Raw genomic sequence first — 45,307 nt, 5'->3', positions numbered from 1 at the left:
GGGGGATGGGGCGGCGGGCTCCGGAAACCCCCCGGGGCCGGTCGGGGCGAGGTATCCGGAACGGTCGAAGGCGCGGAGCAGGCGGGCGACGGCGGGCCCCGTCGGTCGCCGGGGATCCCGCAGCGCGGCGACGAGCTCCTCCTCGGGGACCCCGCCGGTGCTCACCCGGAGGAAGGTCCCGTCGGCCGTGCGGACGGCCGGGCCGATCCCCGGTACGCGGACCAGGGCGACGCCGGGGGCGAGGCGGGAACGGGACACGCGACCTCCCTGGAGGGATGCGGGGCGGTGGACACGGTGGGACGGGGCCGGCGCGATTTCCGTGGAAGTGCGCGGCCGGAACGCCGCAGAGCGGGAAAGGGCGGCCCACCGGCCGGTGGGCCGCCCCGGGGGCCGGTTCAACCGGCCCCCGTCACTCCTCGGTGTCCTCGAAGGGGTTCTCGACGAGGGCGTTGGAGTGGGTGGGCGACAGGTGGGCCAACTGGCCCGGGTCGGCGATGGGGGCGAAGACCTGCTCCTGCTCGAACTCGTGCTCCATCGGAAACCTCCGCATAGGTGCGAGTTGACACCCGGTCGGGCGCCGAGAAGGAGAGTAATAAAAATGATTTTCAACATCAATGACTCAATGGCTCAGGGGGTGGTCGGGGTGGCATATCGGCCAACCTCCAACCGGATCGACACTCACCCGTCCCACCACGTCCAACACCTCGGCCAGCAGTCGGGGGGTCACCACCTCGCGCGGCGGCCCGTCCGCGACCACCCGACCGTCCCGCAGAGCCACGATCCGCTCGGCGAACCGCGCCGCGTGTCCCAGGTCGTGCAGCACCATCACCACCGTGAGGTCCCGCTCCTCCCGCAGGCGGACCACGGTCCCCAACACCTCCAGCTGATGATGCAGGTCCAGGTAGGTGGTGGGCTCGTCCAACAGCAGGATCCGGGTGTCCCGGGCGAGCGCCAGGGCCAGCCGCACCCGTTGGCGCTCACCTCCGGACAGGGCGTCCACCGGTCGGTCCGCCCACCCGGTCACCCCCGCGTCCGCCAGGGCGCGCACCACCGCCCCGTCGTCCCCGCCGCGCAACATGCCCAGCGGCCCGCGCGCCGCGTACCGCCCCTGGCGCACCAACTGCCGCACGGTCATCCCCGGCACCGGCGGCCCCGACTGGTGCAGCAGGGCCACCCGACGGGCCGCCTCCCGCCGCGACATCCCGGCCAGATCCTCGTCACCCAGCAGGACGCTTCCCCGCTCGGGGGGGAGCAGGCCCGCGATCACCCGCAACAGGGTGGACTTGCCGCAGCCGTTCATCCCGATCAGCGCGGTCAGCCCGCCGGGTTCCAGCCGCAGGTCCACCCCCCGCAGCACCGGGTGATCCGGATAGCCGAAGGCCACGTCCCGAACGGTGATGCCCGGTGGACGCCCGGCACCGGCGACCGGCTTCCCCCCGGGGGCGGGGGACCGCGTCCCATCGTGCGAAGTTCCCGTGGCCGGCGTCTTTGTGGCCGGCGGCCCTGTGTCACCCACCGGGGTCACCCCTTCTCTCGTCCCTCGTCGTTCTCCGCCCGGCACCGCGCCCACCGGCGCCGTCCCGATTCCCCGCCCCACCTCAGAAGTCCTTCGCCGGGGACCGGCGGACCACCACCAGGAGCAGCGCCGCGCCCAGGGCCGTGGTCAGCGCCCCCACCGGCAGCGTCAGCCGATCGGCGTCCCACAGGGCCGCCAGGCCCCGACCCCCGACCTGGGCCAGCGCGTCCGCCCCACCGACCACCGCCGCCCCGGCCAGCGCCGCTCCCGGCAGCGTGATCCGCAGGTCGGCGCCGAACAGCGCCAGGGCCAGGTGCGGCACCAGGAGGCCGACGAACCCCAGCGCCCCGACGGTCGAGACCGCCCCGGCCGCGAGGGCCACCGCGCAGACCAGGGCGACGGCCCGGGCCCGCCCCGTGTCCAGGCCCGCCTCGGCCGCCTGGTCGTCGCCGCAGCGCAGCAGGGTGAGCGGGCCGGCCAGCAACCAGGCGGCGATCCCCCAGCACAGCGCCCACGGCCACAACAGGTTCCAGTGCTGCCACACCCGCCCGTCGGTCGTACCGATCAGCCACTGCACCACCGAGCCCAGTTCGCCCGGGGCCACCAGCAGCACCATCGCGGTCAGTCCACCCAGCACGGCGGAGATCAGCACCCCGTGCACGGCGGTCTCGGTGGGGTCGTCGCGCCGGCGCCCGGTGAGCACCCACAGCAGACCCGCGCCGAACAGCCCGCCCAGACAGGCCGCGATCACCACCGCCAACGGCGACTGACGGTCGGCCAGGCCGAAGCCGGTGGCCACCACCGCGCCGAGTACCGCTCCGGGGGTCACCCCGGTGACCTCCGGCCCGGCCAACGGGTTGCGCAGCGCGGACTGCAACAGCAGCCCGGCCACCGCCAGGCAGGCCCCGGCGACGAGGGCGACGAGCATCCGGGGCACCCGGAGGTTCACCACCACGTGGCGCTCCAGCGCGTCGCCCCCGCCGAGAAGCACCTCCCACACCCCGGCGGGCGTGACGGCCCGACCGGCGAGCACGTCGGCGACGGCCACCGCCACCACCACCAGGGCGAGCAGCGCCAGGCGCGGCAGCGGGGAGCGCGGACCCGAACGCCGGGGCGCGGTGACGGATTCGGAACTCATCGCCCCTCCCCCGCCCCGGTGTCACGCACCGAACCACTCGGGAGGCGCGGAACCGGATCCGGCGGGACAACCGGCAGGCGGACCGCCGGGACGGCGCCGCCGTGCCCGTTCCCCTCACCCGCCGGTCCCCCGGTTCCACTCCCCTGCGGGACGCTCGTCGGACGGTCCCCCGCCCCGGCGCCCGACCGCTTCCCCCCGCCGGCGGACCGGTGCCCGGAGCGCAGCAGCAGGAGCCCCACCGGTACGCCGACCAGGGCGGTCCACGCCCCCACCGGCGTCTCCACCGGCGCCAGCGCCAGCCGCGCCGGCAGATCGGCGACCACGACGATCGCGGCGCCCCAGGCGATCGACCAGGGCAGCCAGCGCACCGCGTGTCCGGTCGGATCCAACCGGCGGGCGATCTGCGGGGCGAGGAAACCGACCCAGGCCACCGGTCCGCAGACCGCCACCACCGGGGCGATGAGCACGACCACGACACCGAGCGCCAGCAGTCGGGCCCTGCCCACCCGCACCCCCAGCGCGGAGGCGTCGTCGTCCCCCAGTCGCAGGACCGACAGCACGGGGGCGCACAGCACGAGCGCGGGCACCGCGAGCGCCAGCCAGGGCCACACCCCGCCCACGTGCTCCCAGGTCCGCGCGGACAGCGAGCCCAACAGGTAGCGGTAGATGATCTGAAGGCTGAGCTGATCGGCCATCACCATCACCACCAGCAGCGCGGCCTGGAGGGCGGCGGTGATGGCGGCCCCGGTGAGCAGTACGGCCGACGGGCTGCGCCCGAACCCCGCCGCGACGAGGGTCAGGGCGCCGCCGAGGGCCGCGCCGACCAGGGCCAGGGAGGGCACCAGCAGCGCGGGCAGGGAGAGCGAGAGGACCAACGGCACGGCCACGCCGAGCGCGGCGCCGGCGGAGACCCCCAGCATCTCGGGGACCGCCAGGGGGTTGCGCAGCGCTTCCTGGAGCACCAGCCCGGCGGCCCCCAGGCAGGCTCCCGCCAGGAGCGCCAACACCACTCGGGGAAGCCGGAGTTGTACAACGACGACGGTGACGCGCGGGTCGTCCCCGTCACCGGCGAGCAGGCCGATCAGATCAAGGGGTGGAATCACCGGAGTGCCGAGGCACAGGGCGGCGCCGGACGCGCCGAGGATCAGCGCGGTGACGACGAGTGCGGCGGCACCCCGGGCGTTCCGACCCGGGCGCCCGGAGTGGGCGCGGGGGCTCACAGAATCGCCGTGGCCTCGTCGAGGACGATGCCCAGGGAGCGGGTGCCGCGCCCCTTGGCCCAGACCTCCGGGTCCACCTCGTGGACCTCACCCTCCCGGACGGCGGTCAGGCTCTCCCACAGCGGGTTGCCCGCGAAGACCTCGGAGAGCGGGGCGTCGTCGCCGCCGAAGGAGAGGGTCTCGACGAACAGCACGTCCACGTCCTCGGCCAGGATCTCCTCCAGGCTGTAGGTACCCTCGACGCCGCGCGACTCCCAGGGGTAGTGCGCGATGCCGGGGAAGAGACCGGCGGCCACGTCCATGCCGGGGGCTGCGACGCCGAAGTTCTCGTCGCTGCCGTAGATGATCAGGGCCGTGCGGTCGCTCGGCTCGGCCTCGGCTTCGGCCAGGCGGGTACGGAAGGCCAGTTCGGCCTCCTCCGCCTCGTCGGTGCGACCGGTCAGGGCGGCGAGGTCGCGCAGGTAGGCGACGCCGTCCTGCCAGTCCTCCGGCTGGACGGTCCAGAAGACGGTGGCGTCCTCCAACGCGGGGGCGAGCCGGCCGTGAGTGTCCTCCAGCCCGATCACCAGGTCGGGCCGGTGGGAGAGGATCGCCTCCGGTTCGGGGGCGATGAAACCACCGGGGACGACGGGCACCTCGGCCGCCGCCTCCGGCCCCAGGAACCCGGGATGGGCGAGGAGCGCGCTGTTGGTGGCCGTCGGGACGATGCCCAACTCGGTCAGCATGTCGTCGCACAGGGCGACCAGGCAGACGATCCGCTCGGGCTCGGCGTCCGTGGCGACGGTGGTCCCGCGCACGTCGGTGATCTCGCGGGCGGGCTCGATCGGTTCGACGGTGATGTCGGCGGCCGAACGTCCGTCGTCCGTGGCGTCGGCGGTCTCGCCGGCCGGGGAGCCCCCGGCGGCGGAGTCGGCGTCCTTCTCGCTCCCGCCGCACGCGCCGAGCAGGAGGGCGGCGGCGCTCGCCACGGCGAGCGCGCGGATCCCGCGGCGGCTCGAACGGCCGGGTGCAGCGGTGGGAGCCCCCGGGTCGGCGGACGGTGTCGGACGCGGGGCCCCGGTGGGCGGCGTGAACGGCGTGAACGGCATGGTCGTCTCTCGACTCGTCTCGATGGTGCGGGGCGCGGTGACGGGGAGAGGCCGCGTCGGCCCGTGACCGTCCCGGCCACGGGCCGCCCGGGCACGAGCGGGAAGCCGAACGGACATGCTCGACGGCGGTCCCGGATCGGCACCCGAATCCCCGGCGGAATTCTATACATGATTATCATTTGCAGTACTCCATACCGGCGATCCGAGGACGGACAGCGATGACCACCACCCCCGCCGAGTCCGCCGGCACCGCCACCGACACCGGTCGGCCGGAGGGTCCGGGGCGCGACGCCGCATTGCTGGTCGCCGACCACGTCGCCGGGGTCCTGCTGGTGATGGCGGTGACGGAAGGGGGCTCGGACGGGAAGCCGGGGGGAGAAGCACGGGGAGAACCACGGGCGGAGGAGGTGGCCCGGCTGACCGGTTGTCACCTCTCCGAACACGCCGGGTTCCTCGCCCTCCCCGACGGGCGGGTCGCCTGTGTGGACGAGCGGGCCGGCGAGCTGCTGCTGCTCGACCCCCTCGCAGCCCTCGCCGGTCGGTCGATGCCGGTGACCCGGGTGTCGGTGGCCGTGCCCGCCGAGCAGTTGGCGGCCGACCCCGAGGGGCGATACCTCGTGGTGGGCACCGGCCTCGGTCTCAACGACGAGCCGTGGAACGATCTGCTGACGGTGGTGGACACGACCCTCGGCCGGGGCGTGCGGGTGCGCACCCGCCCCGACGAACCGGGGGTCGGGGTGGTGGGCGGGGAGCACTTCCCCGACGGCGCACCCCGCCTCGTGCTGCGGCGCCGCGCCCCGGGCTCGCTGGATCTGCACCGATTCGACGACCTGTGGACGGCCCCCACCGGAAGCCCCCGGGTGGAGCCGATCGACCGGCTACCGCTGCCCGACGACGGTCTGGGGGACGCCGACGACCCCTCGGACCCCGCGGTCGCACGGGTCCTGACGGCCTGTGGGGACGGCGTGCACCGTGCGCGCGTGGTCGGCGACCGACTGGTGGCCGAGCCCCCGCTGTCATGGGCGACGGAAGGACGGGGCCACTACCTGCGGCCCGAACCGGGAACCGACCGGGTGTGGTCGGTGGTGCGCGGTGGGCCGGCGGAGCCGACGGCGTGGCCGGAGTGGACCAACACCGCCTGGTGCCGGCACACCGCGGCGGGCCGCACCGAGGTGACCGACCTCGGTCCCGGCCTGGTGTTCCGCGCCGCTTTCGCCGCACCCGGCGTCGCCGCCTTCAGCCGGGTGCACCCGGACGGGGACGAACTGGTGTTGCTCCCCACCCGCTCCGCCGACCCCGGCGGCGCCCCTCCCCTCCCCCGCCGGATCCCGCTACCGGCCATGGACGGCGCTCCGCGGCGCGGTGGCACACCGTGGGACGGTGTGCAACGACGGGCGATCGCCGCCTCGCCCGCCCGACACCTGGTCGCCGTGAGCCGGGGCGGGCACGGAACCGTCCACCTCGTGGATGTCCGGGAGCCGGAGCACCGGATGGATCTGGTCCTGGACACGCCCCTGGACGAGGGCGGCCGCCTGTGTCTGATCGCCCCCGGGGACGGGGCCCACCTCGACCGCCGGGGCCGCTGAGGGTCCTTCGGGGCGGTCGCCCCGCCCCGAAGGGCAACAGGCCCGGGTGCGCCGCCACCCCCAACCCCGCCGCGACCGGCTCGGGTACGGCCGCGACACCTCCCGCCCGCCACGCCCCGCCGGAGCAACAGCGGCGGCGAGGTCAGGGGCGGGCGGCGAACCAGGCGTCGGCCACCCGGGTGTGCAACGGGAAGGCCAGTTCCCGGGGCCCGGTCAGCAACTCCCGGCCCGTGGTCTCCTCGGTCGGGAGGTCCGGCGGCAGCTCGGCGACCGCCAACGCGGGGAGGAGGCCGAAGATCAGCAGGTGGTCGCCGTCGGCCCCCCGGACGTCGAAGAGGCGCGCCCGGTCCGCCTCCGCGCGCACCCGGGTCTCCTCGAAGAGTTCGCGGACCACGGCCTCCCGCCAGTCCTCCCCGTGGTCGATGAAGCCGCCCGGCAGGGCGATCAGCCCCCGGCGGGGTTCGATGGCCCTCCGGATGGCGAGCAGGGCGGTCCCGCCACTCGGCAGGAGGACCGGTTGGAGTGCCACGGCGACCGGCAGCGGGTTGCGGTACCGCACGCGCCCGCAGCCGGGGCAGGTGCGGGGCCATCCGGCGTTCCGGGGGAACCGGTCGCCGCAGTGCGGGCAGTGGCGGTCGTTCCCGGACCCCTGCCCCGCTCCCCCCGGCTCCCGGCCGTCGTCGGGGACCGCCTCGCGGCCGGGGACGTTCCCGCCCCCGGGTGCGGGTGCGGGGGTGGACTCTGCGGTCGGCGACACGGCATCCTCCGAAAGATGTGGCCCGTCCCCGCTCCGGCGGGGGACGGGGGCGGGACGACGCCGCCGGGCGGGTCACGGGAAACGGGTCCGGACCCCCGGCACGGAGGGCCCGCGGGCGGTGACCGTACCGCGTCCCTCCCCCCGCCCCGCACCCCGGTCCCGCCCCCTCCGTTTCCCGGTCGCGTTCCGATCCCGCCCGCCGCGCGCGTCGGTGCGTCCGCCGGGGTCCGTGGCGGGGAATGATCCACGGAGGTGACGTCGGTCGCGCCGGGTCCGGAGCGGGGCACCGGGCGGCCGCGAGGTGGTTTCACGGAAGGGAGTGGTGGAGGATGCCGGAGCGGTCATCGCGGGGTCCGGCCCCGGCGCGGCCGGACGCGATCGTGGTGGGTGCCGGAATGGCGGGGCTGGTCTGCGCGGCGGACCTGACGGCCGCCGGGCTCGAGGTCGTGGTGCTGGAGGCCTCGGACGACGTCGGGGGTCGGATGCGCACCGACCGTCGCGACGGTTTTCTGCTGGATCGTGGCTTCCAGGTGTTCAACACCGGTTACCCGCAGGTCCGCCGGCGGATGGGGTTCGGCGGCCCCCGGATGTATCCCTTCACCCCCGGCGTGGTGCTGGCCACCGGCCGGGGGCACCTGCGGTTCGGCGCGCCGGTCCCCCGCCCGTCGGCGGCGGCGACCTTCCTGCGCGGCGGTCTGGGGCCGTGGAAGGACGTTCCGGCGTTGGGACTGCTCAGCGCCCGGGACGCACTGGCGCCGGCGTCGGTGATCAAGGCCGGTCCGGACGTACCGGTACGACGGGCGCTGGCGGACGCGGGTATCTCGGACGCGCTGGTGGAGCGGTTCTTCCGGCCGTTCCTGTCCGGGGTCTTCCTGGAGCCGGACCTGGCGACCTCCGCCCGGGTCTTCCACCTGGTGTGGCGGAGCATGTTGCGCGGGGCGCTGTGCGCGCCGGCCGAAGGCATCGGGACGGTGCCGCGATGGCTGGCGGCGGATCTGCCGGAGGACACGGTGCGCACCGGGTGCCCGGTGCGGGAGGTGACCGACGCGGGCGTGCTCACGGAGGACGGCACGGAGATCGGTGCCCGAACGGTCGTGGTGGCGACGGACGGCCCGGCCGCCGCCCGATTGCTGCCGGGGGTGCCGGCCCCCCGGACCCGCACGGTGACCACGTACTACCACGCGGCCGAGCGCTCCCCCCTGGCGGAGCCGACGCTCCTGCTGGACGCGGCCCGGCACCGTTTCCTGAGCTCCTGCGTGCTCAGCGAGGCGGCTCCCGAGCGCGCGCCGCGCGGGGTCGCGCTGATCTCCACCTCCGTGCTCGGGGAGGACCGCCCCGGCCGGGAGGCGGAGGTCCGGACGGCGCTGGGCGACGCCTACGGGGCGGACTCCTCGGTCTGGGACCCGGTGCACACCGTGACGGTGCGCGGGGCGCTTCCGGCGATGGAGCCGCCGCAGCCGCTCAGCCGCTCCACGCGGCTCTCACCGGGCAGGTACGTGTGCGGGGACCACCGGGGGACGGGGTCGGTGCAGGGGGCGATGGCCTCGGGGGCACGGGCGGCCCGCGAGGTGCTGGTGGATCTGGCCCGGGCCGCGGGGTTGCTGCCCGCACGGCGGTGAGCGCGGCCCCGGCCCCGGGGGTCCCCGACCGGGGGATCGCCCCGGGGCGCGTCGCCGGGGTCGGGGCGCCACGCCGGCCGGGTCCCGGGTCCGGGGCCGCGCCTTCAGGAGACCGTGAGGACGATCTTGCCCCGGGTGCGGCCGGCGGCGCTGTGCCGCCACGCCTCGGCGGCCGAGGAGAGCGGGAGGGTGTGCTCGATCGGCACGGTGAGGCGGTCCTCCGCCGCGAGGCGGGCCAGTTCGGCGAGGTCGTCCGCGTCGGGGCGCACCCACAGGTACGAGCCGCCGACCTCGGAGACGCCCGGATCGGCGATGGAGACGATCCGCTCCGCGTCGTGGACCAGCGAGGCGGAGACGGAGCAGGTGTCCTCACCGACGAAGTCGAGTGCGGCGTCCACGCCGTGCGGGGCGAGGGTGCGCACCCGCTCCTCCAACCCGTCGCCGTACTCCACGGGCTCGGCCCCCAGGTCGCGCAGGAAGTCGTGATTGCGCGGGCTCGCGGTACCGATGACCCGTGCCCCGCGCAGGACGGCGAGCTGCGCGCCCAGCGAGCCGACTCCCCCGGCGGCGGCGTGCACCAGGACGGTGTCGCCGGATTCCACCCGGGCGCGGCGCAGCGCCTGGAGGGCGGTGAGGCCGGCCAGCGGCAGCCCGGCGGCCTCGGCCCAGCCGAGTGACGGCGGTTTGCGGGCGACGAGCCGGACGTGGGCGGAGACGAGTTCGGCGTAGGTGCCGGTCTGGGCCCAGTCCTTGCGGAGGTATCCGAGCACCTCGTCACCGGGCTCGAACTCCCGGACGTCGAGGCCGACGCTCTCCACGACGCCGGAGACGTCCCAGCCGGGAACCAGCGGGAAACGGACCTCCATCAGGGCGTCGAGGGCCCCCGCGCCGATCTTCCAGTCCACCGGATTCACCCCGGCCGCGCGGACCCTGATCAGGATCTCGCCGGGGGCGACCCGGGGATCCGGCAGTTCCTCCTCCCGCAGGTCGTCCGGTCCTCCGTAGCGGTGCAGCACGATGCCTCTCATAGTCGGTGCAAGTGCCCCGGATACGGATCGGTATTCCCCGCGGCCCGATGACGGGAGCGTCGGTCACCCGTTCCGCCGCACCACCGGCGCCGGCGCCGGGTCGTCCCCCGGGGCCGGCGACGGTGTGCTCAGGTGTCGCCCCACCTCGTGGCGGCCGACTCCCCCGGGGTCCGCGCCCCGTCGGGTTCCCCGCCCGGCCCGGGCTCCCCGACCCCCGCCGTCCCCGGTTCCTCCGGACCGCCGGTACCGTCCGGGGTCGGGAGGTCGGGAACACCGACCACGAGGACGTCGCCGTCCTCCCCGATCGGAACGAGGGCACCGGACGCCGGCGGATGCGGCACGTTGCGCGCCCAGTCCTCGACCGTGGCCTCCATGCCGACGTCGCGTTGGGCCCGTTCCGACAGGTACCAGCGGTGTTCGAGCAGCTCGTGGTAGATCTGCGGGGTGTCCATGCGATCCCGCAGATCGCGCGGGACGGCGCGGACGGCGGGGCGGAAGACGTCGCGCACCCACCGATGGGCCAGTACCTCGGGGCGTGCCCCGAGGGGGTCACCGGGCGCGTAGTCGTCCTGGGAGGCCATCCAGGTCTCCAGGTCGTTGAGCAGGCTTCGGGCCTGGTTCTCCTCCGCGTCCAGGCCGGTGAGACGCAACAGTTGCCGTTGGTGGTGGCCGGCGTCCACGACCTTGGGCAGGAAGGTCACGGTGTCCCCGTCCGGGGAGCGCTGGATCTGCATCTCCGCGACGTCGAACCCGAGATCGTTGAGACGGCGCACCCGCCGGTCGATGTAGTGCCGCTTGGCCCGGGGGTAGACCGAGGTGCGGGTCAATTCGTGCCACAGTTCGCCGTAACGCTCGACGATCGCCTCACCGAAGGGGATGGGGTCGATCGAGGGGTGCAGGGAACCGCCCGCCTCCAGGTCGAGGAGTTCCCCGGAGATGTTGACCCGGGCCACCTCGAGGTCGTACTCGCGCTGCCCCCGGGTGAGTCGCGGCTGGATCTGGCCGGTCTCCGCGTCGACCAGATAGGCGGCGTAGGCCCCGGCGTCCCGGCGGAAGAGGGTGTTGGACAGGGAGCAGTCACCCCAGGCGAAGCCGTTGAGGTGCAGGCGTACCAGCAGGACGGCCAGGGCGTCGAGGAGGCGACGGACGGTGTCGGGGCGCATGGTGGTCTCGAACATCGCCCGGTAGGGCAGGGAGCCCTTCAACTGCCGTGTGATGAGCACCGGTTCGAGTGGTTCGCCCTCGCGGGAGGCCCGGCCGGTGACGACCGCCACGGGGTCCACCGAGGGCACGGCGAGCCGGTCGAGGTCGCGCAGCAGCCCGTACTCCCGGATCGCGGCCCACTCCCCCACCTCCTTGACGGCGAAGACCTCGCCGCCGGCGCGCGCGAAGCGCACCACGTGGCGCGAGATGCCCCGGGGCAGTGCCACCAGGTGCTCCTCGGGCCAGTCGACGAGCGGCACGTCCCAGGGCAGGTCCAACAGGGTCGCCGGGTGCTCGGGATCGGTGGCGGTGATGCGCAGGTCCATGCCCTCAGTGTGCCCGGCCGGCCGGCGCACCGGAGCGGGGAGTGCCCCGGAGCCGGTGCGGGGGTGCCCCCGCACCGGTCGGGAGCGCCCGCCCCGGGGCCGCCCCGCGACGGCAACCGACGGGAGGCCGCTCCGGTGGGCCGGAGCGGGCGTTCGGGAACCGGCCGGCCGGATGTCGGTCGTCAGGGGCCGGTGACCGGTGGGGGCGGTGGGAGGGCCTCCGTCCCGGTGGCACGCGGCCGGCTCGCCAGGGCGGCGACCGAGAGGGCGCCCCAGGCGACGGAGACCGCGACGGCACCGACACGGTGGCGCCGTTCGGGGAGGGTCGCGGCGAGGAGGACGGCGTCGCCGAAGTCCGAGGCGATCCGCAGGGCCGTCGCGGCCCCGAGCACGCTGCGGTTGGGGGCCAGCGCCATGGCGAGCCCGTTGGCCGCGTCGCGCCAGGCCAGAGGACGCAGGGAGGTGGCGGTCTCCGGGGCGACCTGCCCGATGCGGTCGACCAGTCCGGAGGGACGGGCGAGCAGTTCGGGCCGGGCGATGACCGCGAGGCCGTAGGCCGCCGTGGCCGCCCCGATGAGCCGAAGATAACTCTCTCTCATGGGGTCGAGCCTAGGCCCCCGGACCCCGTTTGCCGGGCAACGGGCCGCGTCCCGCCGGGCGGGGACCGGACGGGAGGGGGAGTTCCCCCGAACGGGGGCCCGGAACGGCCGCCGGCCGCACACCCGCACCCCGGCGCCGGGGTCCCCGGAGGCGGGGTGCGGCAATCCCGGCGCCACTGCCGGGGCGGCACGCCGGCACGGCCGGACACCTGGCGGCCGGCCGGACGGGAGGGGACCGCCCGGGGGCGACGCACGCCCCGGAGGTCCCGTCACCCCGGCGCGGGGCCCCGGAGTCGGGTTCCGAGGCCCCCGGTCACGTCGGCCGCCCGCCGTCCCCGGTCGGGGGCGCCGCCGGTCGGGAGGAACCGGATCAACCGTGATCGGCGTGGGCGCCGTGGTCCTCCCCGTCGGCGATCCGGCCTCCCAGGCGCTCCCCCAACTCCTCCAACACCGGCCGGGGGGCCGTCACCACCCATCGGTCGCCGACCAGGTGGCTGCCACCGTAGGGCAGGGCCTCGTCCAGCCAGGCGGCCCTGCCGTCGGCGACGAGGAAGGAGGTGAAGCGGTACTGCTCGCCGTCGAGGGTGCAGGCGACCTGCCGCAGTTCGTCGGCGTCCACGAGCACCGCCTCGGGACGACAGCCGATGCGGTCCGCGAGGACCTCCGAGATCTCCCCCGGACCGGCCCCCGGGTCGGCGTCGGGCCGTGCCGGGGGCTCCCCGCCCGGGTGGCCGCCGGCGGTCACCCGGGGGCCGGCCGCACCGGCGTCGACCCCCGCCCCGGCGGCGTCGTGCGGCGTCGCCGCCAACGCCGCCAGGGCGACCGTGCCGAGTGCCGAGGCTCCGAGGATCATCAGCCGGGCGCGTCCGAGGCCCGGTACGGCGGGAGCCCCGTTCATCACAGCGGGGCCTTGGCACCGCTCGGGGTGACGGCGAACCACAGGTCGCCGGCGCCGTGGCCGGTGGTGTCACCGGGGTTCTCGTCGCCGGTGAACCAGTAGACCGGCCAGCAGTCGATGGCCAGCTGCTCGGTGCCGTCGTCCCGCTCCAGGGTGCTGATCAGCTCTGCGTCGATGCCCTTGATCTCCTCCGGGTCCACCGGCAGCGCGGGCTTCCAGGTGTCGAGGCACTCGCCCTCGCAGTTGGAGATCATCGGCCAGGCGCTGTCCTTGTCGAAGCGGTACAGCGTGCGGCCCTTGGCATCGGTGACGATCGGCCCGAGCGAGGGGTCCTGGACGACGGAGAGGGCGGGGCCCTCCTCGCCGGCGGTCTCCTGCGCGGCGTTGTCGGCGGAGGCCGGCTTGCCGTCGGGGGCGAGGGCGTTCCACGTGCCGTTGACGCCGTGGCCGTTGACGTCACCGGGGGCCGTGTCGTCCTGGTAGCGGTAGACCGGCCAACCCGAGAGGGTCAGCTGGATGCCGCCGTCCGCGCGCTCGACCTCGCCCAGCAGGTCGGCGTCGATGCCCTCGGCCGCGCTCGCGTCGTCCGCCGGCACCGGGGGCCAGGCGGTGGCACAGGCGTCGTTGCAGGTGGATCGCGCCGGGTCGGCGGTGTCCTCCTCGAAGCGGTAGAGGGTGAAGCCCCGGCTGTCGGTGACCACGGCGCCCAGGTCGGGGGTGTCGCGGACGACGAGTCGCCCGGCGGGCTCGACCTCGGCGGCGGTGTCGGTGGAGCCGTGGTCGGCGCCGTATTCCGGGACTCCGGCCTGGTTGGCGGCGGGTTGTGTGTCTCCCTGCCCGTAGACGTCCGTGCCGCAGGCGGTGGCCAGGAACAGGGCCGCGATCGCGGCGAGGGGGGCCGTGCATCGGCGTGTACGCATGGTTCTCCTTCTGGTGTGGGCCAGGGGGTGGAGTCCGTGGGGACTCCGCGGAGTTGGCCGGAACCGGCTCCCCGGATCCGCCGGAGCGGCTCCGACCGGGACGCGCCGTCGGGCGGGTCCCGGTAGGCCGTCACGGGAGCCCGGGGCCGGGAGGTGGTTCGTGGTGGGGCCGTTCGGCGCCGGGACACGGGGTGTCGGCCGGATCCGATCGGCGGTGGTGGACCCGCGCGCCGGCGGGTCGGTCCGGAGGGTTCTCCCGTTCGATGTGTGGTGGGTCTTCCGGTGGTGGGCGGATGGACGGGGCCGGCGCGGCGTTCTCTCGCCGGCGGCCCGGGTTTCGGAACGGCGGGTCGGTCGCGGTCAGTCGGTGACGCGCATGGCGAGGGCGGGACAACGGCGCACGGCGCGAATCGCCATGGCCCTGGCCTCCGGCGGAACCGCCATGGTGGCGTTCGCGGGAAAGCCGTCCGGCCCCAGCTCGACCACGCCGGGAAGGACGTCCGCGCACAGGCCGTGGCCTTGGCACAGGGTCCAGTCGACGTGGAGTTTCGGGCCCTCGTGCTCGGCGACGGCGATGGCGCCGGGCCCGGGGGGAAGCGGAAGGGTGCCCATGACCGGACGGCCGCAGCCGATGCCGAGGGCGTGGTCGGCGAATTCGCCGGGGAAGGCGTCCAGCGCGGAGGCCACGAAGCCGGCGGTGCCGTCCGGATGGCCGCAGGCGCCGCGCTTGCGGACGGCTGCCATCCGGGTTCGCACGGCGTCCAGGGCGGCGGAGCCGCCGCCGCGCCACACCGCGTCGAGGGCGTCGGCCAGGGACGGGAGACCGAACAGGCAGGGGCCGCACTGACCGGCCGACTCGTCGGCCATCCAGCGCGCGACCCGCACCACCTCGCCCAGGGGGCAGCCGGCGGCGGGCAGCGGGAGGATCGCGCCGGCCCCGAGGGTGGCGCCGTGTCGCTCGAGGTTCTCGCGGGAGAGCTCGGCGTACAGGGCGGTGGAGGGGGAGAGCCACTTGCCGTGGTAGCCGCCGATGAGCACTCCCTGCCCGACGTCCAGGCCGACCAGGCGCAGGACGTCGATCAGGGGCGCCCCGGCGGGGGCCTCCATCACGCAGGCGCCGGCGATGCTGAGCAGGACGGTGCCGGGCTCGCGGGGGGTGCCCACCTCGCGGTAGCCCAGGGCGCCGAGGCGGGCGGCGACGGCGAGTTGGGCGTAGGTCTCGGTGTTGGAGAAGAGTGTGGGCAGCCCGTGCAAGCCGATCTCGCTGGTGCGGATCCTCTGTCCGGAGGGCAGGGTGGGGCCGCCGTTCAGCCCCCGGGTCATCGAGGAGCTCTCCCCGGTGACGAAGCGTTCGGTCAGTCGCTGGACGCGCACCGGCATCCGGCCGGGCGGGAGTTCGGCGATGGCGTCGCGGACCGAGGAGTAGACCTCGGGGTGGGTGACGCCCAGGACGACCTCCTGCGCGCCGAGCGCCTCGGCGGCGAGCACGGCCCCGTCGATCACCAGATGCGGCGCGTGCCGCAGGAGGGCCTTGTCCTTGAGACAACCGGGCTCACCCTCGCTGCCGTTGACGACGACGGCGGTGGGCAGGCCACGGCGGTTGGCGGCCTCGGCGACGGAGGTCATCTTGCGGGCGAAGGGGAAACCGGCTCCGCCGCGACCGCGCAGGGAGATGTTCTCGGCCAGTGCCACGACCTCGTCCAGGCGCAGTCGGGGGCAGTCCCCGTGCACGGAGAGGTGGGCCACGCGGTCCGAACGGCGCAGGCCGTCCAGACCGGCGAGGAGGCGGGCGTGCCCCATCACGGCCAGCACGGGGCCGGTGGACCGCCCGCGGGGGCGCGCCGGGGAGGAGCTTCCGGCCCGGCGGCCGGGAACGGGCAGCGAGGGGCGGGGGGGAGCGGTGGTCATCGGGCGTGCCTCCTGCTTCGATTCGCGAGGCGCGTGGTCAGTGCGAGGGCGGCCAGGAGCAGGCAGCCCATGTACATGGCGGTGACCCAGCCGGCCGCCGGGCGGCCGGCGTACAGTCCGTGCACCAGGGCCAGGGCCCAGGCCGGGTAGGCGAGCATGTGCAGGCCGCGCCACCGGCGGGAGCGGTTGCGGCCGGCGAAGACGCCGCGCGCGGCGCCGACGACGGCGACCAGCACGAACAGGTAGGCGGCCACCGTGCCGAGCCCCATGAGCAGTGGTTGCAGGGGATCGGAGAAGGGGATCGCCGCGGCGTGGACGGAGACCCGGTCCTCGAGGATCTTGACGCCGATGTGCAGGACCAGGAAGCACAGGCCGGTGATGCCGAGGCCGCGATGGACGGCCTGGGCGAGCAGACGGTGACCGGGGTGCAGCAGGACCCGGTCGGTGGCGGCCAGACCCCACATGACGGTGGCGGTGAGGCAGACCAGCGCCATCACCCCGGCGCCGAAGTCGAGGAAGTGCAGCATGTTCTCGAAGGCCCCGGCGGTGCCGAGCACGATCAGGGTGATCAGGGCCGTGGCGGTGACGTAGGCGCCGGTGGTGCGGCGCGCGCTGGCCTCGGGCAGCCGCATGGGGCCGGGAGGCGCGGGGGCGGCTCCGGGGACGGTGGGACCCGCGTGCCGACGACGGACCGGGGACTCGGGGGCGCCCGGTCGGCGCACGGCCGCCGACGCGCGGCGCCGGCTTCCCGACGTCCCCGGTCGCGAGGACCGCGACGGGGGTTGCGGCGGGGACTGCGGAATGACCATCACATCCTCCGGGAAGCCACCGGTTCCCCCGGGATCCGGACCGGCACGGTGTCGTCCGACGGTTCGGTTCCCGGGCGGCGGGATTCGTTCTCCGACGTCCGGCCCGCCGACCCCCGGGATCCGGGGGCGGACCGCGGGGTCCGCGGCGAGCCGTGTCGCATGGCAGCATCCCGGCGCCCACACATGGGACTTGCACAGTTATCCGAACGTGATAAGTTTCCGGGGCCCGGTCTTCGAAGGCCCTTTCCGAGCGGTGATGATCGCCGTCCGGAGTCCTTCGAACACCGATCATCGGGGCCGATCGACGGTGTGCCCGGTGTGGTCCGATCGCGACGCGCGACTCGCCTCGGACCGCCACCCGCCGCCTCCGCGTCCCCGTTGTGTTCCACATCCGACAGCGCGCGTCCCCACGGGATCCGCGGGACCCCGAATCCCGCTCCCCGCAGGGACGTCCGGTGTGGTCATCGGCCGCGCGGCCCGGTGTCCCCCGTGTCGGAACAGCACCTGCCGAAAGCATCCGTCGAAGTCCGACGCGAGAGGTCAGGGAGGCACCCCGACGATCGACCGGCACCGGGACGACTCCCGGGCCGGCGGAGACGAACCCGACCCACCACCCCCACGCCCTCCCCGGGAACCACCGGGAATCCCCACGGGATCCCCGGACCTCCGGAAGCGTTCCCGGGAGAACCGAAAACAACCGAACACACCAGTGCACCAGGGACACCGACCACCCCGACGGTCGGTTCCCGCCTCGCAATGGTTCTCGCCCCGCGAGAAGCCGGATGGCCGCCAACTCCACCTGCCGCAGTGGACATCCGACCCGGGAGACAGCCTCGGCTGACCCCGCCCGCGCCCCGACGACGGGTGGGCTCCCCCGGACCTGAACGAGGTAGAAATGTGTGACCTGCTGAACCGACTCCGGTCGTGCCCTCCCGCCGAGTGGAACCGCATTCTCCTCCGCGAACTGCCCTCCGTCTCCGACGGGGTGGTCGACGACCTGACGCGCCGGATACCCGGCTTCTCCGCCCTGGTGGCGGAGCGTTCCCGGGAGGTCGTGCGCCGAGACGTCGAACAGGCGCTGCGCGTCTCGCTCGGCACCCCGTCCGCGCGGGCCGATGTCGCGTCGAACCCCGACGACCCGTCCGACGACCCGGATCACCTGTGCGACGGCTTTCCCGACGCGTTCTCGGACACCGGGTCGGGCCACGCCGCGAGCGGCGCGACCGCGCCACGGAACGCCTCCGTTCCCCGGCAGGCGGCCGGATCGCGGGACGGCGCCGCGCGTCAGCGGCTGCTCACCGCCCTGACCGGGCGGGAGGCCCTGCCCGCCACCGCGCTGCGCGAGCTGTCCGACCGGGCCGGATGGCCGCTGCCACGGCGGGTGCAGGCCGTGGTCCTCGGCGAGCCCGGCGAGCTGTCGCTGCCGGCGATCGCCGATGTCGGCGAGCCGCTGAGCGGTCTGTACCGGGGACACCCGTGCGTGTTGCTGCCCGATCCCGGGCCGGTCGCCCGCCCCGCGCTCACCGAGGCGCTGCGCGGACGGACCGTGGCCGTGGGTCAGATCGTGCCGCTGCAGGACGCCGCCTCCACCGCCCGGTGGGCGCGCCGGCTCCTGGCGCTGGCACCGGCGGAGCGCGTGCCCGACAACCGGCCGCTGTTCGTCGACGACCACCTGACCACGCTGCTGCTGCTCCAGGACGAGTCGCTGTTGCGCACGCTGTCCGCCCGATGGCTGCGTCCGATGATGGACCTGACCCCGCGCCAGCGGGAGCGGCTGGAGGCCACACTCCTCGCCTGGTTGGAGGGCGGCGGCGCACCGGAGGCCGCGAAGGCGCTGCGGGTCCACCCGCAGACGGTGCACTACCGCCTGCGGCAGCTGGAGAAGCTGTACGGCCCGGCGCTGCGCGACCCGCGTTCCCGGCTCGAGCTGGAACTCACCCTGCACAGCAGGCACCTGGTGGCGCGACTGCGCGAGTTGCAGTGCCGGCAGGGGCGTTCGCGGCGACCGGTGCCGGTGGGCGTGGGTTCCCGACCCGCGGAGGCCGCGCGGGCGGCCCGCGTCAACGGTCGTTGAGCGACCGGGATTCCCTTCCCGGACCGGGTCCCGCCGGTGGGGCGTGCGCGCACCGAGCGCACGCCCCACCGGTGACCGGTGTGTCCCGGGGGAACGGTGGGCCCGTCGTCCCGGACCCCTTCCCCACCCGCCGGCACGGGCCCCCGGTCGGAGCGCGGGACGGAACGCCCCGGTCGGCGTCATCGACCCCGGGGATGCCCCGGGAGCGGTGTGGGCACCGTGGCGACGGTGATGTTCGGTGTCCTCGGCGTGGGCGGGCCCCACCCCGGGAGCGCCGCCGTACCGCCCGATCGCCTCACCGCGCCACGGGGAAGCGGGGATGCGTAGGGTTCCCGCATGACGGATGAGGACGAGCGGGCCGTTCGAGCGGCCGTCGACGGGGAGATGCGGCTTCTCGACCCCGGGGTACGGGCCTCCCCCGCCCGGGTTCTGGAACTCCTGGACCCGGGGTTCACCGAGATCGGTGCTTCCGGCCGTCGGTGGGATGTCGGGTCGATCCCCACGGCGACAGGGGACGGTTCGGTGTCCCCGGAGTTCCCGGTCGAGGTCGACGAGATGCGGGGAACCGTTCTCGCCCCGGGCCTGGTCCACCTGACGTACCTCGCCGACCACCGGGGCCGCCGGACCCGGCGCAGTTCCCTGTGGCGCCTGACGGACACGGGGTGGCGGATGTGGTTCCACCAGGGCACCCCGACCGACTGAGGTCGTGCCACCGCGGTGTCCGGAACCCCCGACCCGGGCACCGCGGCCGGGGCGGGTGAACGCGGACGCCCGGCCCCGGGAGGCCGCACGGACGGCCCGCGTCAACGGCCGCCGAACGAGCCGAACGACCGGGATCCCCTTCCCCGGCCGGTCCCGCCGGGGAAGGGGCGTGCGCGCATCGAGCGCACGCCCCACCCGCGACCGGCGGCACGGCGCGTCGTGGCCGAACGACCACCGGAGGAGACGGGGGAATGACGGCCCCTCCCCTCACCGGAACCGGCTTCCCGGCGGGATCCGGTGAGGGGAGGGGCCGCCCCGGGGTGATGGGGTCGTCATCGCCCCGGGGCGGCGGTTCGGGTCACGGGCCGGTGGGTCCCGGATGGATCCGGGTCAGACCCCGTCGGCCGGGGACCGGCCGGGGATCACTCCGGTCCGCACCGCTCCCCGCCGTTCACGCACTCCAGCAATGTGTTCATCTGCTCGTCGGTCATGACGTTGATGAAGTCGCTGTGGTCGGTGATCGGCTTGTGCAGCTGCTCGGGGAAGCTGTCCACCGCGTACACGGCGCCCGGCGGGACGTCGTAGGTGATGCGGTGCACCAGCTGCGGGATGGCCACGAAGCCGTCGGCGCAACTGCCGTCCTCGCGCGCGAAGTCCACGTGGCTGCGGTGGTTGGCGCTGTCGGCGTTCTCCCCGTCCCAGCAGCTCTGGAACTCGAAGGTGCGCACCACGCTGCTGCCCTCGGGGCAGATCGGGTACCGGTCCGTCAGCTGTCGGTCCTCGAAACCGGTGCAGCTCCACGAGGAGTTGGCGTTGGCCGTGCCGTTGGTGAAGGCGCGCGCGTCACCGGTGATGATGCGCAGGAACCGCGGCATCGCCGTGACCTCGTCCAACGGGTTGCCGCGGAACTGCAGGGTGACGGTCTCCGGGGTCAGGATGGTGCCGATGTTGCCGTCGAGGCCACCACCGGGCTGGTCGGCGTCCTGCTCGTCGGTGCCGTCCTGGATCCGGATGACCGGCCAGTAGTGGGTGGAACGGTCGCCGTTGGCGCAGGTGGTGTCGGCGGCCTCCAGGCTCTCGTTGGTGGAGAAGGCGTCGGTGGAGACGTTGCCCACGTAGTCGTGCATGTGGTGGGCGCCGTTGCTCACGCCGGGGGCGACGATGACGTTGTCGGAGTTGTAGCGGCCCTCCTCGTTGCGGCCGCACTCCAGCGACAGGGTGCCGGTGGAGGCGTTCTCGCCGAGGATCGGCTCGTTGACGTTGGGCGCCACGGTGGTGATGTCGACGAAGTCCTCGGGAACGGGGCCGTTCTCGATGGGCTCGCCGCTCTCGTCGCCCTCGCCCTCACCGACTCCGCCGATGCCCTCGCCGACTCCGCCGATCTCCTCGCCCTCGCCCTCGCCACCCTCCACGGGCGGCGGCTCCGGGTTCCCACCCGGTCGGCCGCGCTGGAAGTCGCACCCGGCCAGACCGCGCAGGTGGTCGGGACTCTCGGTCACCGAGCCCAGGGTCCGCACGATGCGGCCGATGGTGGAGGAGCGCTTGTTCTCCAACTTCGTCATCACGCGCCGGGGGTTGCCCCGCTGGCGGGCCAACTGCCGGTAGGCGACCGCGAGCTGGGCGTCGAGGCGGGAGAGTTCCCGGTCCACCCGGGCCCGCACGTCGTCCGGCACGTCCTCCAGTTGGTCACCGACGTTCGGGCACCTGATGGTCCCGTGCCAGGCCTGGCCGCGGGTCTGCTCGCGCGCGGTGTCCCGCTGCTTGTTGCCGGCCGAGGCGTACTGGGTGGCGATCACGGTGCCGGCGGCTCCGACGGCCAGGGTGGTCACCAGGACGGTGAGCCGGGTGGTCAGCCCGCGGCGTTTGTGGCCCCGGTTGCGCCGGCCGCCACCACGGCCCTCGGCCTCCCGGGTGTCACTCGTGTCCCTCATGGGTCGCTCCGTTGTCGTGGGGAAGGGGGTGGGGTGGTGGGTTCAGCGTCGATGCCGGGTGGAGGGTGGGGGGCCGGGCCGGTCCATGCCCTTCCCGGAGGACGAACAGGCGTCCTCCCCCGGAACGCCGGCCCGGCCGGTCGTCCGTCGAGCGGCCCCCCGGACGGCCCACCGGGCGTCCGTCGGGACGGCGTCGACCGCACCCCGTGGCGGTGCGACGGGCGCGGCGCGGGGACCTGGGGCCGGCGACGCGCTTGCTGATGCTTCCGATGCCGTCGTCGTCCAGCGATCCGTAGTCCACCAGCCCGGTGGCCTCCAGGACGGTGATGTGGTCGAGTACCGTCTCGTTGGCCTGGTTGGCGAGTTCCCGGACCAGGGAGTTCTGGGTCTCCGCGCGTACCAGGGCGACCAGGGTGAAGACCCGGCCGTGGGCGCGGCGCAGGATGTTGGCGAACAGCACCTCGTACTGATCGATGGGGGCCGCCTCCAGCTCCGCCAGCCACGCGCGCTGTTGGGCCGAGGGCTGGTTGGGCAACTCGATGCCGAGTACCCGACCGGTCTCGATGGCGAGTTCGTCGAGCAGATTGTGGCCGTCGACCAGATGGTCGCCGGCGATGCGCACGGTCTCGCTCTGACCCCGTTCCTGGGCCTGCCGTCCCGCGGGCCCCTCCCACAGACCGGCGCTGCGCACCTTGCGCACGAAGTCGCGGTCGGTGGGGGTCAGGGGCCCGTACTGCGTGGTCAGGGTGCCCAGTCGGTCGTCGACGATCAGACCTCCGGGGCCGGCCATCGCCGTTCCCTCGAAGAGCCTCACGGGAATCAGCAACGCCGCCATGGTGAGGGCGAGCGCGGCGATGACCATGCCGGTGCCGAACGTATGGGCGGAGGTGAAGGCTCCGCCGATGCCGGAACGCCGGGGGACCAGGCGCACAGAATCTCCTTTCCGGGGTGCCGCCCCGTCTCCCACGCGCCACGGATCGGGACGCGGGCGGGAGGGGCGCGCCCGGTCGGTGCCGGGCGGGGCGAGCGGGAAAAGCCCGCTCCGAACGCATCCGGAAGGTAGACCGTGCGCCCCTCGGGAGGATCCGGAATCATCACCAACCGATAAAGGTTCGGGGGCCGGCGCACCGCTCTGCTATCGTCCCGCGGCCGATGGTCACCACCCGGCGTGGGTCCGGATCACCTCTGTTCGGGGGTTTCCGGGGTCCGGTCGGCCGCGTGGTGAACGGACCGGTCGTCCACGCGTCACCCCTGGCGGAGGGACGGGCCCCGGGGACCGTCGGGGCGGTTTCCGGGCACCCGGGCCATCGTGTCGGGCCGGATGGGGCGCGGCTCCGGGCCGGATCGGGGTGCGCGAAAGGACCCCGCCACCCCCGGGAGGGGGTGGCGGGGCCTTCTCGGGGTGCGGGGTGCGGGGCGGCGCCGACCCGTTCGGGCCTCCGGTCCGATCAACGGATCCAGGGGAACCGCTCGACCGGGGCGACACGGGACCAGAGCCGTCCCAGGCCCCAGGTGTCGCCGGCCCGGGTGGAGGCGAGGACGAACGCCGCCGCCGCGTAGACGACGTGCTGGTCGACCAGCGGGTTGGTGGATCCGCTGGGCGAACCGTCGCTCAGGAACCGCGCGGGCGGCCAGACCGCCACCCAGAGAAAGGCCAGCATCAGCGCGCCGGCTATCGCGGCGGGCCACAGGGCCACGCCCAGGACCAGGGCGAGACCCACCCCGAGCAGCCCCAACATGAAGAGCCAATCGGCCCAGGCCGCACCGGCCCAGGAGTTGAAGAGGGACTCGAACGGGCCGACCGAGACCGAGCCGAGGAAGCCGGCGGTCGGGGACCCGCCCTCCACCCAGCCCCGCCCGGAGGGAGTGGCCCAACCGAGCGCGAACATCTTGTCGAGGAAAGCCCAGAGGAAGATCAGACCGGCCGCGACCCGCAGGACGGCGAGTAACCGTCCCGCCTGCGAGGCACCGAAGCCTCGTTCGGTTCCGGAGACGGAGGCCTCGTGGTGGGAGGCCGTCGGGGCGGGGGATTGCGGGTGGCGGGGCTCGGTGCCCCGCCCGGTGCGCTCGTGGACTGCCATCGCGCACTTCCCTTCGGGATGTGGGGGTCCGGCGTCTGCCGGTGACCCCACTGTCCCGCGATCCCGCCGGCCCCGACAAGAGTGGACAAGGCGACAGAAACAACCAATTGGGCCCTCGTTCGGCATCGGTGCTCCCGTGAGACGGGGAGCCGGCGCCGATACCGGAGGCGGCGTGACGGGACCCCGGGGCGGGGACCGGGGTCGCTCGACCTCAGCGTTCCAGCACCAGGGCCAACCCCTGGCCGACGCCGATGCACAGCGTGGCCACGCCCGTCCCCCCGCCGGCCGCCGCCAGTTGGTGGGCCACGGTGCCGGCCAGCCGGGCGCCGGAGGCACCGAGGGGATGTCCGATGGCGATGGCCCCACCACGGGGGTTGACCCGCGCCGGGTCCAGGTCGGGCCAGTGGGCGAGGCAGCCGAGCGCCTGGGCCGCGAAGGCCTCGTTGAGTTCCATCACGGTCAGGTCCCCGAGCCCGCGGCCCGCCCGGCCCAGCGCCCGGTCCACCGCTTCCACCGGCCCCAGCCCGAAGAGTTGCGGCTCCAGGGCGGAGACGGCGGAGGCGGAGATCCGGGCCAGCGGCTCCCGGCCGGTGGCCCGGACACCCTCCTCGTCCGCGAGCAGCAGGGCCGCGGCGCCGTCGTTGAGCGGGGAGGAGTTCCCGGCCGTGACGGTGCCGCCCTCGGGGCGGAAGGCGGGCTTGAGCTTCGCCATGCCCTCGGCGGTGCCGCCCTCGCGGATGGTCTCGTCCCGGGCGAGGTCCACGCCATCGGGGGTGACCACCTCCGCGTCGTGGGCGCCGTCCCTCCAGGCGCGCACGGCCCGTTCGTGGCTGCCGAGGGCGAAGGCGTCCTGGGCTGCGCGGTCGATGCCGTGCCGGTCGGCGATCAACTCGGCGCCCTCACCGAGCGGGACGGTCCACTCCGGGCTCATCCGCCGGTTGACCATCCGCCAGCCGATGGTGGTGGAGAACATCTCCTGGTGTCCGGCGGGGAAGGCGCGGTGGGGTTTGGGCAGCACCCAGGGGGCGCGACTCATGGACTCCACCCCCCCGGCCACGGCGATGGAGGCGTCGCCCAGGGCGATGGCGCGGGCGGCCTGGATCACCGCTTCCAGGCCGGAGGCGCACAACCGGTTGACGGTGACGCCGGGGACGCTGACCGGCAGCCCCGCGAGCAGGACCGCCATGCGGGCGACGTTGCGGTTCTCCTCCCCCGCGCCGTTGGCGTTGCCGTAGACGACGTCGTCGATGCGGGACGGGTCGAGGTCGGGCGTGCGGTCCACGAGGGCTCGCAGCACCCCGGCCGCCAGGTCGTCGGGGCGCAGCCCGGACAGCGCGCCGCCGTATTTTCCGATCGGCGTGCGCACCGCGTCGACGATCCACACGTCGCGGACATTGCGGGTCCGGTCACTCATCTTCCCGGGTCCTCCCGATGATCCGGGTTCCGGTGCCGACAAAGGCCCGGAACCCGGGATATGTTCGTGAGATGAACTGTTGTTCATTTCTCTGCGCGCCGAGTCTCGCCCGACCGCGACCGGCTGTCAACGACGTGACCACCGGTGCGACGACCGTCACCACCGTCCGATCGCCGGGTAAAGGGGGCCGGGGATGAGCGACGACGGGCCGCCGGCGGAAACGGTTGGTCCCTTCCTGCGCGGCCTGGCCGTGTTGGGGGAACTGGCCGGGCACCGGGCATCGGCGGTACCGGCGGGCGAGTTGGCCCGGGCCACCGGGATCGCCCGATCCACCCTGGACCGCACCGTCGGGACCCTCGCGGAGCTGGGATTGGTCCGGGTCGAGGACCACCGGGTGACGCACACCGGCGCGCTCGCCCTGCCGGGCAACGCCTTCCTCGCCTCCACCCGGGGGTTGAGCGGGCCGGTCGGCGCGATGGCCGACGCCCTGGCGGAGGAGGTGGACGAATCGGTCGCGCTGAGCGTGCCGGACGGCGACTCGGTGCGACTGGCCCACCTGGCGCTGCGGCGCCGGGTGGTGCGGGTGGGGTTCCGACCCGGTGACCGACTGCCGGTGGGACGGGCCGCCGCCGGCGTGCTGTTGACACCGGGGAACGGGTCCCCGGGTCCCGACGGGGAGACCGGGCCCGCCCGGGACGGCGCCGGTGGGGTCTCCCGCACCGGCGAGGGCGGGGGCGAGCCCGGGCTGGTCTCGGTGGCCGTCCAGCTCTCGCCCTGGCCCGGGGAGGATCCGGTGGGAGCGTTGAGCGTCGTCTCCCACCGGGCCCGACACGACACCGATTCGCTGCGGGCCGACCTGTTGCCCCGGATGCGGGAGTGCGCCGCCGTGATGGAGGAACGGTTGCGCTCCGACCCGGGGGCCGACGGGCCCCACGACGACGGGCGATGGTGGGACGCGACGGCGCTGCACGCGGCCAAGGAACGGCTGGGGGCCGAGTTCGTGGAGTCCCTGGCCCGCGGGCCGGCCGTGATCGCCGCCCTGGAGACCGGCCGGCACGGGACCACCCCGGCCGCGGTGTCCCGGCTGCTCGGTCTGCCGCGCGCGAGCGTCCGGCGCGCGCTGTTCTCCCTGCGGTACACGGGGCACGCCGTCGAGGAGGCGGGACGGTGGCGGCTCACCCCCCGGGTACTGGGGTTGGGCCATTCCCGCGCCACCCGGATGACCCTGGCGGACATCGCGCGTCCGCATCTGGTGGCGCTGGCGGGGCGGGTGGGCGAGTCCGCCTCCCTGACCGTTCCCGCCGGCCCGGAGGGGGCGGAGATCCGCTACGTGGCCCGGGTCGCGACCGAACGGATCATGAGCGCGGACCTCGGGCCCGGCACGCGTTTCCCGGCGTACCCGACGGCGAGCGGCCGGGTGCTGTTGGCCGGTCGGGATCCGATCGGTCGGGCCCGGGCCCTGCGGGCGATCGAGCCCCGCGCGCTGACCTCGCACACGGTGACCGATCCGGCGCGACTGACGGCGCTGCTGGACGAGGTGGCCCGGGACGGATACGCGATGGGCAACGAGGAGTTGGAGGTGGGGCTGCGCTCCATCGCGGTGCCGGTGCGGAACGGACGCGGCGGGACGGGAGAGGTCGTGGCGGCGGTCAACCTGGCGATGCCCGCCGGGCGGCGCGATCCGCGACGGGCACGGGCGGAGCTGTTGCCGGCCCTGCGGCGTGCGGTCGAGGCGATCGAACGGGAACTGGTCCCGGCCGCCCGGCTGCACCGGGTGCCGACGGACTGACCCGCCGGTGTCGGGCGGGGGTCGGGGCGGCTCCCGGCTCCCGGCTCCCGGCTCCCGGCTCCCGGCTCCCGGCTCCCGGCTCCCGGCTCCCGGCTCCCGGCTCCCGGCTCCCGGCGGGGTGTACCACCGCCCCGGTCCGGTGGGACGTACGGATGTCACGGGTCGGGGAGACCGCGTCGGGCCGGTCCCCACCGTCGCCCGGCACGGTGCCGGCCGGCGCCGGCCGGCACCTTCGGCGGACGCCCGACGGAAGGCCCGCCGGGGTCCGGACGACCGGTGTCCGGTGGGGCGTGGTGGGGTTCGCGCCGATCGGGGACCCGGCCGTTCGGACGCCGGCCCACCGGGCCTCCTCAGGAGGCGGTGATCCCCGGTGAGTGGTGGGGTCGCAACCCGTAGACCCGCAGCGCGGTGCCGCCGAGCACGGCGGCCCGCTCCCCCTCCGCCAGCGGTGCGAGCAATCTCCGGGTGGTCTCCAGCACGGTGCGGTGATCGGCCGCGAGCAGGCAGACGGGCCAGTCGGTGCCGAACATCAACCGGTCGGGTCCGAACGCCTCCAGCGCCGTCTCGACGAAGGGCCGCAGGTCGGCTCCGGTCCACCGGCGGTGGTCGGCCTCGGTGACCAGGCCGGAGACCTTCGCGACGGTGTGCGGGAGCGCCGCCAACCGGCGCAGCCCTGCCGACCAGGCGCGGAAGCGCTCCGGGTCGCCGCCCGCGATGGGTGGCTTGCCCAGGTGGTCCAGGACCAGGGTCGGGGCCGGGGCCCGCTCGGCGGCCTCGACGACCTCGGGCAACTGCTCCGATGTGATGACCAGTTCGTGGACCAGTCCGTGCGCGACGAGCGCGGCCCGGCCGCGGTCGGCGGAGGGCCCGAGCAGGTCGCGGGGGTCACGGACCGCCTGCACCTGCGAACGGATGCCCACCAGTCGGTCACCGCCCGGGGCGGCGCGCAGGGCCGCGATCCGGTCGGTGACGTCCGGGGCGACGAGGTCCGTCCACCCCACCACGCCGGCGATCGACGGCCCGGCCGCCGCCAGGGCCAGGAGTTCGGGGGTCTCCGTCGGTTCGGTGACCGTCTGCACGACCACGGTGGCGTCGATGCCGGCGGCCCGGGTCACCGCCCTCAGATCGTCCGGTGTGAAGGCACGGCGCAGCGGCGCCATCTCCTCGCCGGTGATCCACGGCTGCTCCCGGACCGCCGGGTCCCACACGTGGTGGTGGGCGTCGATCAGCGGCACGCCCCTCACCCCTCCCCCGCCCCGCCGTCGGCCACGGGGGGCCCCTGCGGAACCGGCACCCCCTCGGGCAGGAGGCCCGCGGCCCGCAGATCGGCCCACAGCTCGGGCGGCAGGGGGACTGCGAGCGCCTCGGCCGCCTCGGCGACCTCTTCGGCGGAACGTCCACCGGTCAGCACTCCGACCACCGCCGGGTGGCCGAAGGGGAAGCGCAGGGCCGCGGTGCGCAGGGAGACCCCGTGGCGCCCACAGACCTCCCTCAGCCGCAGGGCCCGTTCCACCAGGTGCGGGGGCGCCTCGGCGTAGTCGAAGGCGGCGCCGGGGCGGGGATCGGCCAGCAGCCCGGAGTTGAAGACGCCGCCGACCAGCACTCCGACACCGTGTTCGACGGCGGCGGGCAGCAGGTCGGCGAGGGCGGAGTGGTCCAGGAGGGTCCAGCGGCCGGCGCACAGCACGAGGTCGGGGTCGGCCTCCCGGACGAAGCGGGTGAGCAGCGGGGTGCTGTTCATACCCACGCCGATCGCGTCCACCACGCCCTCGTCGCGCAAGCGGTGCAGTTCGGGGAGCGCCTCCTCCAGGGCCTGTCGGGCGTGGTCGTCCGGGTCGTGGACCAGGGCGATGTCCACGCGGTCCAGCCCGAGGCGCTCCAGGCTCTCCTCCAGCGAGCGGCGCACGCCGGCCGCGCCGAAGTCCCACACCCGCTCGTGGGTCGCGGGGACCGCGAAGCCGTTGGCGAGGTCGTCGCCCCGGGGGGAGGACAGGGGACGCAGCAGTCGGCCGACCTTGGTGGAGAGGGTGAAGGTCTCGCGCGGACGGTCGCGCAGGGCGGCCCCGAGGCGGCGTTCGGCCAGGCCCAGGCCGTAATGGGGGGCGGTGTCGAAGGTGCGGATCCCGGTTTCCCAGGCGGCCTCCACGGTGGCCGCCGCCTGTTCCCCGTCCACCGGGTGGTAGAGCCCGGCCAACGCGGCGGTGCCCAGGGCCAGGGGGGTGAGGGTGGTGCGCCCGGAGGGCAGGGGACGGGGGTCCATGGCGGGCCTTTCGGGGGCGACGGCCCCGGCTCCCGGACGGCCCGGCCGTTCGGGAGCCGGCGGCCGGGGACACCGGGACGGGGACGGCGGTCGGCGGGAACGGCTGTCAGCGGGGAGGGGCGGGCAGGCGGAGACCGGCCATGCCGCCGTCGACCGCCAGGGCGGTTCCGGTGGTGGCGGCGCAGGCGGGGTCGGCGAGGTGGCAGATCGCGGCAGCCACCTCCTCGGCGGTGACCAGACGACCCATCGGTTGTCGGGCGACCAGGGTGGCGCGTTCGGCCGCCGGGTCGGGCGCGGCGTCCAGCAGACGCCCGATCCAGGGGGTGTCGGCGGTACCGGGGTTGACGCAGTTGACCCGGATGCCGTCGGCGAGGTGATCGGCGGCCATCGCCAGGGTGAGCGAGAGCACGGCCCCCTTGCTCGCGGAGTACAGGGCACGGCGGGGCAGCCCCGCCGTCGCGGCGATGGAGCAGGTGTTGACGACCGCCGCCCGGTCGGAGGCGCGCAGCGCGGGCAGGGCGGCCCGGGTGACGCGGACGATGCCGAGCAGGTTGACGTCGAGCACCCGGAGCCATTCGGTGTCGTCGTTCTCCTCGACGGTTCCGGCGGCGCCGACGCCGGCGTTGTTGACCAGGACGTCGAGGCCGCCCATGACGTCGACGGCGGAGCGGACGGCCGCGCGCACGGCGTCGTCGTCGGTGACATCGGCGCGCAGGCCGAGCAGCGGACCGGGCAGGTCGTCGACCGCGATGTCCAGCACGGCGACCCGGGCCCCGTCGGCGGCGAGTCGGCGGGCGGTGGCCAGCCCGATACCGGAGGCGCCGCCGGTGACCAGGGCCCGCGACCCGGCGAACGGGCCGACGGTGTCGGCGGTCGGGGGCGCGTCGGGGATTCCGGTGGTGCCGCTCATGCCGTCTCCTCCTCGTGGGCGGCCCGGTCGGCGCGCCAGAAGGCGCCGTCGGGGTATCGGTGGGTCTCCAGGGACTCCGTCGACATCCGGGCGGAGAAGCCGGGTTCGCGCGGCGCGAGGTAGTGGCCGTCGCGGATGCGGACGGGGTCGACGAAGTGTTCGTGGAGGTGGTCCACGTACTCGATGACCCGGTCGCGGGTGGTGCCGGAGAGTGCCACGAAGTCGAACATCGACAGGTGCTGGACGAGTTCGCACAGGCCGACCCCACCGGCGTGCGGGCAGACCGGTATGTTCCGGGAGGCCGCCAGCAGCAGGATCGCCAGGTTCTCGTTGACCCCTCCGACCCGGGCGGCGTCCACCTGGAAGATGTCGATCGCGCCCGAGGTGATGAACTGCTTGGCCAGCACCCGGTTCGGGGTGTGCTCGCCGCAGGCGACGCGGACCGGTGCCACGGCGGCGCGGATAGCGGCGTGGGCGAGCACGTCGTCCGGATGGGTGGGTTCCTCGATCCAATGGGGGTCGAACTCCGCGAGTTCGCGGACCCTTTGGATCGCCTCGCCCGCCTCCCAGCGCTGGTTGGCGTCCACCGCGATGCGGATGTCCGGTCCGACGGCGGCCCGGGCGGCGCGCAACCGTCGGATGTCGTCGGTCGGATCGGCGCCGACCTTGAGCTTGATCTGGCGGAAGCCGTCGGCCACCGCGCGGCGGGCCAGGTCGATCAGCTTCTCGTCGGAGTAACCGAGCCATCCGGGCGAGGTGGTGTAGGCGGGGTATCCGCGCTCCAGCAACAGGGCGGTGCGCTCCGCCGCGCCCCGTCGACCGCGCCGCAGCAACTCCAGGGCGGCGTCGGGGGTCAGGGCATCGGTGATGTGGCGGAAGTCGGCCTGGGCGACCAGCCACTCGGGCTCGGCCTCGGCGAGGAAACGCCACAGCGGCAGACCGGCCCGGCGGGAGACGAGATCCCAGACGGCGTTGACCACGGCTCCGACGGCCATGTGGATCACGCCCTTGTCCGGCCCCAGCCAGCGCAGTTGGCTGTCGCCGGTGAGATCGCGGTAAACGGAGCCGGGGTCGGCGCACAGCTCCTCGACCCGACGGCCGATCAGGTGGGGACGCAGGGCATCGATGGCGGCGACCTGGACATCGTTGCCCCGGCCGATGGTGAAGGCGAAGCCGTGGCCGGTCAGTGGCCCCGGGGAGTCGGGGGGACCGGACTCGTCGGTGCGCAGGACCAGGTAGGCGGCGGAGTAGTCGGGGTCCGGGTTCATCGCGTCGGACCCGTCGAGGTACCGGGAGGTGGGAAAGCGGACGTCGACGGTGTCCACGGCGATCACCCGGGCACCGGATTCCCCGGTTCCGGGGCTCCCGTGGGGGAGCGGACGCGGGGACGGGAACGCCGGGGTACTCGTCACGAGGGGACTCCTGCCGTGGGGGGGACGGTGGTCCGGGGCCCCGCGCGCCGCGGGGCCGGGGCGGGGAACGGCCGACCGGCCGTCAGGCGGCGGCGAAGACCTGCCGTTGGGTGCCCAGCCCCTCGATCTCCGGCTCGACCACGTCCCCGGGGCGCAGGTAGGGGGTGCCCGGGAGACCGAGCGCGACTCCGGCGGGGGTACCGGTGTTGATCACGTCCCCGGGCTCGAGCACCATGTAGCGGCTGAGCCGGGCGACGATCTCGGCGACCGGGAAGATCATGTCCGAGGTGTGGCCGTCCTGGCGGAGGACACCGTTGACCCGCAACCGCAGCCGCAGGTTCTGCGGGTCCGGGATCGCGTCGGCGGTGACCAGCCAGGGGCCGAGCGGGTTGAAGGTCTCGCAGGACTTCCCCAGGTCCCATTGCGGGGAGTGCTCGAGCTGGAACTCCCGCTCCGAGACGTCGTTGCTGATCGCGTAGCCGGCGATGACCTCCCGGGCCTCCTCGGCGCTCTCCAGGTAACGGGCGCGCCGCCCGATGACCACGGCCAGTTCGACCTCCCAGTCGGTTTTGACCGACCCGCGGGGGATCAGCACCGGGTCCCGGGGACCGACCACGGTGCCGGGGTCCTTCATGAAGACCACCGGCCGCTCGGGTGGAGGGGTCCCGGTCTCCCGGGCGTGGTCGCGGTAGTTGAGACCGATGCACACGACCTTGCCGGGGCGGGCGATCGGGGCGCCGACCCGCAGTACCCCGCCCGGGGCGATCGCCTCCGGCGGCGCCGCCTCGGACAGCTCACCGGTCGCCAGCGCGGCCGCGGCACGGCGGATGCCGTCGGCGGCCAGGAACGCGCCGTCGATCGTGTCGGTCACCGGGGAGAGGTCCAGCAGGCGGCCGTCCTCCGTCCACACGGCCGGCCGCTCGGCGCCCGGGGCGCCCACCCGCATGAGCCTCATCGCCACTTCCCCTCATGACATCCGATGAATGCATTCCGCAGCCGCAGAAGTTACGCCGGAAACGACTTCCGCACAAGCAGTCATCCGATGTTTTCGAGTGAGTGGCTCCTCTTCCGCTACGGGCACCGACCCACGGACACCGACCAAGGGGTATCCACCCCGGAGTCCGGTGTCGGCCGGACCCCGCCGGCGCTCAGGCCGCCTCCGCCGCCCCGTGGTGCGGCAGGCATCCGAACTCGCACCACACGACCTTGCCGTCCCCCCGGGAGTCCGTTCCCCAGTCGTCGGCCAACAGGTCGACCAACAACAACCCCCGCCCGGAGATCGCCCCCTCCCCCGCCGCGCGGCGCCGGGGCGGGGCGCTCGAGCGATCCTCCACCTCGATCCGCAGCCGGCGGCCGGTCGTGCCGGACCCGATCACCCGCACCGAGAGCAGGGCGGCCCCGGAGGTGTGCAGCAGGGCGTTGGCGACCAGCTCACCGGTGACCGTCTCCACCGCGTCGGCGCACTCGGTTCCGGCCCCCGCCGCCAGCGCCACCTCCCGGGCGGATCGGCGGGACCGGGAGAGCGCGTCGGGGTCGCCGGCCGGCACCCGTAGGCAGGCCGTGCGGGCGGGCACGGAGGCCACGTCCCGTTCCCGGTGCAACACCAGGAGCGCGATGTCGTCGATGGGATTGCCACCACTCTCGCAGAGGCGATCCGCCAGGCCCTCGACATCGACCGGATCGGCCGGATCGACCACCCCGGGTCGCGGTGACCCGGCCGGAAGCGGCGAACCGACCGGCGGGACCGACTCGTCCCCGGCGGCGCCCTCGTCCCGCGGCGGGGCACCGATGGCGCGGAGCAGGATCTCCGCGCCCTCCTCCGGGTCCACCCCCGGACGCTCCACCAACCCGTCGGTGTACATCAGCAGGCTCTCCCCGGGCCCCAGTTCCAGGGTGGTGACGGGGTGCTCCGGACGAATCAGGTCGGTGGAGAGCCCCAGCGGCAGCGATCCGGCGACCGGGAGCGGGCGCCAGGTACCGTCGGCCCGGCGCAGCAGCGGCTGCACGTGGCCCGCCCGCACCATGCGCAGCCATCCGGTGGTCGGATCCACCTCGGCGTACACGCAGGTGGCGAAGCGATCGGTGTCCAGGTCCCGCAGGAACGCGGAGGCGCGTTGCACGACCGCGCCGGGCTCGTGCCCCTCGGTCGCGTAGGCCCGCAGCACGATCCGCAGTTGCCCCATCACCGCCGCCGCGTGGGTGTCGTGCCCCTGTACGTCCCCCACCACCGCGGCCAGTCGGCCACCGGGCAGCGGGATGGCGTCGTACCAGTCCCCGCCGACGTCCCGACCGACCCGGGCGGGACGGTAACGGACGGCGATACGCAGCCCCCGGACGGCCGGCATCACGCGGGGCAACATCGTCTTCTGAAGGTCGGCGGCCAGTTCGTGGTCCTGCTCGATCAGCATGGCGCTCTGCAAACTCTGCGCGATGCCGCCGGCGAGCATGACCAGGAAGTTCCGTTCCCGCGCGGTGAAGCGCCGCTTCTCCCGGTACAGCAGACCGATGACCCCGATGACCCGGCCCCGGGCGATCAGCGGCAGGTAGGCGGCGGCGGTCATCGGCATGGAGGCGATGTACGGCCACAGGCGGGGGTAGCGGGCCGCGAATTCCTCGCGGCCGATGACGAACAGCGGGGAGAGGGTGCGCACGGCCTCACTCATCGGAAAGGCCTCGTCCACCCGGGTGTAGAGCAATTCGGGCACGGGCCCCGCTCCCCGCCCCTCGGCGACCACGTGGATGCGGCCGGCCTCGACCAGGCCCAGGGTCAGGCCGATCACCCCCAGCCGGTCCATCCCGCCGCGGACGCGCAGCAGGTCGAGCACGTCCCGGACGCTGCGGGCCCGGGCCAGTGCCGCGACCGTCTCCTCGGTGACGGCGACCGCCGCGGCGTCGGGATCCGCCGTGCCATCCGCGTCGTCCGCGTTCCCTTCCGTGGTGTCGGCCCTCTCCGCGGGGGAGCCGGGATCGGCGCGCCCCGTCGCCCCCGGGTCGGTCGGGGCCGGGTCGCGGAGGAGCACGGTGCCGGCGTCCCGGACCACCCCGATGATCCACCGGACGTTCCCCGCGGCATCGCGACGGATCCCGCCGCGGGTGTGCACCCAGCGGACCGCGCCGTCCCGCCCGCGCAGCCGCACGTAGGCGCCGTAGCCGCTGCGCCCCCGACTCACGACGCGGGTGATGAGTGCCTCCAGCCGCCCGGCCTCGCCGGGAAGGAGGCGGGACAGGAGGGTGGCCGCGTCACCCTTCCACTCCTCGGGGGTGACGTCGAAGACGGCGAGGGCCGCGCCATCCATGTGGAGTCGGCCGGTGTCCGGGGCGAAGGCGAAACGTCCGGCCCGGCCGACCGAGCGCACGGTGAGGGGTTCCGGCGAGCAGCCCGACGTGGAACGGACGGACCCCGCCCCGACTCGACCGGCGACCCCCCGGGGGCCGGGCGTGTCGGCTCCGTCCTCCGTGGTGGGCCACCCGGCGGAACGGGGCCCGGGGGCGGGACCCGGTTCCGCGACCGGCTCCGCCGGGGAACGGGCGGCGCCGGCGGGCCCGGGATCTGTGGGGTTCCTGGAGTTCCGGTCCGCGTCCATGGTGCCTCCGACCGGGTGAGCCGAGACGGCGACCGACCCCGGGGTCGGACATCACGCATCACTGTGCCACTTTTCGGCGGATTCCTCACTTCGCGCCGGGGTCACCGGGGTGGCCGCGCCCCTCCCCCATCCGTCCGTCCGGGGGCCCGGTCCGCTCCCCGATCCGGGACCGGGCCCCGGCGCCCCGCGCCCGTCCGTTCGGGGGAACCCATCCCGTGGGGGCCGCCAGGCGGTGTTCGACCCCCGCCACGTGGACCCGGGCGGTCGCCTCGGCGAGGGCCGCGTCGCCGGCCGCCAGGGCCTCCCAGATCGCCTCGTGCTCCCGGTGGGCACGTTCGCGGACGGCCCGGTCCCCCGTCCCGTGGAGCACCCGCACCCGCTGGGTCGCCCCGGAGAGCGAGCGCAGCAGCACCTCCAGGACAGGGTTGCCGACCACCGCCACGATGCGGCGGTGGAACTCCATGTCGTGCGCGACGAACTCCTCCGCGTCACGGGCCGCCGCCTCCCGGTCCAGCACCACCCGCAGCTCGGCGAGGGTCGTGTCGTCGATCAGGGGGGCGGCGAGGGCCGTGGCCGGGGGTTCGAGCATCCGACGGACCTGGAGGAGCTGGCGGACGGCCTCCCCGGTGGAGACGTCGGCCGCGAAGGTCAGGGACTCCAGCAGCAGGTGGGGTTCCAGACCGGAGACGTAGGTGCCGTCCCCCTGGCGGGCGACCAGGATGCGCATGGCGGTGAGCGCGCGCACCGCCTCCCGCAGGGAACTGCGGGAGAGACCGAGTTGTTCCGCGAGCACGTCCTCACGGGGCAGCCGCTGGCCGGGAGCGAGCTCCCCGGCCAGGATCATCCGCTTGACCCTGTCGATCGCCTCGTCCGTCAGCGCCATCCCGACCTCCGCCTCACCACCCGTTCGGGGGTCACCGACGGTATCCCGGGTCACCCTCGCGGGCGGGCCGGGATACCGGGGAGGGGGGACGGGCGCCGGTCAGACGGTTCCGGTGGGCGCGGCGGGGCCCCGGGCGTCCTCGATGTCGCCCCCCGGGCCGGCCGGGGCGTCGACGACCCCGGCGGACCCGACCGGGTGCGGGTGGATCTCCCGCCCGGCGACCGCCGCCGACGCGTCCCCCGCCGGCGTGCGCACGCACTCCCGCCACCAGGGCGCGGCGGGGAGGTCCTTGAGGGGTGCCCCCGGCTCGAACGCCTCCCCCGGTCGGGGGACGGCGACCGGGATGTCGTGTTCGGTCGCGGCCCGCAGGGTCCGCTCGACCGGCTCCTCCCACGGGTGCGGGGCCAGGTCGAAGGTGGCCCAGTGGATGGGCAGCAGGACGCCGCCGCGCAGATCGCGGTGGGCCCGCACCCCCTCCTCGGGGGTCATGTGGATGTCGGGCCACAGACGGCTGTACGCACCGATCTGGATCATGGAGAGATCGAACGGTCCGTACCGCTCGCCGATCCGGGCGAAGCCGGGGAAGTATCCGGTGTCGCCCGTGTGGTGGACGCGGTGGTCCGGGCCGGTGACCACCCAGGAGGCCCACAGCGACAGCGCCCGGCGGCGCAGCCCCCGCCCGCAACAGTGCTGGGCGGGAGTGGCGGTGAGTTCCACGCCCTTGACGCGCGTCGACTCGTGCCAGTCGAGCTCGTCGATCCGATCCGCCGGTACGCCCCAGCGCTCGAGGTGGGCGCCCACCCCGAGCGGGACGCAGAAGCGGGTGCGGTTGTCGGCGAGGGCACGGATCGTGGGCAGGTCCAGATGGTCGTAGTGGTCGTGCGAGATCACCACCACGTCGACCGGACCGATGTCCTCCAGCGGGAGGGGGACGGGGTGGAGACGGCGCGGCCCGGCGAAGCCGACCGGCGAGCAGCGCGTGCCCCAGACGGGGTCGAAGAGCACCCGCAGCCCGTCGATCTCGACCAGCGCGGTGGCGTGCCCCATCCAGGTGACGCGCAGGCCGGTCGCCGGGGGAAGGACGAGGTCGGGACGGCGCGTCGGAACGGGGCGGGCGGGGCGACGCCGGGCCCGGGCCTCGCGGTTGAGGGTCTCCCGCAGCAGGGGGATGTAATCCGTCAGGTCGAGGCCGTCGATGGGTCGCTCGTTGCGGAAGGCGCCGTCCCGGAAGTTGGGTGAGGACCGCACGCGCGCCAGGCGGGTGCCCTCGGGGTCGGCTCCGAGCGCGCGGAACCGCAGGGCGTGCCGGAGCCGCCGGAACGAATCGGCGGCGGAGGCGGTGACCTCCCCGGAACGATCGATGCTGGACAACGGACCTCCAGGTGCCGGTCGCGGGCGGGGCCGGAGGGACCCGCCCTCGTCGGGAACGGGGTCCCGACGTCTTTCCTCTTTTCTCCTGCTTTCCATCCTCACCCGCATCGGGGTAACGCACACGTCCTCGATACGGGCGGCGTACGCGGGCGCACGGGGGTCGATGGAAGGCTTGTTCCCGGGGTAAGGATGCGCTCACCGCGCGTCCGGGGGCCCGGAACCGGTCGGGTGGCCCCGGGGTGGGGCCCGTGAGGGGCCGGATCGGACCCCGCGTCGGGGCGGGACCGGTTCGCGGTCGGCCCCCGGGGACCACGGGGACTCGCAGGGGATCACAGGGGAAGGGTAAGGACAGATGACCGAGACGGCAGGTACCCGCACCGCCGGACACGACTCCGGGGGAACCGATGCCGGGGACATCCCCGGGGACACCACCGGGGACGAGGAGCGACACAAGCGGGGCATGGACAGGATGCGGCAGGTACTGGGCCCGCACGCGGACACCGTATTGGGGGACCTCGCCGATGTTGCCCCCGAGCTCGGTCGTTTCATCGTGGAGTTCGCGTACGGGGAGGTGCACAGCTCACCGGGACTGGACCACCGGCAGCGCTCCCTGGTGGCGATCAGCGTGCTGAGCGGGATAGGTGGCTGCGACCCCGCCCTGACCCTGCACGTCCACGGGGCCCTGAACGTGGGTCTGGATCCCTCGGAGATCGTCGAGGCCGTCATGCAGTGCGCGGTGTACGCGGGTTTCCCGCGGGCGTTGTGCGCGATGGCCGTGGTCCGTCGGGTCTTCGAGGAGCGGGGGGTGCTGCCCCGGGAGTGAGGGTCGGACCGGGGCGGGCGGACCGGTTCGCGGGAGCCGGGCCGTCCGCCGGGGGCGGACGGTTCGTCATTCGGTCCTTCGCCGGGGCGCGTCGGAACCGTTCGCGGAGGGAGCGCGCGCCCACCGGCGCTCCGTCCGCGCCCCGGGCCGCCCCCGGGTGTCGGTCCGGCGAATACCCTGCGCTCCCTTGTCGGTGCGCTGCGCAGCCCCTAGCCTGGGTGCGCCGCGCAAGCAGGCGGCAGTTCGCGCACCGATGCCCCGTCACCGGGGCGTCCGGAACGGGGAGGACCTCGGATGACCACACGAGGGCGTCATCGTCGGCACCGACCGAGCCCCGGCGTCCGGGCCTCGTTGACCGTCACCGCCTCCGGAGCCGGTCTGGCCCTGCCGCTGGTATCGGTCGGTGGTGCCCAGGCCGCGCCGCTCGAGGTCTGGGAGAAGGTCGCCGACTGCGAGAGCGACGGCACCTGGGACATCAACACCGGCAACGGCCACTACGGCGGCCTGCAGTTCAAGCAGAGCACCTGGGAGGAGTTCGGCGGCGGCGAGTACGCGCCCCGGGCCGACCTCGCCGGCCGTGATCAGCAGATCGCCGTCGCGGAACGGGTGTTGGACGGCCAGGGCCCCGGCGCGTGGCCGGTCTGCTCCACCCGCGCCGGCCTGGTGCGCGGTGCCGGGGCACCCACCATCGCCCCGGAGCCGCTCACGCAGGCCGGCCCGAAGGCCCGGGCGGAGGACCCCGCCCCGGCCGACGCCGGTGGGGACACCGCCGGGACGCCCCCGGAGGGCGCGGGGGGTTCCGTGCGGACGGCCGGCGCCGGCAAGGTGCCGCAGAGCGGCACGGACGACCACCGGGTGGTGCGCGGGGACACCCTGTACCGGATCGCCGGGCAACACTCCGTCAAGGGCGGCTGGCAGTCGCTGTACGAACTGAACCGTTCCGTCATCGGGGACAACCCCGACCTGATCCTGCCCGGTCAGCGGTTGGCCCTGCCCGGCACCGTCGTCGCGGAGCGACCCGCCTCCCGGGACGAACGGCGTGCGGACCCGGCCCCGGCACAGACCGGGAAGCCCGCCCCGAAGCCCGCGGCGGTCGAGAAGCCGGCCCCCGCCCCGGCTCCCGCCAAGGTTTCCCATACCACCCCGGTGGAGGGCGCCACCGGGGCGTCGTACCGCACCCGGGGCAGTGGTTGGTCCCTGGGCTACCACACCGGGGTGGACTTCCCCGTGCCCACCGGCAGCACCGTGCGCTCGGTGACCTCCGGGAAGGTCGTCTCGGCCGGCTGGTCCGGATCCTTCGGATACGAGGTGATCGTCCGTCACGACGACGGCAGGTACAGCCAGTACGCGCACCTGTCGGCGATCTCGGTGTCGACCGGTCAGCCCGTGGGTACCGGGCAGCGGCTGGGACGGTCGGGCTCCACCGGCAACTCCACCGGCCCACACCTGCACTTCGAGGTACGGACCGGCCCGGGCTTCGGCACCGATATCGACCCGGTCGCCTATCTCCGGCAGAACGGCGTCGGCATCTGAGCCGGATCGTCGCACCGCCGGAACGCGGCACCCCGTACCGCCCCGATCCCCGCGCCCGGGATCGGGGCGGTACGGCGTCCGGGAGGAACTCCCCGACTTTCGCGGGGGCTTGCGGCACATGCCGGGCACACCTTCCGCACACCGCGCCGAGGAGGCGAACGGCCCGGAAAGGGCGGTGGATCGGGGCGTCGGGGGGATCGTCCGGGGTCGCCCCGGGCGTCCGCGGCAAGCACCGGATCACACCCGGCAAACCCGCGCATATGCCCACTGATCTCCCCATCGGCGGAACCTTCACCCCCGCTTTGCTTCCCTACCCGCCCCACCGGTCAGTACGCTCTGCCCGGACTCCAAATCACCGATCTCCGGGAGATGTTGATGGAGCGACCCGACTGGGCCCCGCAGGGAATCGATCTGTCCGTACCGAGCGTCGCGCGAATGTACGACTACTACCTGGGCGGATCCCACAACTTCGAGACCGACCGGGTCGCCGCCCGCGCGGCCATGAAGGCATTCCCGGGCCTGCCGAAGATCATGCAGGCGAACCGCGCCTTCATGCGCCGGGCGGTCCGGTACGCGGTGGACGGGGGGATCACCCAGTTCCTCGACATCGGGTCGGGGATACCCACCTTCGGCAACGTCCACGAGGTGGCCCGCGCCGCACACCCGGAGGCCCGGGTACTGTACGTGGATCGCGACCCGGTGGCCGTCGCGCACGGCCGGGCCGTGCTCGAGGAGGACGAGCGAACCCGCGTCCTGGCCGCCGACTTCCGGGAGCCGGAGGCCGTGCTGAACAGCCCCGAGGCCCGCGAACTCCTCGACTTCGACCGTCCGATCGCGCTGCTGCTCGTGGCCCTGCTGCACTTCGTGGAGGACGCCGACAAGCCGTTGGAGACGATGGCGACCTACCGCGCCGCGATGGCCACCGGCAGCCTGCTGATCCTCACCCACGCCTCGACCGACACCGGTCCGCGCACCGAGGAGGAGGGCGACGCGGTCACCGACGTCTACCGCAAGGGCGGCAACAACCTGGTGATGCGCAACCGGGAGGAGGTCACCGCCTTCTTCGAGGGCATGGAGCTGGTGGACCCCGGTCTGGTGCCCATGCCCGAGTGGCGGCCGGAGGGATCCCTGGACCAGGAGGACCCCGTGGTCTTCACGGGCTTCGCGGGAGTGGGACGCACGGCGTGACACCTGCCCACCCGGGGGCGCCGCGGGGAACGGACACCGACGGCGCCGCGGAGCCCCCGGACGGACCGGAGCGGTTCGCCCGTATCTGGTGCCGCGCCATCTACCCCTCCACGGCCACCTCGATGACCCGGGAGGAGTTCGCCGACCTCCTGCTGGAGCTGACCCATCGGCTGACCGCGGCCCTGCACTCGCACCCCTTCGACCCCGGCCCCGGCCAGGGGGTGGGAGAGGAGTTGGTGCGCGCGCACTGCACCGGTGCGGACTCGCTCCCCGGGATGCTCGGCGTCATCGACGCCTACCTCCTGCTCTACTGCCTGGAATCCCACCGGCTGGAGATCGAGGAGGCACGGGTGCGCTCATCCCGCCTCCAGCACGCCATCGCCGCCGGCTTCGCCCGTGCCCTCCAGGAGCGCACCCGCAGCGAACAGGAGACCCTCTCGCGGGCCGCCCTGACCGCGCAGAAGGAGATCGCCGGGGCGCTGCACGAGAGCGAGGCCCGGTTCCGGGCGATCTTCCGGGACGCGGCCCTGGGTATCGGGATCGCCGACATGGAGGGGCGGATCCTCGACTTCAACGAGTCGTTGGCCCGGATGCTGGGCGGTTCGGAGTACCACATCCGCAGCCGGAACGTGCGGGACTGGACCCACCCGGACGACGCGCCGGAGGTCTGGCGGCTGCAGGGCGAGCTGATGCGGGGGGAACGCGACCACTACCGGGTGGAGAAGCCGTACCCGCGCACCGACGGCACCGTACTGTGGACCAATCTCACCGTGTCGCTGCTGCGCGATCCCAACGGGGAGCCGCAGTACATGCTGGCGATGATGGAGGACGTCTCCGAGCGCCGACTGTTCAACCTGCGGCTGCGCTACCAGGCCACCCACGACGAGCTGACCCACCTCCCCAACCGCGCCCTGTTCTTCGAGCGCCTGGAACAGGGGTTCTCCATCGACAGCGGGTACCGGCGCGTCGGATTGTGTTACCTGGACCTGGACGGCTTCAAAGCGGTCAACGACAGCCTGGGACACGCCGTCGGCGACCAGCTGCTGATCGCGGTGGCCGAGCGGCTGGACGAGGCGCTGGCCGGGCGCGGTCGGCTGCTGGCGCGGATCGGCGGCGACGAGTTCGTCGCCATGGTGCCGGACCCCTCCTCCCCCGCCGAGGTGGTGGGGATGGCCCAGCGCGCCCTGGAGGCGCTCTCCTCGCCGGTGGAGGTCGGAGGGCGCGAACTGATGGTGCGCACCAGCATCGGCGTGGTGGAGGGCGAGGTGCGGGAACTCAGCTCCTCGGAGGTGCTGCGCAGCGCCGAGATCACCATGTACCGGGCCAAGGCCGAGGGCGGTAACCGCTACGCGGTGGCCGATCCGGACTCCGACGCCCGGGCCATCAGCCGGCACCACCTGACCCACCACCTGCCGGGCGCGCTGAAGGGGTGCGAGTTCTTCATCGAGTACCAGCCGCTGATCCGGATGGCGGACGGGCGGACGGAGGGGGCCGAGGCGCTGGTGCGGTGGAGTCACCCCCGGCACGGCGTGCTGGGGCCCGACCGTTTCATCCCGCTGGCCGAGCACACCGGCCTGATCGTGCCGCTGGGCCGCTGGGTGCTGCGCGAGGCGGTGCGCCAGGCCCGTGAGTGGCAGGACGAGGGCAGGGGGGGCCGCGAGCCGCTGCGGGTGAACGTGAATCTCTCCCCCCGCCAGTTGCACCACCCGGATCTGGTGGAGGAGACGGTGGGGGTGCTGGAGGAGTTCTCCCTGGCACCGGAGGCCCTGTGTCTGGAGGTGACCGAGAGCGCCATGGTGCGGGCGGACGACCACGAGTTGAAGCCGCTGCGCAAGCTCTCGGAGCTGGGGGTGGGTATAGCGCTGGACGATTTCGGGACGGGCTACTCCAATCTGGCGAGTCTGCGCAGGTTGCCGGCCGGGACGTTGAAGCTGGACCGTTCCTTCACCGAGGGATTGCAGCACCACCCGGCCGATCCGGTGGATCTGAAGATCGTGGACGGCATCGTGTCACTGGCGCACACCCTGGGGTTGGCGGTGACCGTGGAGGGCGTGGAGACCTCCGGGCAGGCCGACCGGCTCCGGGAGTTGGGGTGTGACTCGGCACAGGGGTGGTACTACGCGCGGCCCGGACCCCCGGAGCAGTTGCCCGTCACGGTGTGAGGGCGGCCGGGACGCCTGCACGCCGCCCGCGCGGCCCTTCCCACCGGCCGGGCGCCACGGCACGGTCGGACCTCGGGGGATCCGGCGGCGCCGCGTCCCCGGGGGAACCCGGCCCTACCCGGCACACCGCCCGGCACGGCACCGCACGGTGTCGACCGCCACGGGGGCCCGCCGCCGATATCAGCTCCCCGACCGGCCCCGCGCGTCGACGGGCGGCACCCCGCGCCGGATCGTCACGGACATCTCGTCGGCCATCGCCTTGATGGTCCCCAGTCCCCGGCTGCCCCAGGACATCGGCTCGCGGGCCATCACGCAGACGGTGCCCAGCGCCATCCCCGAGTGATCCGTGATCGGCGCGCCCATGTAGGCGCGGATGCCGAGCGCGTCGACCACCGGGTTGCCGGCGAAGCGCGAGTAGTCGCGGACGTCCTCCAGCACCAGCGCCCGGCGGCGCACCACCACGTGCGGACAGTAGCCGTGGTCCAGCTCCATCACCCGCCCGGGAAGGGCCTCCTCATCGGCGCCGGGAGTCGGCGGCCGGTCGGTCTCCGGGGTGTGGAGACCCGCGAAGTACTGCCCCTTTCCGTCGATCAGGTTCACCATCGCGAACGGTGCCCCGCCGGCCGCGGCCAGACGTCGGGCGAAGGCGTCGAACTCCGGGCGCGGTTCCCGACCAACGCCCAACTCGCGCAGACGCGCCACCCGGCGCGGGGCGTCGACGTCCTCAGGGGTGAGCAACAGGTGGGTGACGGGGTCGTACGACATCGGCATGTTTGCTCCCGCGTTCGATCAGATGCTGGACGAGGGTGATGAGTGCCCCGGTACCGGAGGCCGCCCGGCGGGCGTCGCACATCACCACGGGGACACCGGGGTCGAGGTCGATGGCCTCGCGCACCTCCTCGGGGGTGTACCGGTGGGCGTGGTCGAACTCGTTGACCGCGATGATGAAGCCCAGTCCGCGGCGTTCGAAGAAGTCGACGGCGGCGAAGCAGTCCTCCAGTCGGCGGGTGTCTGCGATGACCACCGCTCCCAGCGTGCCCTCGCACAGTTCGTCCCACATGAACCAGAAACGTTCCTGCCCGGGGGTGCCGAACAGGTAGAGCACGTGGTCGGGGCCCAGGGTGATCCGCCCGAAGTCCATCGCGACGGTCGTGGTGGACTTCCGCTCCACCCCCTCGAGATCGTCGGTGCCGATGCTCGCCCGGGTGATCAGTTCCTCCGTGCTGAGCGGCTCGATCTCGCTCACGGCGCCCACGAAGGTCGTCTTGCCGGCTCCGAAGCCGCCCGCGACCAGGATCTTCACTGCCGTGGGAAACGGATCAGAGCCGTGTGCGGAGTCCATGCAGGACCGCCTCCAACAGGTCTGGGTCGGTGGGGTCGGGAGCACCGGGGGCGGGATCCCTCGTGGTCACGGCGTCGATGTCCACGAGGTCGGAGAGGAGTACCTTGACGACGGTGGCCGGAAGCCGGAGCTGGGCGGCGAGTTCGGCGACCGAGACGGGGCGTCGGGACAGTTCCAGGATTCGGCAGTGGTCCGGTCCCGGGTACTCCGCGGGCTCCCCCTCGGCCGCCATCACCATGGTCAGGAGGTTGAACTCCGAGGTCGGACGGGTTCGTCCGTCGCTGACGGTGTAGGGACGGACGAGACGTCCGGCCCTCTCGTCCATCCACGGCTTCTCCCCGTGCGACTCCGGCATCGGCTCACTGTCCGGCGGACTGGCGTGCCGGTGTGGCCAGGACGGGGCGGACGCTCTTGACGAGCATCCCCATCTCGTAACCCAGGACGGCGGCGTCCGCCTCGCGGCCGGCCAGCACGGCGAGGCAGGCGCCCTGTCCGGCGGTGGAGACGAACAGCAGGGTGGTCTCCAGTTCGACCACCACCTGCTTGACCTCGCCGTTGTCGCCGAAGCGGGCACCGGTGCTGCGGGCCAGCGAGTACAGGCCGGAGGACAGGGCGGCCAGGTGGTCGGCGGCGTCGGTGTCCAGTCCGTGGACGGCCTTGACCAGGCCGTCGCTGGACAGCAGCAGGGCGCTGCGGGTGTGCGGCACCCTCTGGACGAGGCCGGTCAGCAGCCAGGACAGATCGGTGTTCGCGCCGGCGGGGGTTTCACTCGCCATGGTCGACTGATTCTCCTCGGTTGTTCCCGGTGGGGGACGTGGGGGGCGCGGAGGCGGTGTCGGTGTCCGCCGCATCGGCGGTCTTGACGTTCCCCGTGGCGCCCGGGGGCTGTGCTTGTTCCGCGAGCTCGACGCCCCGGAGGAAGGCGGCCATCAGACCGGGGTCGTGTCCGCCCCGCCCGCCGTCGGGGGCGACTCCGGAGTCGGCCTCCCGACGGGGCGGGCCCTCCCGGAGTTCCGGTGCCAGGTGTTCCTGACGGCGGCGACGCGGAAGATTCGGTCGGGCCGCGCCGGACTCCTCGTCCGGCCTCCCGTCCGCGATGTCGTTCCCGGCGGTGGTGGGGGCGGTGGTGGGGACGGTGATCGGCGGGGCGACCGGGGTCCCGGCGGGCTCCGGCTCCCCCGCTGCCGGGTTCCCCGACGCGGTCGGGGCTCCCGGGAGCAGGGCGGGCGGGTG

38 protein-coding genes and 2 pseudogenes are annotated in these 45,307 nt (G+C 74.3%); 9 read left to right on the top strand and 31 right to left on the bottom strand.

Annotated features, from left to right (window positions below):
* The 6 genes and pseudogenes from LZF96_RS23815 to LZF96_RS23795 all read right to left on the bottom strand — a co-directional run.
* Positions 1-258, bottom strand: a pseudogene (locus LZF96_RS23815) (hypothetical protein); the annotation flags it as partial.
* Positions 259-409: 151 nt separating this feature from the next.
* The gene (amiA, locus tag LZF96_RS26785; protein ID WP_267941295.1) at positions 410-535 is read right to left on the bottom strand and encodes a streptamidine family RiPP; all 126 of its coding nucleotides are present in this window, start codon (positions 533-535) and stop codon (positions 410-412) included.
* 84 nt (positions 536-619) lie between these two features.
* Complete coding sequence (locus tag LZF96_RS23810; RefSeq protein ID WP_233876455.1) at positions 620-1,399, bottom strand: ABC transporter ATP-binding protein; 780 nt, start codon at positions 1,397-1,399, stop codon at positions 620-622.
* A 199-nt stretch (positions 1,400-1,598) separates the two neighbouring features.
* Complete coding sequence (locus LZF96_RS23805; protein WP_233876447.1) at positions 1,599-2,654, bottom strand: iron ABC transporter permease; 1,056 nt, start codon at positions 2,652-2,654, stop codon at positions 1,599-1,601.
* Positions 2,651-3,799 (bottom strand): iron ABC transporter permease, encoded by a 1,149-nt coding sequence (locus tag LZF96_RS23800; protein ID WP_233876453.1) that lies wholly within the window; start codon positions 3,797-3,799, stop codon positions 2,651-2,653. Before LZF96_RS23800 ends, LZF96_RS23805 begins: the two co-directional genes overlap by 4 nt.
* Before the next feature lie 71 nt (positions 3,800-3,870).
* Positions 3,871-4,962 (bottom strand): ABC transporter substrate-binding protein, encoded by a 1,092-nt coding sequence (locus LZF96_RS23795; RefSeq protein ID WP_233876445.1) that lies wholly within the window; start codon positions 4,960-4,962, stop codon positions 3,871-3,873.
* Positions 4,963-5,180: 218 nt separating this feature from the next.
* Between LZF96_RS23795 and LZF96_RS23790 the strand changes: the two genes are divergently transcribed.
* Positions 5,181-6,548, top strand: a complete 1,368-nt coding sequence (locus tag LZF96_RS23790; protein WP_233876443.1) for a hypothetical protein — start codon at positions 5,181-5,183, stop codon at positions 6,546-6,548.
* Between the two features lie 142 nt (positions 6,549-6,690).
* Here LZF96_RS23790 and LZF96_RS23785 read toward each other — a convergent pair whose 3' ends face one another.
* Complete coding sequence (locus LZF96_RS23785) at positions 6,691-7,305, bottom strand: NUDIX domain-containing protein (protein ID WP_233876441.1); 615 nt, start codon at positions 7,303-7,305, stop codon at positions 6,691-6,693.
* A gap of 329 nt (positions 7,306-7,634) precedes the next feature.
* Between LZF96_RS23785 and LZF96_RS23780 the strand changes: the two genes are divergently transcribed.
* Positions 7,635-8,924, top strand: coding sequence for an NAD(P)/FAD-dependent oxidoreductase (locus LZF96_RS23780; RefSeq protein WP_233876439.1), 1,290 nt, complete (start codon positions 7,635-7,637; stop codon positions 8,922-8,924).
* A 104-nt stretch (positions 8,925-9,028) separates the two neighbouring features.
* Here LZF96_RS23780 and LZF96_RS23775 read toward each other — a convergent pair whose 3' ends face one another.
* From LZF96_RS23775 to LZF96_RS23745, 7 genes are all read right to left on the bottom strand, one after another.
* Positions 9,029-9,952 carry an NADP-dependent oxidoreductase gene (locus LZF96_RS23775; RefSeq protein ID WP_233876437.1) on the bottom strand — a complete coding sequence of 308 codons (924 nt, stop codon included), beginning with the start codon at positions 9,950-9,952 and terminating at the stop codon, positions 9,029-9,031.
* Positions 9,953-10,080: 128 nt separating this feature from the next.
* The gene (locus tag LZF96_RS23770) at positions 10,081-11,481 is read right to left on the bottom strand and encodes a DUF4032 domain-containing protein (protein ID WP_233876435.1); all 1,401 of its coding nucleotides are present in this window, start codon (positions 11,479-11,481) and stop codon (positions 10,081-10,083) included.
* Positions 11,482-11,663: 182 nt separating this feature from the next.
* Complete coding sequence (locus LZF96_RS23765) at positions 11,664-12,080, bottom strand: hypothetical protein (RefSeq protein WP_233876434.1); 417 nt, start codon at positions 12,078-12,080, stop codon at positions 11,664-11,666.
* A 370-nt stretch (positions 12,081-12,450) separates the two neighbouring features.
* Complete coding sequence (locus LZF96_RS23760; protein WP_233876432.1) at positions 12,451-12,978, bottom strand: hypothetical protein; 528 nt, start codon at positions 12,976-12,978, stop codon at positions 12,451-12,453.
* Positions 12,978-13,898, bottom strand: a complete 921-nt coding sequence (locus LZF96_RS23755) for an SCO0930 family lipoprotein (RefSeq protein WP_233876430.1) — start codon at positions 13,896-13,898, stop codon at positions 12,978-12,980. The genes LZF96_RS23760 and LZF96_RS23755 overlap by 1 nt, the downstream gene beginning before the upstream one ends.
* A 360-nt stretch (positions 13,899-14,258) precedes the next feature.
* A complete protein-coding gene (locus tag LZF96_RS23750; protein ID WP_308294275.1) occupies positions 14,259-15,806 on the bottom strand; it encodes an NADH-ubiquinone oxidoreductase-F iron-sulfur binding region domain-containing protein in 1,548 nt (515 codons plus the stop codon).
* Positions 15,803-16,438 carry a hypothetical protein gene (locus LZF96_RS23745; protein WP_233876428.1) on the bottom strand — a complete coding sequence of 212 codons (636 nt, stop codon included), beginning with the start codon at positions 16,436-16,438 and terminating at the stop codon, positions 15,803-15,805. Before LZF96_RS23745 ends, LZF96_RS23750 begins: the two co-directional genes overlap by 4 nt.
* 1,072 nt (positions 16,439-17,510) lie before the next feature.
* Here LZF96_RS23745 and LZF96_RS23740 point away from each other — a divergent pair.
* Together LZF96_RS23740 and LZF96_RS23735 are read left to right on the top strand one after the other, a co-directional pair.
* Positions 17,511-18,689, top strand: a complete 1,179-nt coding sequence (locus LZF96_RS23740; RefSeq protein WP_233876426.1) for a CdaR family transcriptional regulator — start codon at positions 17,511-17,513, stop codon at positions 18,687-18,689.
* Between the two features lie 336 nt (positions 18,690-19,025).
* Entirely contained in the window at positions 19,026-19,391 is a 366-nt protein-coding gene (locus LZF96_RS23735; RefSeq protein ID WP_233876424.1) for a DUF4440 domain-containing protein, read from the top strand.
* 422 nt (positions 19,392-19,813) lie between these two features.
* Here the strand turns inward: LZF96_RS23735 and LZF96_RS23730 are convergent, their stop codons facing one another.
* The 4 genes from LZF96_RS23730 to LZF96_RS23715 all read right to left on the bottom strand — a co-directional run bounded on the left by LZF96_RS23730 (position 19,814) and on the right by LZF96_RS23715 (position 24,817).
* Entirely contained in the window at positions 19,814-21,322 is a 1,509-nt protein-coding gene (locus LZF96_RS23730) for a DUF1996 domain-containing protein (RefSeq protein WP_233876422.1), read from the bottom strand.
* Complete coding sequence (locus tag LZF96_RS27195) at positions 21,306-22,253, bottom strand: DUF4142 domain-containing protein (RefSeq protein WP_308294274.1); 948 nt, start codon at positions 22,251-22,253, stop codon at positions 21,306-21,308. The genes LZF96_RS23730 and LZF96_RS27195 overlap by 17 nt, the downstream gene beginning before the upstream one ends.
* Before the next feature lie 517 nt (positions 22,254-22,770).
* Positions 22,771-23,403 carry a DoxX family membrane protein gene (locus LZF96_RS23720; protein ID WP_233876420.1) on the bottom strand — a complete coding sequence of 211 codons (633 nt, stop codon included), beginning with the start codon at positions 23,401-23,403 and terminating at the stop codon, positions 22,771-22,773.
* Positions 23,404-23,614: 211 nt separating this feature from the next.
* A complete protein-coding gene (locus LZF96_RS23715; protein WP_233876418.1) occupies positions 23,615-24,817 on the bottom strand; it encodes a thiolase family protein in 1,203 nt (400 codons plus the stop codon).
* Between the two features lie 193 nt (positions 24,818-25,010).
* Between LZF96_RS23715 and LZF96_RS23710 the strand changes: the two genes are divergently transcribed.
* Entirely contained in the window at positions 25,011-26,606 is a 1,596-nt protein-coding gene (locus LZF96_RS23710) for an IclR family transcriptional regulator C-terminal domain-containing protein (RefSeq protein WP_233876416.1), read from the top strand.
* A 350-nt stretch (positions 26,607-26,956) separates the two neighbouring features.
* On the opposite strand, the gene LZF96_RS23705 is transcribed toward LZF96_RS23710, so the two are convergent.
* The 8 genes from LZF96_RS23705 to LZF96_RS23670 form a co-directional block, all read right to left on the bottom strand.
* Positions 26,957-27,841, bottom strand: coding sequence for an amidohydrolase (locus LZF96_RS23705; RefSeq protein WP_374203317.1), 885 nt, complete (start codon positions 27,839-27,841; stop codon positions 26,957-26,959).
* 5 nt (positions 27,842-27,846) lie between these two features.
* Positions 27,847-28,866 (bottom strand): aldo/keto reductase, encoded by a 1,020-nt coding sequence (locus tag LZF96_RS23700; RefSeq protein WP_233876412.1) that lies wholly within the window; start codon positions 28,864-28,866, stop codon positions 27,847-27,849.
* Positions 28,867-28,972: 106 nt separating this feature from the next.
* Positions 28,973-29,776 carry an SDR family NAD(P)-dependent oxidoreductase gene (locus tag LZF96_RS23695; protein ID WP_233876409.1) on the bottom strand — a complete coding sequence of 268 codons (804 nt, stop codon included), beginning with the start codon at positions 29,774-29,776 and terminating at the stop codon, positions 28,973-28,975.
* Positions 29,773-31,110 carry an enolase C-terminal domain-like protein gene (locus tag LZF96_RS23690; protein WP_233876407.1) on the bottom strand — a complete coding sequence of 446 codons (1,338 nt, stop codon included), beginning with the start codon at positions 31,108-31,110 and terminating at the stop codon, positions 29,773-29,775. Before LZF96_RS23690 ends, LZF96_RS23695 begins: the two co-directional genes overlap by 4 nt.
* 160 nt (positions 31,111-31,270) lie before the next feature.
* A complete protein-coding gene (locus LZF96_RS23685; protein ID WP_233876405.1) occupies positions 31,271-32,143 on the bottom strand; it encodes a fumarylacetoacetate hydrolase family protein in 873 nt (290 codons plus the stop codon).
* Positions 32,144-32,336: 193 nt separating this feature from the next.
* Positions 32,337-34,544: a SpoIIE family protein phosphatase gene (locus tag LZF96_RS23680; protein ID WP_233876403.1), complete on the bottom strand. Its 2,208-nt coding sequence runs from the start codon at positions 34,542-34,544 to the stop codon at positions 32,337-32,339.
* A gap of 313 nt (positions 34,545-34,857) precedes the next feature.
* Positions 34,858-35,655: an FCD domain-containing protein gene (locus LZF96_RS23675; protein ID WP_308294273.1), complete on the bottom strand. Its 798-nt coding sequence runs from the start codon at positions 35,653-35,655 to the stop codon at positions 34,858-34,860.
* A 99-nt stretch (positions 35,656-35,754) separates the two neighbouring features.
* Positions 35,755-37,017, bottom strand: coding sequence for an MBL fold metallo-hydrolase (locus LZF96_RS23670; protein WP_374203318.1), 1,263 nt, complete (start codon positions 37,015-37,017; stop codon positions 35,755-35,757).
* A gap of 361 nt (positions 37,018-37,378) precedes the next feature.
* On the opposite strand from LZF96_RS23670, the gene LZF96_RS23665 reads away from it, so the two are divergent.
* The 4 genes from LZF96_RS23665 (at position 37,379) to LZF96_RS23650 (ending at position 42,732) form a co-directional block, all read left to right on the top strand.
* Positions 37,379-37,849: a carboxymuconolactone decarboxylase family protein gene (locus tag LZF96_RS23665; RefSeq protein ID WP_233876401.1), complete on the top strand. Its 471-nt coding sequence runs from the start codon at positions 37,379-37,381 to the stop codon at positions 37,847-37,849.
* 294 nt (positions 37,850-38,143) lie between these two features.
* On the top strand, positions 38,144-39,382 hold the full coding sequence (locus tag LZF96_RS23660) for a transglycosylase family protein (protein WP_233876399.1): 1,239 nt from the start codon (positions 38,144-38,146) through the stop codon (positions 39,380-39,382).
* Between the two features lie 375 nt (positions 39,383-39,757).
* Entirely contained in the window at positions 39,758-40,570 is an 813-nt protein-coding gene (locus LZF96_RS23655; protein WP_233876397.1) for an SAM-dependent methyltransferase, read from the top strand.
* Positions 40,567-42,732: an EAL domain-containing protein gene (locus LZF96_RS23650; protein WP_233876395.1), complete on the top strand. Its 2,166-nt coding sequence runs from the start codon at positions 40,567-40,569 to the stop codon at positions 42,730-42,732. The genes LZF96_RS23655 and LZF96_RS23650 overlap by 4 nt, the downstream gene beginning before the upstream one ends.
* Positions 42,733-42,912: 180 nt before the next feature.
* On the opposite strand, the gene LZF96_RS23645 is transcribed toward LZF96_RS23650, so the two are convergent.
* The 5 genes and pseudogenes from LZF96_RS23645 to LZF96_RS23625 form a co-directional block, all read right to left on the bottom strand.
* Positions 42,913-43,497, bottom strand: coding sequence for a GAF domain-containing protein (locus tag LZF96_RS23645; protein WP_233876393.1), 585 nt, complete (start codon positions 43,495-43,497; stop codon positions 42,913-42,915).
* Complete coding sequence (locus LZF96_RS23640) at positions 43,457-44,074, bottom strand: ATP/GTP-binding protein (protein ID WP_233876391.1); 618 nt, start codon at positions 44,072-44,074, stop codon at positions 43,457-43,459. Before LZF96_RS23640 ends, LZF96_RS23645 begins: the two co-directional genes overlap by 41 nt.
* A complete protein-coding gene (locus tag LZF96_RS23635) occupies positions 44,052-44,429 on the bottom strand; it encodes a DUF742 domain-containing protein (RefSeq protein WP_233876389.1) in 378 nt (125 codons plus the stop codon). The genes LZF96_RS23640 and LZF96_RS23635 overlap by 23 nt, the downstream gene beginning before the upstream one ends.
* Positions 44,430-44,433: 4 nt before the next feature.
* On the bottom strand, positions 44,434-44,850 hold the full coding sequence (locus LZF96_RS23630; protein ID WP_233876387.1) for a roadblock/LC7 domain-containing protein: 417 nt from the start codon (positions 44,848-44,850) through the stop codon (positions 44,434-44,436).
* A pseudogene (locus tag LZF96_RS23625) lies at positions 44,840-45,307 on the bottom strand (hypothetical protein); the annotation flags it as partial. The pseudogene LZF96_RS23625 and the gene LZF96_RS23630, both read right to left, overlap by 11 nt.

This window comes from Streptomyces sp. ST2-7A, from assembly GCF_021390475.1.
Taxonomy (GTDB): Bacteria; Actinomycetota; Actinomycetes; order Streptomycetales; family Streptomycetaceae; genus Streptomyces.
This window is presented reverse-complemented; position numbering and strand designations above follow the sequence as displayed.

Bases quoted from the DNA above. Each gene is read 5' to 3' on its own strand.
- LZF96_RS23720 (WP_233876420.1), bottom strand. From the start codon at position 23,403: ATGGCAGTCCACGAGCGCACCGGGCGGGGCACCGAGCCCCGCCACCCG.
- LZF96_RS23805 (WP_233876447.1), bottom strand. From the start codon at position 2,654: ATGAGTTCCGAATCCGTCACCGCGCCCCGGCGTTCGGGTCCGCGCTCC.
- LZF96_RS23775 (WP_233876437.1), bottom strand. From the start codon at position 9,952: ATGAGAGGCATCGTGCTGCACCGCTACGGAGGACCGGACGACCTGCGG.
- LZF96_RS23745 (WP_233876428.1), bottom strand. From the start codon at position 16,438: ATGCGGCTGCCCGAGGCCAGCGCGCGCCGCACCACCGGCGCCTACGTC.
- LZF96_RS23660 (WP_233876399.1), top strand. From the start codon at position 38,144: ATGACCACACGAGGGCGTCATCGTCGGCACCGACCGAGCCCCGGCGTC.
- LZF96_RS23755 (WP_233876430.1), bottom strand. From the start codon at position 13,898: ATGCGTACACGCCGATGCACGGCCCCCCTCGCCGCGATCGCGGCCCTG.
- LZF96_RS23665 (WP_233876401.1), top strand. From the start codon at position 37,379: ATGACCGAGACGGCAGGTACCCGCACCGCCGGACACGACTCCGGGGGA.
- LZF96_RS23790 (WP_233876443.1), top strand. From the start codon at position 5,181: ATGACCACCACCCCCGCCGAGTCCGCCGGCACCGCCACCGACACCGGT.
- LZF96_RS23765 (WP_233876434.1), bottom strand. From the start codon at position 12,080: ATGAGAGAGAGTTATCTTCGGCTCATCGGGGCGGCCACGGCGGCCTAC.
- LZF96_RS23770 (WP_233876435.1), bottom strand. From the start codon at position 11,481: ATGGACCTGCGCATCACCGCCACCGATCCCGAGCACCCGGCGACCCTG.
- LZF96_RS23750 (WP_308294275.1), bottom strand. From the start codon at position 15,806: ATGACCACCGCTCCCCCCCGCCCCTCGCTGCCCGTTCCCGGCCGCCGG.
- LZF96_RS23685 (WP_233876405.1), bottom strand. From the start codon at position 32,143: ATGAGGCTCATGCGGGTGGGCGCCCCGGGCGCCGAGCGGCCGGCCGTG.
- LZF96_RS23695 (WP_233876409.1), bottom strand. From the start codon at position 29,776: ATGAGCGGCACCACCGGAATCCCCGACGCGCCCCCGACCGCCGACACC.
- LZF96_RS23645 (WP_233876393.1), bottom strand. From the start codon at position 43,497: ATGTCGTACGACCCCGTCACCCACCTGTTGCTCACCCCTGAGGACGTC.
- LZF96_RS23735 (WP_233876424.1), top strand. From the start codon at position 19,026: ATGACGGATGAGGACGAGCGGGCCGTTCGAGCGGCCGTCGACGGGGAG.
- LZF96_RS23710 (WP_233876416.1), top strand. From the start codon at position 25,011: ATGAGCGACGACGGGCCGCCGGCGGAAACGGTTGGTCCCTTCCTGCGC.
- LZF96_RS23635 (WP_233876389.1), bottom strand. From the start codon at position 44,429: ATGCCGGAGTCGCACGGGGAGAAGCCGTGGATGGACGAGAGGGCCGGA.
- LZF96_RS23715 (WP_233876418.1), bottom strand. From the start codon at position 24,817: ATGAGTGACCGGACCCGCAATGTCCGCGACGTGTGGATCGTCGACGCG.
- amiA (WP_267941295.1), bottom strand. From the start codon at position 535: ATGGAGCACGAGTTCGAGCAGGAGCAGGTCTTCGCCCCCATCGCCGAC.
- LZF96_RS23675 (WP_308294273.1), bottom strand. From the start codon at position 35,655: ATGGCGCTGACGGACGAGGCGATCGACAGGGTCAAGCGGATGATCCTG.
- LZF96_RS23730 (WP_233876422.1), bottom strand. From the start codon at position 21,322: ATGAGGGACACGAGTGACACCCGGGAGGCCGAGGGCCGTGGTGGCGGC.
- LZF96_RS23700 (WP_233876412.1), bottom strand. From the start codon at position 28,866: ATGGACCCCCGTCCCCTGCCCTCCGGGCGCACCACCCTCACCCCCCTG.
- LZF96_RS23795 (WP_233876445.1), bottom strand. From the start codon at position 4,962: ATGCCGTTCACGCCGTTCACGCCGCCCACCGGGGCCCCGCGTCCGACA.
- LZF96_RS23630 (WP_233876387.1), bottom strand. From the start codon at position 44,850: ATGGCGAGTGAAACCCCCGCCGGCGCGAACACCGATCTGTCCTGGCTG.
- LZF96_RS23640 (WP_233876391.1), bottom strand. From the start codon at position 44,074: ATGGACTCCGCACACGGCTCTGATCCGTTTCCCACGGCAGTGAAGATC.
- LZF96_RS23655 (WP_233876397.1), top strand. From the start codon at position 39,758: ATGGAGCGACCCGACTGGGCCCCGCAGGGAATCGATCTGTCCGTACCG.
- LZF96_RS23780 (WP_233876439.1), top strand. From the start codon at position 7,635: ATGCCGGAGCGGTCATCGCGGGGTCCGGCCCCGGCGCGGCCGGACGCG.
- LZF96_RS23760 (WP_233876432.1), bottom strand. From the start codon at position 12,978: ATGAACGGGGCTCCCGCCGTACCGGGCCTCGGACGCGCCCGGCTGATG.
- LZF96_RS23740 (WP_233876426.1), top strand. From the start codon at position 17,511: ATGTGTGACCTGCTGAACCGACTCCGGTCGTGCCCTCCCGCCGAGTGG.